Raw genomic sequence first — 57071 nt, 5'->3', positions numbered from 1 at the left:
CCGGATCATATCGGCGGCATGACAACGGATGGCGCAGAAACCTTTGCCAAGGCCCGCTATATCACTGGCCGACAAGAGTTTGATTTCTGGCGCGGCCAGGACAAAGGCAACCGGGTCGGCGATCTGATGGCCCAGAAGGTAACGCCCTTTGCCGAAAAGCTGACCTTCATGGAAGACGGCGACAGCGTCGCATCAGGGATCAGCGCCATGGCCAGCTTTGGTCATACCCCCGGCCATATGGGCTATATGCTGGAAAGCGGCGGACAGCAGCTGATGCTAACCGCAGATCTGGCCAACCACTATGTCTGGTCCTTTGCCCATCCCGACTGGGAGGTCAAATTCGACATGGACAAAGAGGCAGCGACGCGCTCTCGCCGCAGGATACTGGACATGCTGGCCAGCACCGGCACGCCGATGATCGGCTACCACATGCCCTTTCCTGCAGCAGGATATGTTGAAACGCGCGACAGCGGGTTCCGCTTTGTGCCGGTAAGCTATCAAATGATGGGCTGACAATTGCCCGGACGGGCTGATCCGGGCCTTTTGTGCCCGGCGCCTCTCTGCCAGCCTATCCCATCGCCGACCAGTCTTGCTTGTCTGTATATGGGATAGGCTGGCAGGTTATTTCTTTTTGCCAAAGCGCGACAGGCGAAAGCCATGCGGATCAACAATGGGCGCATCACCCGTAACCAGATCCGCAGTCAGCCGCCCCGCTGCGGGACCAATGCCAAAGCCATGGCCGCTATATCCGGTAGAGATGAAAAGCCCCGGCAGATCATCCACCTGCGAAATCACCGGCAGCGCATCCGGCGTCACGTCAATTAGCCCGCCCCAGCTTTGCACCACGTCGCAGCCCCGTAGGACAGGAAAGGCCCGTTGTGCTGCGTCCCAGCCCTGTTTGATCGCCTTTTGCGAAGGCGCTGGATCCAGCACCCGGCAGGTTTCAAAGGGGGTGGTCTGCTGCGCCGACCAGCGCCGGTCCTGCGCCGCCTCTTCGCGCCACCGCCCCGACCCGGCAAATCGGAACTGGATAGAGCGCCACTCTTGCAGATAGCTGGGCAGAAATTTCAGCCCCAGCCGCAATGAGTCGGGGACAATGTCGACAATGTTTTCACTGCCACTGGCAATGGTATAACCGCCATCCTGCCGCTTGCGCAGGGCAAAGCCATTACACCAGATTGAACAATCAGGCCCGCCCCGCACTGGTGAGGTGCGCAACACCGAATTCAACACTTTCAACTGCGGCAGTGCGATCCTGGCATTCCCCAGGAACAGCCGCGACCAGGCCCCGCCTGCCACCACCACGGCCGAACAGGCCACCCGGCCACGCTCGGTCATCACGCCGCTGATGCGCCCGGCTTCGCTTTCGACTGAGCGCACCGCGCATTCGGTCATCACCCTGGCCCCTGCCGCCTGGGCCGCCCGCGCGATGGCATGGGTCGCCAGCTGCGGTTCGGCGCGCCCATCCAGCGGCGTATAATAGCCAGAGATCGCTTTGCCCTGATAACCGGGCATCACCTGGCGCAGAAAATCGCCGCGCAGCATCTGGCCCGGCAGATCCATCGCCGCAAGATGTGGCGCCCAGCGTTCCAGATCTGCCTCTTCCCGACTGCGGTCTGCGGTAAACAGGATACCAGAGCGCCGATAGCCGGTTGGGTGGCCGGTGCGCGCCTCCAGCCCATCCCAAAGGTGCAGCGCCTCTCGCATCAAGGGCAGTTCTTGCGGGTCGCGCTGCGAGATCCGCACCCAGCCCCAATTGCGCGAACTTTGTTCGCCCGCGATCTGGCCCTTTTCACACAGCAAGACAGAATGGCCCCGTTCGGCCAGTTCCAGCGCGGTCGAGGCCCCAATGATGCCGCCCCCCACCACAACCACGTCAACACGTTTGGGCAGAGCAAGATCGGCTGGGAAATATGGCAGTTTCAATCCTGGCATGATGAGGTCTATGCCGCGCCAATGACAGCCGGTCTAGGGGGCAAAACGGCCCACCGATGGCAGAAGAACAAAATGTGATCTTTGGGACGCATCGTCAGCTTCCTGGGGCGGGGCAGTTCCGGATAAATCATTTGAAAACAGGCGAATTCATCACCTCTTCCGGCCGGGGGTCGGCCTGATCGCGAGACAATAGTTACGACATGTCGCGAAAACGATTGACAATCGGGTAGCGTCGATCAAGCCAAAAGGCCCGCGGTGACAACCGTGCCCCCGGCGCCGACTGAAAGCGTTTGTACTCGCTGATATAGATCAGATGTTCTACCCGCTTGACTGTTTCGCGCGCGAAACCTTTGGCAACGCAATCCGCAACGGATCCGTCCTGATCGACCAGAATTTCCAGAATGGCGTCCAGTTCGGGGTAATCCGGCAGGCTGTCGCTGTCCTTCTGATCTTCGCGCAACTCAGCCGAGGGCGGCTTGTCGATCACATTGGGGCGAATGACCTCGCCGGCAGGCCCCATCATCCAGGGGCGGTGGTTGGCATTGCGCCAGCGACATGCTTCAAACACGCGGGTTTTATACATATCCTTGATCGGATTGTAGCCGCCGTTCATATCGCCGTAGATGGTGGCATACCCCACTGCAACCTCGGATTTGTTGCCGGTGGTCAAGAGCATCTCGCCAAACTTGTTTGACATCGCCATCAGCAACAACCCGCGCAGACGGGACTGGATGTTTTCTTCGGTCAGATCGTCATCATAGCCCGCAAACAACGGTGCCAGAGTGTTGGAGATGGCGCTGCGCCCCTCGGCGATCGGCACATAGTCGTAATGCACCCCCAGTGCCTTGGCCACAGCTTCGGCATCCTCCAGTGATTCAGGGCTGGTGTATTCCGACGGCAGCATAACGCAGCGCACATTGTCGGCCCCGATGGCATCGACCGCGATGGCGGCGACAATGGCGGAATCCACCCCGCCGGACAGACCCAGAAGCGCCTTTTTGAACCCGGTCTTGCCCATGTAGTCCCGCAGGGATTCCACCATCACCCGGTAATCCTGCTCCCAGGAATCCGGCAAATGGGCCTTTTCGCCTTCGACCGCGCGCCAGCCCGCCTCGGTGCGGACAAGATCAAGCTGGGTGATGGTTTCGTCAAAGACCGGCATCTGCAGCGCCAGCGCCCCATCCGGGTTCAGCACAAAGGAACCACCGTCAAAGACCTGATCGTCCTGCCCGCCCACCATGTTGAGGTAGATCACCGGCAGGCCGGTTTCGACCGCGCGGGCCACCGTGTGATTCTGCCGCACTTCCATCTTATTGCGATAATAGGGCGAACCATTTGGGATCAAAAGGAATTCAGCGCCCGTTTCGGCCAAGGTTTCGGCCACGTCTTCGTGCCAACCATCTTCGCAGATAGGCGATCCGATGCGCACATCCCCCACCACATAGGGCCCCGCCAGCGGCCCGGCATCAAAGATCCGCATCTCATCAAAAACCGTCTCATTGGGCAGATGATGCTTCAGACAGCGCGATGCAATCTTGCCGTCCTTGAGGATCAGATAGGCGTTGTACAGCTTGCCCTCTTCGACCCAGGGGCAGCCAATGGCCAGGGCCGGCCCCGCAGCACAGTCCTGCGCCAGTTGCGCCGCTGCCGCCATAGCGGCCTGATGGAATACGGGCTTTTGCACCAGATCCTGAGTGTTATAGCCAGTCAGGAACATTTCTGGCAGGGCGACCAGATCGGCCCCTGCGGCCAAGCCGACGGCCCAGGCCTCGCGTGCCTTTGCTGCATTGCCTGCAAGATCCCCAACCGTGGGGTTCAATTGCGCCAGAGTTACCCGGAAACGATCTGCCATCCTGCACAAGCCCTTTGCAAAACATGTTGCCAGTCGTTTATCAGATCGGCAGCCAAGGAAAAGGGGCGAGCGCAAAAGACATTGCGACAAGCTGTTTGCTCGCATAGTTTCCCAGCAAGTAACCCACAAGTAGCCTATTGGCAGATGCAATTTCCACGGCCGATAATATCGGCACGCGGCAGACAGAGGTTTTCATGACCGGTTTCAGCAGAACGCTTGCGACACTCTTTCTTTTGACCCTGGCCATGCCCGCAGTGGCACAGGACAGCAAAATCATCACCAACGAGGATGAAATCGGCGGCCTTTACGAGGGTACTTTTCGCGGCGGGTTGCAACATGGCAAAGGCACCTACCGGCTGCCAAATGGCTATGAATACTCTGGCGACTGGGTGGACGGAGAAATCCTAGGCCGGGGCGTGGCGCGTTTTCCCAATGGATCTGTCTATGAAGGCGATTTCGTCAAGGGAAAACCCGAAGGCCTGGGCAAGATCACCATGGCCGATGGCGGCACCTATGAAGGCGAATGGCTGGCGGGCGTGATCAATGGCCAGGGTGTTGCGGTCTATTCCAACGGGGTCCGCTATGAGGGCAGCTTTGTCCAGGGGGAACACCACGGCAAGGGCGTGATGCAAAATCCCGGCGGCTATGAATACAATGGCGACTGGGTCGAAGGCCGCAAAGAAGGCCGCGCCATCATCACCTATCCCGACGGCGCCACTTATGAGGGTGAAATCTCTGATGGGCAGCTGCACGGGGTCGGCACCCTGACAATGCCGGATGGGCTGCACTATACTGGCGACTGGGTCGAAAACCAGATGCATGGTAACGGCACCCTGACGCAGCCCAATGGCGATGTTTACACCGGGCCACTGGACCAGGGCCGCCGCCAGGGAATGGGCACCCAGACCCATGCCAATGGCGATGTCTATGAAGGCATGTTCGAGGACGATCTGCGCCACGGCACCGGCACCTTTACCAAAACCGATGGCTACACATACACAGGCGACTGGCTGGCCGGGCAGATCGAAGGCGAAGGCCGCGTCACCTATCCCGACGGATCGGTCTACGAAGGTCAGTTCAAGGATGATCTTTCGGATGGCACCGGCAAGATCACCTATCCCGATGGCTCTACCTATGAAGGAGACTGGATCGCCGGGGTGATCGAAGGCACAGGCACTGCCACCTACCCCAATGGGGTCACCTATACCGGCAATTTCAAGAACGCGCGCAACCATGGCCAGGGGGTGATGACCGATGCCAGTGGCTATCGCTATGACGGCGGCTGGATGGATGGTCAGCGCCACGGTGAAGCACGGGTGACCTATGCCGATGGCTCGGTCTACACGGGCAGTTTTGTCAATAGCCAGCGCCACGGCAAGGGCAGGATCGAAATGCCCAGCGGGTTTAGCTATGATGGCGACTGGACCGAAGGAAAGATCACCGGCGAAGGTACTGCAACATATGCCAATGGCGACATCTATGTCGGCAGCTTTGTCAACGGCAAGCGGCAGGGCCCCGGCACCATGACCTACACCAGCGGTCAGACAGTCAGCGGCACCTGGAACAATGGCGCACCTCCCACAGCCGATGACGCGGCGCAATCGGATGCAACCACTGCCGCCCCCCCAGAGAGCGATGCCGCGGCAGGCACCACCGAGACAGAGCCAACAGAGACAGGGACGGAGGCAGGGACAGAGGCAGAGGGTACGGGCAACTAACGCCCCGCCCCCTGCCCCCTGTGGCCGATCCGGATTTATCACTTTGTTCCCCCGGCTGTCTGATTTCCCTCTTTTCATTCGTCGGCAGCTCTGTATAAATCGCAGTCATGACAGTTTACGCAGATACCCTAGTGATCGACGCCGCCCCACGCGGCGCGTCTCTGCGTGGCCTACTACTGCTCCTAGTCCGCCTCTGAGCGTGCCATTCGGCGCGTCCGCTCAGAGGAGACCGGCTTATACGCGCCCCAGATGGACATCCACATAACGGATCTCAGGACAGAACTAGAAAGCACTCCAAATGACCAATATCATTGATAAAGATCGCGTTTTGATCTTCGACACCACCCTGCGCGACGGCGAACAAAGCCCCGGCGCCACCATGACCCATGATGAAAAGCTGGAAATTGCCGAGCTGCTGGATGACATGGGCGTCGACATTATCGAAGCCGGCTTCCCCATTGCATCCGAAGGCGATTTCAAAGCGGTGAGCGAGATCGCAGAGCGGTCCAAGAATGCGGTGATCTGCGGTTTGGCACGGGCCAATCTCAAAGATATCGACCGCTGCGCCGAAGCCGTGCGCCAGGCCGCCAAGCCGCGCATCCATACCTTTATCGGCACCTCGGCGCTGCACCGGGCCATTCCCAACCTCACCATGGATGAGATGGCCGATCGTATTCACGAAACCGTCACCCATGCCCGCAATCTGGTTGATGACGTGCAGTGGTCGCCGATGGATGCCACCCGCACCGAGTGGGATTATCTGTGCCGGGTGATCGAAATCGCCATCAAGGCCGGCGCCACCACCATCAACATCCCCGATACTGTCGGCTATACCGCCCCGGTCGAAAGCGCCGATCTGATCAAGCGCCTGATCGAAACCGTGCCCGGCGCCGATGAGGTGATCTTTGCCACCCATTGCCACAACGACCTTGGCCTGGCCACGGCCAACTCGCTTGCCGCCGTGGCAGGCGGTGCGCGCCAGATTGAATGCACCATCAACGGTCTTGGCGAACGGGCCGGCAACACTGCCCTGGAAGAGGTCGTCATGGCCTTGAAGGTGCGCAACGATCTGATGCCCTGGAAAACCGGCATCGACACCAAGAAGATCATGCATATCTCGCGGCGCGTCGCCACGGTTTCGGGTTTTTCGGTCCAGTTCAACAAGGCCATCGTCGGCAAGAACGCCTTTGCCCATGAAAGCGGCATCCATCAGGATGGCATGCTGAAGAACAAAGAAACCTTTGAAATCATGCGCCCCGAAGATGTCGGCCTTGCCGGGACTTCGCTGCCGCTGGGCAAACATTCGGGCCGCGCAGCGCTGCGCGATAAGCTGACCAACCTTGGGTTCGAGGTTGGTGACAACCAGTTGAAAGACCTGTTTGTGCGCTTCAAGGAACTGGCAGATCGCAAGAAAGAAGTCTTTGACGACGACATTCTGGCCCTGATGCGGTCGGGCGAAGACGCCGAAAACGACCACTTGCAACTGGTCTCCATGAAGGTGGTCTGCGGCTCTGGCGGCCCAGCAGAGGCCACCGTCGAGATGGAGATCGACGGTAAGGATCAGACCGCCGTGGAAGAAGGCGACGGGCCAGTGGATGCCACCTTCAAGGCGATCCGCAAGCTTTACCCCAACACCGCGCGCCTGCAGCTTTATCAGGTGAATGCGGTGACCGAAGGCACCGACGCCCAGGCAACTGTTTCTGTACGCCTGGAAGAAGATGGCATCATCGCCATCGGTGAAAGCGCCGATACCGATACGGTTGTGGCCTCGGCCAAGGCCTATATCAACGCGCTGAATCGCGTAATTGTGCGCCGCGACCGGGTTGGCGAAGGCGCCGACACGCGTGAAATTTCGTATAAAGATGTGACCTGATAGTCGCCAAAAATTTACCTCACTCGTCATTTCAGCCTTTGAACCAAAGCTGACGCGGGTGAGGTAGCTAGGTCTACGGACGGTTATAATTAGCCTGAAATCGAACAGACATATTAGCCAATCAGAAAGACTTTTTTCCTAAAATCATTGCATTGATTGAGGAAAAATTGGTCTTTCACATGTCCCACAACGTCGATTTTTCAACGCGATCCAAAGACGCACCTGTCGTCGATATCAAGCCCCTTATGCAGCATCAGAAGTTTGAAGAGGTGCTCCGAGCGCTTCAGCCTGTTGTCGCCTCAGGGCAAGCAGACTGTGCGCTGCTGGATATCGTTGCCGACTGCTATTTCGGATTGAACCGCCCGGATCGTGGCATCGCAGTGTTGCAAGCGATGGTCGCAACCTGGCCGGATGACATACCCGCCTGGGGCAAACTGGGCGTTCGCTGTTTGCAAAACGGCGACAAAACAAGCGCCGCCGAAGCGTTTGAACAGCTGCTCAGCTTTGACCCCAATTCGGCGCGCGTCCTGAGCGCCCTTTACACCGCAGCCCCCTTTCCAGCCGACAGCGCACGGGCACATCGATTGCGCGATCTCTTTAACGCCGGCAAAGTGCCGCCCGCAGAAATGGCGGATGCCGCACATACGCTGGGCAGAATTTTCTCTGATGCCAACTCTACCGACACGGCATTTGATTATTTTTCAGCCGCAAAAGCCGCAACTCCAGGCGTCTATGCCCCGGCCGTGATATCCGCGTCAGTGGCTCAGCAATGCCGCAGCTTTGACCCCGCACGTCTACCTGAGGTGAAGGCTGACAAGACAACCTCGCAGCCTGTCTTTGTCGTCGGCCTGCCCCGGTCAGGCACTACACTGCTTGAAACGATGCTGCTAGCGCACAGCGCGGTGGACAGTATCGGTGAAAGCCCGGCCTTGGGACACGCACTAAAAACTGTAAACACGGCGCTACCTCTACAGGCCGCGCCCGGCACAATCCCTGACACCAACAATGGTCCCGAAAGCGCAGAAGCCACTGCTTTGAACAACGTCGAAGGCTGGGCCTGGTGTCATCAGGCTGATGCCGACATTGCCCAGATGGGGCGCAATGCCTATCTAGCGCATCACCCAAAGCCGGGCCATGTTGGCGCGCCAGGTGTCATCCTCGACAAGATGCCCAAGAACCTGCTGGATATGGGCTTTGCTCGGATGATCCTGCCAGAAGCCCGCTTTGTCTTTATGATGCGCCATCCACTGGATGTGGGTCTGTCGCTGTACACCACCAATTTTATGTCCGGTCACGCCTATTCCAAAAAACTGGACTGGATCGGTCACTACATCCGCGCCAGCTATGACTCGCTGGATGACTATGTTCCCAAACTGGGCGACAGGTTACACTTGCAATCTTACCGCAAGCTCGTCGAACATACAGAACCACAAATGCGGAGAATCCTTGATCAACTCGGACTGGCATGGGATCCTGCCTGCCTATCCCCGCAGAGTTCTGACAGAATGGTCATTACAGCCTCGATCCTCCAGGTTCGTGAAGACGTCAACCGATCGGGTCTGGCCAAATGGAAGCGGTTTGAAAGTCAGCTCAAACCGCTGATCAAGGCGCTTGGGGGCTGGGACTGGATCAAAGAGTGGGAAGCCCGCGACGCCGCCCTGTAGCGGCCGGTAGAGCGCTTATTTCAAACGGTTGAAGATCTGATCCAGCCGATCACATTCGGCCTTGGTCCCAAAGGGCGTGTTGACCACAAACATGCCGGAGCCAATCATCCGGTGCCCCGCGCGCGCGGGCGGGAAGCGGACCTCGTGGCGCAGCGCGCCCGGCAGGTTCTGGTGTTCCAGCGCCCGCAGCATGGATGTATGGGTGCCGTCTTTCAGAATGGGATACCACAGCGCCAGAATGCCAACATTCCATTTCCGGTGCAGGGTCGAGATGAACCCCGGAATGCGGCTGTAGTCGCTTTTGATCTCATAGCTTGGATCCATCAGCAAAAGCCCGCGCCGGGGCGTTGGCGGTGCCAGCGACTGGGCCAGTTCAAACCCGTCCTGCAGATGGACCTTGGCCCGCCCACGCGGCATTGCCTGACGCAGGGCCGCATGTTCCCCTGGGTGCAGTTCGGCCAGATGCAGGCTGTCCTGGGGGCGCAGCAGATTGGCCGCAATCAGCGGTGACCCCGGATAGGCGGTGTCGCCATGCGCCGCCTGGCAGGCCACCAGCGCCTGCCGCAGGGGATGTTCTGACGGCAAGAGCCCATCGCCCAGAATGCGATCAATCCCCGCCGCCGCTTCGCCAGTTTTCACCGCCTCGGGAGCATCCAGATGATAAAGCCCACGCCCGGCATGGGTTTCAATATAGCTGATCGGTTTGTCCTTCTGGGTCAGATAGGACAGGATCACCGCCAAAAGTGCATGTTTTTGCACATCGGCCAGGTTACCGGCATGATAGATATGTTGATAGGATAGCATGCAACAGCCTGTAGCGCGGATTTGCCGATGGCGAAACCACAAAGACCTGCCCGATAGGACAATTCGGTGCTTGATCCGATGGCACAGGCCTGCGCCGCCAATCAACGCAGCGCCCCCTTGGCGTCCTGCCTGCAAGCGGGCAAAGTGCAAGGCAAAAGCCCCTCCTTTATGCGGCGCAAGCGAAAAGGCGCTAGTTGGGCATAAAACGCCCTTTCCCGACAGGGCTGCGCTGGTATAAGACCATGGTCTGCGACCCCGTTGGAGTCGCCCCTCGCTACAGTCAATAGGATCACATTTTATATGGCGTTTTTCGGAAATCTTGGCGGTTTGTTCACCTCGGACATGGCCATCGACCTTGGCACCGCAAATACGCTGGTCTACGTCAAGGGCCGTGGCGTGATCCTGTCGGAACCTTCCGTGGTGGCCTACCACATCAAGGATGGGGTGAAGAAAGTCCTGGCTGTGGGCGAAGATGCCAAGCTGATGTTGGGGCGAACCCCCGGCAGCATCCAGGCGATCCGCCCGATGCGCGAAGGGGTCATTGCTGACTTTGACACCGCAGAAGAAATGATAAAACATTTCATCCGCAAGGTGCACAAACGCTCAACCTTTTCCAAGCCAAAGATCATCGTCTGTGTGCCGCATGGCGCAACTCCGGTTGAAAAACGCGCGATCCGTCAATCGGTTATGTCTGCCGGGGCGCGCCGGGCCGGGCTGATTGCCGAACCCATCGCCGCAGCGATCGGGGCGGGCATGCCCATCACCGATCCCACCGGCAACATGGTTGTCGACATCGGCGGCGGCACCACCGAAGTCGCGGTTCTGTCACTGGGCGACATCGTCTATGCGCGCTCGGTTCGGGTGGGCGGCGACCGGATGGATGAATCAATCATCGCCTATCTACGCCGCCAGCAGAACCTGCTGATCGGCGAGGCCACAGCCGAACGCATCAAGACCTCTATCGGCACTGCCCGGATGCCCGATGATGGCCGCGGCCAGTCGATGCAGATCCGTGGTCGTGACCTGTTGAACGGGGTGCCAAAAGAAATCGAGATCAGCCAGGCCCAGGTGGCCGAAGCCCTGGCAGAACCGGTGCAGCAGATCTGCGAAGCAGTGATGACCGCGCTGGAAACCACCCCGCCCGATCTGGCCGCCGATATTGTCGACCGGGGCGTCATGCTGACCGGCGGCGGCGCGCTGCTGGGCGATCTGGATCTTGCCCTGCGCGAGCAGACCGGTCTGGCCGTTTCTATTGCGGATGAATGTCTGAACTGTGTGGCCCTTGGCACTGGCAAAGCGCTGGAATACGAAAAGCAGCTGCGCCACGCCATCGACTACGACAGCTGATCCGGTAGCACGGCCCCGCTCGACCAACCTGATCGCAGGGCGGGCGGGGGCAGCACCCAGAAAGGAGCCCCTTGGCCAAAGATCGCTCCCAGCGTGAAGACTATGCAACGCCGCTGCGCCGTCTGTTCGTCGTGGTTGTCTGCCTCTGTCTGACGGCCCTGTTTCTGGTCTGGCGCATCGACAGCCCAAGGGTGGAACGCTTTCGCGCCCAGCTGATTGACACGGTCGTGCCCAATATGGATTGGGCCATGGTACCGGTCACCGGCACCGTCAATCTGTTTCGCGATTTTCAAAGCTATCGACGTCTGGCAGAGCAAAACCGCGAGCTACGTTCGGAGCTGCGTCAGATGCGCGCCTGGAAAGAGGCGGCGCTGCAGCTGGAGCAGGAAAATGCCCGCCTGCTGGATCTCAACAATGTGCGGCTTGACCCCAAGCTCACCTTTATCACCGGCGTGGTCATGGCCGACAGCGGCTCGCCGTTTCGTCAGTCTGTCATCCTAAATGTCGGTGCCCGCGATGGCATCCAGGATGGCTGGGCCACCATGGATGGCATTGGTCTGGTTGGGCGGATTTCCGGTACCGGGCGCAACACCGCGCGGGTGATCCTGCTGACCGATGCGGCCAGCGCCGTGCCAGTGACCATCCAGCCCTCGGGGCAGACTGCGCTGGTGACCGGCGACAACGGCGCCGCGCCACTGCTGACCTTTCTGGAGAACGCCGATCTGGTGCGCCCGGGCGACCGGATTGTGACCTCGGGCGATGGCGGAGTTTTTCCGGCCGGACTGCTGGTGGGGCAGGCCACCGAGGACCGCAGCGGCCGCATGCGGGTGCGGTTGTCCGCCGATTATGAACGGCTTGAATACCTGCGGGTGCTGCGCCATCATGGCACCCAGGTGATTGGTGATCCCGGCGGGTTGATCGTTCCCGCCCCCGGTGCCACCACCCCGAAATCCCGCCCCGGAGATCTGGACCCCGCCACCACTGCACCCGACGCCCAGACAGACGCCGACACCGCAACGGGGGCTGAGAATGGCTGAGGTCACACCCGCCAGAATTCTGTTCATGCGGTTCAGCTTTGCCGGGCTGGCATTTCTGGTGATCTTTTTCCACCTGCTGCCGCTGGATACGCTGGCGCGCAATTGGGCACCGCCGGATCTGCTGACCGCCCTGGCCATGGCCTGGTCGCTGCGCCGCCCGGATTATGTGCCGATCTTACTGCTGGTCCCGGTGTTGTTATTGGCGGATTTCCTGTTTCACCGCCCGCCTGGCCTGCTGACACTTTTGGTGGTTCTAGGCTGTGAATTCCTGCGCACGCGTGGTCAGAACCAGAACGAAGCAACCTTTGCCGCCGAGTGGCTCTCGGTGGCGATGGTCCTGACGGTTATCACCCTCTTGAACCGTGTCACCCTTTCACTCTTTGCGGTGCCGCAGGCGCCCCTGGGCCTGTCGGTCATCGAAACCATAGCGACCATTGTGACCTACCCGCTGGTGGTGCTGTTCAGCCAGGGGCTTCTTGGCGTGCGCAAACTCTCGGCCACCGAGGCCGAAATTCTGGGAGCCCGCAAATGAAACGCACACCAAAGGATCTGGAAGGTGCCCATCGCAAGCTGAGCCGCCGCGCGCTGCTTTTGGGCGGGCTGCAACTGGGCTTTGCCGGGGGGCTGGCTGCGCGCATGCGCTATCTGCAGGTCGATCAGGCAGATCAGTTCCGCCTGCTGGCCGAAGAGAACCGCATCAACATCCGCCTGTTGGCCCCCGCCCGTGGCGAAGTTTTTGATCGCAATGGCAAGACCCTGGCCCATAACTCCCCCTCCTATCGGATCATCATCGTCCCAGAAGATGCCGATGATGTGGAGGCGGTGATCGCCAGGCTGTCAAAGCTGATCCATCTGCCCGCCGAAGACATCGAACGTGCCCGCACAGAGATGCGCCGCTCGCCGCCCTTTTTGCCGATCACCCTGGCGGACCAGCTGACCTGGGAAGATATCTCAAAGGTGGCGGTGAACGCCCCGGCCCTGCCCGGCATCACCCCAGAGGTCGGCCTGACGCGCATCTATCCGCAACAAAGCGATTTTGCCCATGTGGTGGGCTATGTGGGTCCCGTGTCCGATTATGATCTTAGCAAACTGGAGTCACCGGACCCGGTGCTGCGCATTCCGCGCTTTCAGATCGGCAAGGTCGGCTTTGAGGCCAAGCGCGAAGATGTGCTGCGCGGCACCGCCGGAGCCAAACGGGTCGAAGTAAACGCAACTGGCCGCGTCATGCGGGAACTGGACCGCAAGGAAGGCCAGGCCGGTGCCGATATGCAGCTGGCGGTAGATGCGGGATTGCAGAACTACGCCCAGGCCCGGCTGGGCGGCGAGAGCGCCGCCGTGGTGGTGGTAGACTGTGACACGGGTGACCTGCGCGCCATTGCATCTGCCCCCAGTTTCGACCCCAACCTGTTTGTTCGCGGCATTTCGGTGGCGGACTACAGCCTGCTCACAGAGGATCCCTACCGCCCCCTCGCCAACAAGACCGTGCAGGGCACCTATCCCCCCGGATCGACCTTCAAAATGGTTGTCTCGCTGGCAGCACTCGAAGAGGGGCTGATCGGGCCGGAAGATACCGTCTGGTGCCCCGGCTATCTAGAGGTTTCGGGGCGGCGCTTTCACTGCTGGAAACGGGCCGGACATGGCCATGTCGATCTCAATACCTCGCTCAAGCAGTCCTGCGATGTCTATTACTACGATCTGGCAATCAAGGTGGGCATCGACAAGATTTCAGCCATGGCCAACCGGATGGGGCTGGGCGTGCGCCACGACCTGCCGATGTCGGCGGTGGCGAGCGGGCTGGCCCCTGATCGGGACTGGAAGGCGAGGGTACGCGGCCAGGACTGGCTGGTCGGGGATACCGTCAATGTCTCTATCGGTCAGGGATTCATGCTGGCTTCGCCCATGCAGCTGGCAGTGATGACCGCCCGCCTGGCCACCGGGCGCAGTGTGACCCCACGCCTGGTGAAATCCATCGACGGGGTAGAACAGCCCTCGGGGGCAGGCACCTCTATGGGGCTGAATGAAAACAATCTGCGCATGGTGCGACGCGGCATGTATTCGGTCAGCAACGACAGGCGCGGCACCGGCTATCGCTCGCGTATCATTGCCGAAGGCATGCGGATGGGCGGCAAGAGCGGCACCAGCCAGGTCCGCAATATCACCGCCGCCGAACGCGCCGCCGGGGTAATCCGCAACAAGGATCTGCCATGGGAGCGGCGCGATCATGCGCTCTACGTCTGCTTTGCCCCCTTCGACAAACCCAAATACGCCATCTCGGTGATCGTTGAACATGGCGGTGGTGGCTCTACCGCTGCGGCCCCCATTGCCCGCGATGTGATGTTGCAGGCGCTTTACGATGGCACCCCGCCCCTTTCCGCCTATCCCAAAGGCGATCGCAGCCGCATCAAGGCCCAACAAGAGCGGCTGGAGCGCGAACGCATCGAACGCGACACCCCCCAAGACAGTGACCGGGCATGAGCTACCTTGAGTATAACGCCAAGGCGACCCCCTCGGGGTTTCGCAAGATCCTCTATCTGAACTGGCCGCTGACCCTGTTGCTGGCCTCGGTGGCCGGGGTTGGGTTCCTGATGCTCTACTCGGTCGCGGGCGGGTCCTTTTCGCCCTGGGCCGAACCACAGTTCAAACGCTTCCTGCTGGGCATGGGGGTGATGCTGGTGGTGGGCATGGTGCCGATCTGGTTCTGGCGCAATATCTCGGTGGTGGCTTATCTGATCTCTGTTGCGCTGCTCCTGGCGGTTGAATTCTTTGGCACCGTCGGCATGGGGGCACAGCGCTGGATAGACATTGGCTTTATGCGGCTGCAGCCCTCAGAGCTGATGAAGATCACCTCGGTCATGCTGCTGGCCGCCTATTACGACTGGCTGCCGCCAGAGCGCAGTTCGCGGCTGATCTGGGTGTTGCTGCCACTGCTGATGATCCTATTCCCCACCCTTCTGGTGCTGCGCCAACCGGATCTGGGCACCTCGATCCTGTTGATGGCCGCCGGCGGCGGGGTGATGTTTCTGGCGGGGGTCCACTGGGCCTATTTTGCCGCCGTCATTGGTGCCGCCGTAGGGCTGGTGAGCGCCGTATTCCAAAGCCGCGGCACCGACTGGCAACTGCTCAAGGACTACCAGTATCGCCGCATCGACACCTTCCTCGACCCGTCACAAGACCCGCTGGGCGCAGGCTATCATATCACCCAATCCAAGATCGCCCTGGGCTCGGGCGGCTGGTCGGGACGCGGCTATATGCAAGGCACCCAGTCACGGCTGAACTTTCTGCCGGAAAAGCACACGGATTTCATTTTCACCACCCTCGCCGAAGAGTTTGGCTTTATTGGCGGCCTCACCCTGCTCAGCCTCTACATGCTGATCATCGTCTTTTGCGTCGCCACCGCGCTGGCGGCCAAGGATCGGTTTTCATCGCTGGTCTCCCTGGGTGTGGCCATCACCTTTTTCCTGTTCTTTGCCGTCAATATGTCGATGGTCATGGGCCTGGCCCCCGTCGTGGGCGTGCCACTGCCGCTGGTTTCTTACGGGGGCTCGGCGATGCTGGTGCTGCTGGCCGCCTTTGGTCTGGTCCAAAGCGCCAATGTACACCGCCCCCGCTAGGCCTGCCCCCAGCCAACAGCGGACAAGGCAAATATCTGCAACCAGGCATGATGCTTGTGTCAAACCCTGCATCCATGAGACACCCATGCCAGAACACAGAACACAAGCTGCGGCTTTCCCTGACATCCCCCGATATCAAGGAACACCGCGATTGGAGCACAGAGCATGAGCATCTTTCACCTCGCCTATCATGTGGATGACCTGGACAAGGCCCGCGCCTTTTATGGCGGCCTGTTGGGCTGCACCGAGGGGCGCAGCACCGACACCTGGGTCGATTACAACTTCTTTGGCCACCAGATCTCACTGCACCTCGGCACGGCCTTTGCCACCGCCAAGACCGGAAAGGTCGGGGAACACATGGTGCCGATGCCGCATCTGGGGGTGATCCTGCCTCAGCAGGACTGGCAGGCCCTGGCCGATCACCTGGTGCAGGCGGGGCTGGATTTCACCCTGCCCCCAACCACACGCTTTGCCAATGAACCGGGTGAACAAAGCACCATGTTCTTTCACGACCCCGCCGGCAACCCGATCGAGATCAAAGGCTTCAAGGACATGGCCGGGGTATTTGCCACATGATCAAGGTTCAATTCGCCGCCCGCCCGGAACGCTGGGACAGCTATAGGCCTGCGCTCGAAACCGCCTTCGCCGCCGCCCAACTACAGGTCGACCTGCGCCAGAATCACCCCGCCGCAGAGGTGGACTATGTGATCTACGCCCCCAACTCCGACCTGCAGGATTTCACCCCCTACACCCGCTGCAAGGCAGTGCTCAACCTCTGGGCCGGGGTGGAAAAGATCACGGGCAATACCAGCCTGACACAGCCGCTGTGCCGGATGGTCGATCCCGGTCTGACAGCGGGCATGGTGGAATGGGTCACCGGTCATGTGCTGCGCTACCACCTTGACATCGACCGCAGCCTCGCCACCCAGGATCGCTGGGATCCGGTTGTGCCCCCCCTGGCACAGGAACGGGCGGTCACCCTGCTGGGGCTCGGCGCATTGGGAACCGCTTGCGCCACCGCGCTGCAGCGGCTCGGCTTTCCCGTCACCGGCTGGTCACGGTCGCAAAAAACGCTCGCAGGCCTTAACTGCGAACACGGGGCCGAGGGGCTGACACGCGCCCTGGCAACCGCCGAGATCGTGATCTTGCTGCTGCCCGACACTGCCGCCACAGAAAACACCCTGAATGCGACAACCCTGGCGCATCTGCCCAAAGGCGCGCGGATCATCAACCCCGGCCGCGGCCCCCTGATCGACGATGCCGCCCTGCTGGACGCTCTCGACAGCGGCCAGATTGCCCATGCCACCCTTGATGTCTTCCGCCAAGAACCGCTGCCGCAAACCCACCCCTATTGGGCCCACCCACGGGTCACGGTCACGCCCCATATCGCGGCAGAAACGCGCCCCCTGACTGCGGCACAGATGATTGCCAAAAACATCCAGCGCGGCGAAAGCGGCCTGCCCTTTCTCAACCAGGTCGATCGCCAGCTCGGCTACTGATCAGCCCAGGCTGCCAACACCTGCAACGGCAGGCGCCTCCCCCATATTCATCTTACGAAAAATACCTCGGGGGAGGTCGCAGACCGGGGGCAGCGCCCCCGCCCACCTCACCTCTCTGCTCAGCCCAGCGGCACCATCACCCGACAGCGGCCAGGCCGCGCCCCTTTAGCAGCGCCTCAACCCCTGGCAGACGGCCGCGAAACGCGGTGTATAGCTCTGCCGCATCGACGGATCCGCCCTTGGACAGGATATGGCGTTCCAATGCGGCGGCGCGTTCGGGGTCAAAGGCGCCTCCCGCCTCTTCAAAGGCGGCAAAGGCATCGGCATCCATCACCTCGGACCACATGTAGCTGTAATAGCCCGAGGAATAGCCATCTCCGGAAAACACATGGGCAAACTGCGGTGTCGCATGGCGCATGGTGATGGCCGCGGGCATACCGATTTCGGCCAGCACCTCTGCCTGTTTCTCCATCACATCCTGTGGCGGCGCCCCCTCATGAAACTCCAGATCCACCAGCGCCGAGGCCACATATTCCACCGTCTGGAAGCCCATATCAAAGGTCGCGGCCCCCAGCACTTTTTGCAACAATTCGGGCGGCATCGCTTCGCCGGTCTCCGCATGGGTGGCAAATTCGCTCAGGACCTCGGGCACCTCCAGCCAATGTTCATAGAGCTGGCTTGGCAATTCGACAAAATCACGCGCAACCGAGGTGCCAGAGATGCTCTCGTAGCTGACATCAGACAGCATCTGATGCAGCGCATGGCCAAATTCATGGAACAGGGTGCGCGCGTCATCCCAGGACAACAGGGCCGGATCGCCTTTGGCAAAGTTGCAGACGTTGATGACAACCGGGCTCTGCTCTTGCGGCAGTTTCGCCTGGGCCCGCATTGCCGAACACCAGGCGCCCGAGCGCTTGGAGCCGCGGGCAAAGTAATCGCCGATAAAGACCGCCAGATGCTTGCCCGCGCGCGTAACCTCCCAGGCGCGGCAATCGGGGTGGTACAGCGGCACATCCAGCGGTTTGAACTCTAGTCCGAACAGACGGTTGGCACAGGCAAAGCTGGCCTCGATCATCCGGTCCAGCTGCAGGTAGGGCTTCAGTTCCGCCTCATCCAGATCATGTTCGGCCTTGCGCCGCTTTTCAGTGTAGTAGCGCCAGTCCCAGGGTTCCAGATCGCCGTTAATCCCATCCTGATGCATCATCTCGGTCAGGATCCTGGCATCACTGTCGGCCTGCGCCTTGGCCGGCTGCCAGACCTGCATCAGCAGATCCCGCACCGCCTCCGGGGTTTTGGCCATCTCGGTTTCCAACTTGTAGGCGGCAAAACTGTCATAGCCCAGCAGGGCAGCGCGTTCGGCTCGCAGCGCCAGGATCTCGGCCGCGATGGCACGGTTGTCGCTGTCGCCTCCGTTGGCCCCACGTGCGCACCAGGCGGCAAAGGCCTTTTGCCGAAGATCGCGGCGGGGGGAAAACTGCAGGAACGGCGTGATAACCGACCGCGACAGCGTCACCACCGGGCCTGGCGCGCCCATCTCTGCGCCTGCCGCCCGGGTCGCGTCCACAACGAAGTCCGGCAAGCCCTCAAGGTCCGCCTCGCTCAGTTCCATATGCCAGTCGCGCTCATCCGCCAGCAGGTTCTGGGTAAAGGCAGTGCCGAGCGTGGCCAGGCGGCCCTTGATCTCTTGCATCCGCTGGTCATCCGCCCCGGTCAAGGCGGCACCACCGCGTACAAAGCCGCGATGGGTCAGCATCAAAACCCGGCTCTGCTCGTCGGTCAGACCCAGATTATCGCGTTGATCCCAAACAGATTTCACCCGCGCATAAAGCGTTTTATTGGCAGTGATGGCGGAAAAATGTGCCGCCAGTTTGGGGGAAAAGTCACGCTGCAGCTCTTCGCGCTTTGCGTTGCTATCTGCCCCCGCCACGGTGAAGAACACCGACAAGACCTGCTCCAGCTCGCGCACCGGGGTCTCCAGTGCCTCGACCACATTGGCAAAGCTGGGCGGCGCGGTGTTGTTGGCGATGGCATCGATCCAGGCGCTATGGGCAGCCAGCGCCTGCTCCAGTGCCGGGGCAAAATCATCATCACTAATGCGGCTGAAGGGGGCAATTTCAAACGGCGTGTCCCAATGGGACAAAAGCGGGTTGGACATGTCAAATCTCCTTTGATCGCGACGCTAGCGGCAAATTCGGACGGCTGCAATCAGGGTCCGAAGCGCCTGCCAAGGCATGGCGCGCAAAAGTGAGCACCGGTTTTGCACAACATGCAAAATCAAATGAGGTGAGCCAGCCAGGAGAACGCAAATGAACGCGGTAAATCTAGCCGCCCACCTTCGGGCTGTCGACCAGAGAGGCTGGCAGAATACGGATCGGAACCCCGGCAATATTCGCCGCGCGCGCGATGCGCCATTCAAACCGGCCAATACGCCCATCGGTGTCGATCAGCTCCACCACCGCCTCCTTGCCGGTCACCTCCGCGGCAAACAGGGCCTGCTGGATGCTGTCCAGGCTGCTGCGCTTGTCCAGACCGAACTCAACCACCCGGTTGTCATTCTCGCAATCTATCCGGATCGAGGCGGCACCATCGGGATAGGTAAAGTCATGCACGGTCTCGGACTCGCCGCCAAACAGGGCACCGCAAAGCGCGGTAATAAAAAAGGCTTCATTCACTGCTGCGGGCTTTCTGACGTTAACGACCGTCGCTGCAAATCGGACAGTCCTGCCGCCGCGACAGGCGGATCTTGCGGCTTTCGCCGTATAGCCCATCATAGATCAGCATTTCGCCTTTCACGCCCGCGCCTGCGCCGGTGATCGCCTTGATTGCCTCCATCGCCATCATTGCCCCCAGCACCCCCGGCAGCGGGCCAACCACCCCGGCTTCGGAACAGGACGGTGCCAGCCCGGCCGCCGGAGCTTCGGGGAAAATACACTGATAGCAGGGGCTGCCGCCTTTGGGGTGAAACAGGCTCAGCTGGCCTTCCCATTGCGACAGGGCCGCGGAAATCAGCGGCTTGCCCAGCTTTACCGCTGTGCGGTTGACCAGATAGCGGGTTTCAAAATTATCGCTGCCGTCCAGGATCAGGTCGAAATCGGCAAACAGCTCTGCGGCGATCTCTTCGGTCAGGCGACGATGAAAGGGGCGCACCTCGACATAGGGGTTTTGCGCCTTCATCGCGGCCTCGGCTGAAAACACCTTGGGCAGGCCAATATCCGCATCGCGGTGGATCACCTGGCGTTGCAGGTTGGCATTTTCCACCACATCGTCATCAATCACCCCAATGGTCCCCACCCCGGCCGCAGCCAGATATTGCAGTGCCGGAGCCCCGAGACCACCAGCACCAATCACCAAGACGCGGGCCTGTTTCAGTTTTTTCTGTCCCGGCCCGCCCAGCTCTCGCAGCACAATATGGCGGGCATAGCGGTTCAGCTCTGTTTCGCTAAACAGGGGGGCGGGGTCGGACATGGTGCTGCCTTTTGGTTGTGCACGGGCTTTGAGGGCAGAAATAATCCAGCCATAGCCCAGCGCCAAGAGGCCAAAGCCACCCAGCATCAGCCATAGCGCGGCAGAGCCACCCGTGGCCTGACGCAAAGCATGTTCAGCAGGCAGCGTCACCTGCAAGGCCAGAACAGCGGCAAACAGAATCGCCAACAGGCTGCCACGCAGGGCGCGGCTCCAGCCAAGATAACCGCCGCCCCACCAGATAAACGCCGCAAGGGCCAGGATCCGCAGCATCAGCGCCGCCCCGTAGAGCCAAAGCCCCCTTGACCGCGCGCGGTTTCCTCTAGGGTGTCAACCAGCGAAATCCGGGCCTGCACAACGGGAGCTACCACCATCTGTGCAATCCGGTCGCCATGCGAGATGACAAAATCTGCATCGCCTGCGTTCATCACAATCACCCCCAGCGGGCCACGGTAATCGCTGTCGATGGTGCCGGGGCTGTTGGGCAGGGTGATCCCGTGTTTCAACGCCAGGCCGGAACGTGGCCGGATCTGCACCTCATAGCCCGGCGGAATAGACAGCCGCAGCCCGGTCGGCACCAGCATCCGCGCGCCGGGGGCCAGCGTCAGGCTACCACGATCCGGCAGGTTGGCGCGCAGGTCAGCCCCAGCCGCGCCAGCGGTTTCATAGGCGGGCAGCGGCAGATCCCGATCTGCACCAGCCTCGTGGGTCACCCGGATTTCAACCATCTCGTCCTCGTTTTTGTCGCTGATGTTTCACAGGGGCCAGCCTCTGGCAGGGTTACTGCGTGTCCCCAGTCGTGGCTGCAATATGCGCTGCGATCCGGGCGGCAAGCTGGCGTGCCACCTCTGCCTTGCCCATCCGTGGCCAGGCCTCAGCCCCCTGTTCTGAAATCAGGATCACTGCGTTTTCCGCCCCCCCCATGATGCCCGTAGCCGGGGACACATCATTGGCGACAATCCAGTCGCAGCCCTTGCGCAGGCGCTTGGCCGTGGCATTGTCCACCACATCATTGGTTTCCGCCGCAAAGCCGACCACCAGCGGCGGCCGCCCGGTACCCATCTGCGCGACAGATTTCAGGATGTCCGGGTTTTCGGCAAACTCCAACACCGGCAAGCCGTCCTTGGATTTCTTCAGTTTGCGATCCGAGGCACTGGACACCCGCCAATCGGCGACGGCGGCTGCGAAAACCCCCACATCCACCGGCAGGGCCGCCTGTACGGCCGCCTGCATCTCAAGCGCGCTTTGCACTGGTATCACCTCAACCCCGTCGGGGGGAGGCACCTCTGCCGGGCCAGTGACAAACACCACCTCTGCGCCCTGATCGCGCAGGGCAGCGGCCAGCGCAGTGCCCTGTGCACCGGAAGAACGATTGGCGATATAGCGCACCGGATCAATGGGTTCATGCGTGGGGCCAGAGGTCACCAGAACACGCCGCCCCGACAGCAACCCCTGGCGGAAATGCGCTGTAATGGCCGCGATGATTTCGTTCGGTTCCGCCATCCGGCCCGGACCAAATTCACCGCAGGCCATGCCGCCCTCATTTGGGCCGACCAACTGCACGCCATCTGCGCGCAGGGTGGCGATATTGCGCTGGGTGGCCGCATGGTCCCACATGCGGACATTCATCGCAGGTGCCAGCATGATCGGGGTGTCTGTGGCCAAGAGCAGCGTGCTGGCCAGATCATTGGCCAGCCCCTGTGCCATCTTGGCCATCAAATCGGCAGTGGCGGGGGACACCACTACCAGATCGGCGCTGCGCGACAGCTGGATATGCCCCATCTCGGCCTCGGCGGTCAGATCAAACAGATCCCGGTGCACCGCAGTTGCCGCCAACGCCGAAACCGACAATGGCGTCACGAACTCTTCGCCTGCGCGGGTCAGCACAGGGGTGACTGCGGCCCCCTGGTCTTGCAACCGGCGGATCAGCTCCAGCGATTTATAGGCCGCGATGCCGCCACCGATGATCAGAAGAATGCGCTTGCCTGCCAGCATTTTCACTGCCTCTTGTTTGCCCGGCCTCGCCCCGGCCCCTGGCAATCCTATCGTCTGGAGCACAAAGAGGGAAATGCTTTTACAGGGCCATCTCAAGGGCCAATCAACAGGCCACTGGCGCCGCCGCCACGGCGCTAATCGGTGCTGCGAAAGGCCAGACAGGGATCCGGGCGCAGGGGCGCAGGGGCCGAGAGGACAACATCAAAGCGCCGCTCCCCCTGGCCGCCCATCTCGTCGTCCTGACCCTCTTCGATCTGGCCAAGCGCGCGCAGGCTGATCTGGGGCGCGGCCCGTTTCAGATAGACCGCAAGCCCCCGGTCCAGCCGGGCATGGCCATTGCCGGTGATAACCACCACGGGCCCGCCCGTTTGCTGCAGCGCCTGTTCGGCGCGGGCCGCCAGACGGGCGTCACGCAGGCGCTGTATATCAACCAGCATTGGCAGCATCTCTGCAGGCATGGCATTGCAATGATTGATCATTTGGTCCGCCTCGCGCGCGGTCTGGTCTGCCTCGGGCAGGGGGTGGTCCAGACCAAAACGCGCGGCCTGGTCGCCAAAATGGTCGGCGATCCCGGTTTGCAGGGCTATTCGGGCCTCAGCCCGCGGCAGCCATGCACCAAACTGCGCCGCCTCGCTGGCAGCCAGAAACACCGGGGCGTATAGCGCAAAATCAGGCCAGCCCGATGTCGCCCAGTTCAGCCTCTCGGCGGTGCGCGCCGTATCCTGCAGGACCGGCACGGTAAGTGTTGCGGCCTGGTCCTGGGTGATCATCTCCCAGACCACAGCCCTGGGCTGCAGGGCCGCGATCAGCTCTGCCTGCGTCTGGTGATGCACGGCATTGTCATGCACCTCGCCCAGCAGGATTACATCTGCCCCTTTCAGCGCCGCCACAACCTGGCCCAGGTCTGGCTGAACTGGCTGCGCATCAACCTTTCCCTGCCCCTGTGCGGTGACCTCAGCCGCGACTTGGGTAGGCAGCCCAACGGGTAGCCCCCCGACCAAAGCGACCACAAGGGCGATTGCGAAATTCTTGACTAAAAAACTATGCTTTCTCATGAAAGCAGTCTTTGCACCTCTCGCGAGCGGGTTTCAAGCAGTTTCCGCATTTTTTGAAATGCCCCGGCCTCCAGCTGGCGCACCCGCTCCTTGGACAGCTTCAATTCGTGCCCCAGGTCTTCGAGCGTGCGCGGCGGGCTTTTCAGTTTGCGGGCCACCACGATCAGCTTTTCCCGCCTGCTCAACCCCTGCATCGCTTCGACAAGCCAGCGCCGCAATTGCCGACGATCATGGCTGCCTTCGACCAGTTCAGCCGCCTGGGCGCTGTCATCTTCCAGCACATCAATCCATTCGCGGCCCTCGTCCTCGCTCGACTGGACCGCGTTAAGCGAAAAATCCCCCCCCGCCAGACGGCCATCCATCATTTCCACATCCCGCAGCGGCACGCCAATTTCAGAGGCGATCTTTTCATGCAGCTGGTGGCGATCCAGCCGCGCCCCCTGGGCATAGGCCTGGCGTTCAAGCTGGGCCTCAACCCGGCGCATATTGAAAAACAGTGACTTTTGCGCGGCGGTAGATCCTGTGCGCACCATCGACCAGTTGCGCATCACATAGTCTTGAATAGAGGCCTTGATCCACCAGACCGCATAGGTGGAAAAGCGCACGCCGCGATCGGGATCAAACTTATCCGCCGCCTTCATCAGGCCCAGCCCGGCCTCTTGGATCAGATCATTCATCGGCGCGCCATAACGTTTGAACTTGGAGGCCATTGAAATCGCCAGCCGCATATAAGCATTGATCAACCGGTGCAGCGCCTGCACGTCCCGTTGATCCCGCCAAGCATAGGCAAGTTTGCGTTCGGTCTCTGCATCCAGCAGTTCTGCTTTCATCGCCTGTTTCGGCAATGGATTAACAGTAATGTGGTCAAGCGCCATTGTTTCCCTCCGGGATCAGATCGTCTTGAAAACATGGCAGAGCGTACCGGACAGCCGCAGGGGATGGCCCCAGACGGCGAATTGGACTGGGTATGCCCGGTCCTCCGCCACCCCGCAGCGCAATGCCACGGCACAGTCTCTATCATACAGTGTGCGGCCTCTGGCCGTTGGCACCTGGCTCTTTGACGAACCTGCCTTGGCAACCTTCCGCCAAGGCACCGGCCCAGCCGGGGTAGCGCGGCCAATACTGGTTAGACCCTTGTTTTGAGCGTCACCAGCGGCTAGCACAGGGTAGAAACCGTTCATTTACAAGGGTAAAGAACTTGTCGGCACCTGTCACATTCATTCTCGGCGGCGCCGCCTCTGGCAAGTCGAAATTTGCCGAAGATTTGTGCTTTAAGTCAACAAAATCAAAATGCTACCTCGCCACATCACAAATATTTGATACCGAGATGCAGGCCAAGGTAAAACGCCACATACAGCAGCGCGGACCTGATTGGGAGACTCATGAAGAACCGCTCTCGCCTGCGCGGGTTCTGGACCAGCTTGCGCCGGACCAAATTTGCCTGCTGGACTGTGCCACCATGTGGCTGACCAATCATATCCTGGCCGAAGGCGATCTGGCCACCGCACAGCGAGAGCTGCTGACGGCAATCGGGCGCTGCCGGGCAGAACTGGTTGTGGTCTCGAATGAGGTGGGCCAGGGTATTGTGCCCGAAAACGCCCTGTCGCGCCGCTTCCGCGAGGCCCAGGGGCGGCTCAATATCGCGCTTGCGGCCCAGGCTGACAGGGTGGTTCAGGTGACCGCCGGACTGCCGCTGGTGCTGAAGGGAACGCTATGACATCGCGCCTGTTTCTTATTCGCCACGGGCCGACCCATGCCAAGGCCATGGTGGGCTGGTCCGATCTACCAGCCGATCTATCCGATACCGCCGCCCTGGCCCGGCTTGAAGCCAGCCTGCCACCCGAGGCGCTTGTGGTGTCTTCCGATCTGCGCCGCGCAGTGGATACCGCCAGCGCCATCCAGGGCCCGCGCCAACGTCTGCCGCATATGCCCGGTCTGCGTGAAATCCATTTTGGCAGCTGGGAGCTGCGCAGCTGGAAAGAAGTTGACGCCGAAGACCCCGACCGCATCCGCGCCTATTGGGAAACACCGGGCGACACCACGCCGCCCGGCGGCGAAAGCTGGAACCAGGTCTGCGCCCGCGTCAATGATACGGTGGATCACCTGCTTCAGACCCATGCAGGGCGTGATCTGGTGATTGTCGGGCATTTTGGTCAGATCCTGACGCAGATCCAGCGGGCCGAAGGGCTAAGCCCCACCGCCGCCTTTTCCCACAAGATAGACAATCTGTCGCTCAGCACCCTCAGCTATGGCCCGGACGGCTGGCGCAGTGGGGCGCTTAATCAGACACCCTGAAACATCAGGTTTCGTGATATATTCACCAACAAATATTCCGTTTCAAGATGTTAAACTAGGCGCTAGCCTGCCCTCATGTCTTATGAACTCTACATTGGTGATCGCATGTATTCCAGTTGGTCGTTGCGCGGCTGGCTCATGCTCGAAAAATTTGCAATCCCGCATCAAACCCATCTGGTTGGGCTTTATTCCGGCACCATGGCCCAGGATTTGGCGCATCTGGCCCCGGCGCGTCTGGTGCCGACGCTCAGAACCGACCAGGGCCTGGTAATTGGCGAGAGCCTTGCCATGGCCGAAACCCTGGCCGAGGCCTTCCCGACTGCGGGTCTTTGGCCTGTGGCGGCGGATCAGCGTGCCACCGCGCGCTGGCTGGCAAGCGAGATGGTCTCGGGGTTCTCCGCCCTGCGGGGCGACTGCCCGATGCAGCTGTCGCATGTCTGGCAGGGGTTTGATCCCTCACAGGCGGTGCTGGCGGACCTGGCCCGCATCGAAGCGCTGTTTGCCCATGCCCGCAGCATCTCTGGCGCGCAGGTGGGCTATCTCTTTGGGGATTACTGTCTGGCAGAGGTGTTTTACACCCCCGTTGCTGCCCGGATCGTTGGCTATGACCTGCCAGTCGCGCCGCAAACCCGCAGCTATTGCGAAATGCTGCTGTCGGATCCGGCAGTGCGGCAGTGGCAGGCGCAGGCACGCGAGGTCAGCTATGACCCGGAACCCTACGCCCAGGATCTGGCCCGCAGCCCCTGGCCCATCAACTAGGCGGTGCCCAGACGCCCGCGTCCGCCCCTGCCCACAAGCCATGCCGCTGTCCATTTCTGACCAATGGCTGCGGCAGGCTTGCGGGAAATCACCGTAAAATACCCGAAAACCACAGTTCTGCTGCTGACTCTGCCCCAACGGTGCCTATTGTTTTTCCTTGCCAGTTCAAGGGAATGAGCCCAGATGATCAGCCGCGCCAATACGGTAGCCTTTCACGGCATAGACGCGCGCCCCGTCGAGGTGCAGTGCTCGCTGGTGGCTGGGCTGCCTGCCTTTGCCATCGTTGGCCTGCCAGACAAGGCCGTGTCCGAAGCCCGCGAAAGGGTGCGTGCCGCCTTTGCCGCCATGTCGATTGCGCTGCCAGCCAAGCGGATCACCATCAATCTGTCGCCCGCCGATATGCCCAAGGAGGGCAGCCATTTTGACCTGCCCATCGCCCTGGCGCTGCTGGCGGGCATAGGTCTGATCCCGCCAGAGGCGGTTGCCGACACCCTCGCCCTGGGGGAACTGTCGCTGGACGGCCAGCTGATGCCGGTCACCGGGGCGCTGCCTGCCGCGATGGCTGCGGCCAGCGCCAACCATCAGCTGCTCTGCCCCAAAGGATCCGCCGCCGAGGCAGCCTGGGCCGGTGATGCGCTGGTCATTGGTGCCGCCAGCCTGACCGAGGTGGTGCGCCATTTCACCAGCGAATTTCCCCTGACCCCAGCCCGACCCGGCGAGGTGAGCCAACCTGCACCCCTGCGCGATCTACGCGACATCAAGGGCCAGGAACAGGCAAAACGCGCGCTGGAGATCGCCGCCGCCGGGCGCCACCATATGCTGATGACCGGGCCTCCGGGGTCGGGCAAATCCATGCTCGCGGCCCGGTTGCCCTCTATCCTGCCGCTGCTCACCCCGGTCGAGGCACTCGAAACCTCGATGATCCAGTCGCTGTGCGGGCTGATCGATGCCGGCGGCATCTGCCGCAGCCGTCCCTTCCGCGAGCCACATCACACCGCGTCTGTGGCGGCGATTGTCGGCGGCGGGCGGCGGGCGCAGCCGGGCGAGATCAGCCTGGCCCACAATGGCGTCTTGTTCATGGATGAACTGCCGGAATTCAGTCGCGTGGTGCTGGAAACCCTGCGCCAGCCGCTAGAAACCGGCGAGGTGATGATTGCCCGTGCAAATGCTCATATCCGTTATCCCTGCCGTTTCATGCTGGTGGCGGCGGCGAACCCCTGCAAATGCGGCTATCTGGCAGACGCAGCCCGTGCCTGCGCCCGCGCACCGGGCTGTGGCGAAGACTATCTTGGTCGTATCTCTGGCCCGATGCTGGACCGATTTGACCTGCGCATCGAAATGCCGCCGGTGGCCTTCAAGGATCTGGACCTGCCCGCCGCCAGCGAAGGCTCTGCCGAGGTGGCCCAGAGGGTTGCAATCGCCCGCGAGATCCAGGCTGATCGCTATCGCGACAACGCTGAAATCACCCTGAACGCCGATGCCGAGGGTGATGTGCTAGAGAAGGCCGTGGCCCTGCAGGCAGAAAGCCGCGCGCTGTTGCTACAGGCTGCTGAACGCTTTGGGCTGAGCGCACGCGGCTATCACCGGGTGCTACGGGTGGCGCGCACCATCGCCGATCTGGCTGCCGAACCACAGGTGCAGCGCCCGCATCTGGCCGAGGCGCTGAACTTTCGCACAGGCGTGTAACACACACGGGGGCCACGGCACGAAGACCACAGCCCCCTGGCTTCAGCCTCGCGCCGCAACGCGGCCTTCGATCGCCAGCCAGATCTTTTCAGCGATATTCACCCCGTCAAATCGCTCCAGCTCCTGGATGCCGGTGGGGGAGGTTACGTTGATTTCGGTCAGATAATCGCCGATCACATCGATACCGACAAAGACCTGCCCCTTTTCCTTGAGCAACGGCCCGATGGCGGCGCAGATTTCGAGGTCGCGTTCGGTCAGCCCGATTTTCTCTGGCCGCCCCCCCACATGCATATTGGAGCGCGTCTCACCCGCGGCGGGCACCCGGTTGATGGCGCCAACCGGTTCGCCGTCAACCAGGATCACCCGTTTGTCGCCATTGCTGACATCGGGCAGGAACTTCTGCGCGATCAGCGGCTCACGGCTGAAGCCGGTGAACAATTCGTGCAGCGAGGTCAGATTGCGGTCATTCGCGTCCAGCCGGAACACCCCGGCACCGCCATTACCATAGAGCGGCTTGAGGATAATATCGCCGTGCCGTTCTTTGAAATCCTTGATGGTGTTCAGATCGCGGGCAATCACCGTGGGCGGCGTCAGGTCGGGGAAATCCAGCACCAAGAGCTTTTCCGGGTAATTGCGCACCCAGAAGGGATCATTGACCACCAGGCAGTCATCTTTCAGCCGGTCCAACAGATGGCTCAAGGTGATGTAATGCATGTCAAAGGGCGGGTCCTGGCGCAGCCAGATCACATCGAAATCGGCCAGATCCACCTCGCGCATCTCGCCCAGGATGGCTGGTGTTCCCGCCACCCGCTGCACCGTCATGTCCTGACCACGGGTGGTAATCCTGCCCTCTTGGTAGGCCAGCTGATCCGGCAGATAGAAAAACAGCTCATGGCCACGCGCCTGGGCCTCTTCCGCCAGGCGAAAGCTGCTGTCGGCGTTAATGTCGACACCCATGATCGGGTCCATCTGAAAGGCGATTTTCATGGCAGTTTTCCTTGTTTCTTTCGCCATAGATGACGCAGGGCGCAGCAAGGTTCAATATGCCTTGTTCAACAAGCCGTGAAAGCCGTCAGCCCTGACCATAGGCATTTTCCAGAATTTCAACCTCTTGGGTGCCGATCACCAGCGCCACGTCGATGCGCGCCTCTGCCAGGGCGCCGCCCGCCTGCTGATCAAGATAGAGCGCGGCCGAGGCCTGCACCCGCTGCATCTGTCGCGGGGTGATCCGGGCAACCGTCGCCGCATAACTGGGGCCGGTCTTCACCTCGACAAAAACCCAAAGCGCACCCTGGCGCAGGATCAGATCGATCTCGCCCCCTGCCCCGCGCCAGCGCTGTTCAACCAACTGGTAGCCGCGCGCCACATAGGCACGCGCCGCCTGCTCTTCTGCCGCGGCGCCGGCAAGATGCGCCCGCAATCCGGTAGCGACAGGCGGCCTGGGCATCTCAGTCCTCTTTCGCCAGTTTCAGGGCCATCTGATACACCTTGCGGCGCGGCATCTCATGCGCCTCGGAAACGATGGCGGCGGCGTCTTTGACGCTATTGTCGATCAGTGCAGCGCGCAGGTCGCTTTCAATATCGCCCTCGCTGACCACCCCGGCAGCAGCGCGGTCTACCAGCAGGACGATCTCCCCCTTGACCGGAGTTTCCACCAGACTGGCGGCCAGTTCCTGCAGCGGCAGGCGGCGGACCTCTTCAAATTTCTTGGTCAGCTCGCGGCACAACGCCGCCGGGCGATTGCCCAGCACATCCGCCATATCCGCCACCGAAGCCGCCACCCGTTTGGGGGATTCGTAAAAGGCCAGGGTGGCCGGAATCGCACGCAGCTCTTCCAGACGTTTGCGCCGGGCACCGCTGGCATTGGGTAAAAAGCCCGCAAAAAAGAATGCATCCGTCGGCAATCCGGCCAGCGCCAGCGCCGTGGTCACCGCCGTCGCCCCCGGTGCCGTGGTCACCAGATACCCCGCCTCGGACACCGCCTTTGACAGGGCATACCCCGGATCCGCGATCAGCGGCATTCCCGCCTCAGAGGCATAGGCGACAGATTTCCCAACCTCCAGCGCTGCCAGGATTTTACCGCGTGCAGCCACCCCGCTATGATCATGGTAGGCAATCACCTGACGATCCCGCATCGGCACACCATGAATTTCCATCAGGCGGCGCAGCGACCGGGTGTCTTCGGCGGCGATCAAATCCGCCGAGGCCAGCACATCCAGCGCGCGCAGGGTAATGTCGCGGGCCGTGCCCAAAGGTGTTGCCACAAAATATAACCCCGGCAACAAATTGACGATCTGATGATTCACGCTGGACCCGCCTTTTTGGTCGTTTATTATCGCTCCCGAACCAACACGGTGCAAAGCGCCGGACGAAGGGGAGTTTCAAGTCCATTATGTTTGCTGTTTTCAAACGGGCCCGCAAGGCAACATTGTATGCCGTCACCGCTATTTCAACTTTTGCATTGGCCGCTTGCGATCCAATCGCCATGGGCGGCGGCCCAAGCATCAATACCTCTAAACCCGTCCCCGTCGCGCTGCTGGTGCCACGTGGATCGGCGCAGTCCGGGGACAGCGTTCTGGCGCAGAGCCTGGAAAACGCTGCCCGCCTGGCGATTGCCGATCTGCAGGGTGTGCAGGTCGATCTGCGCATCTATGACACCGCAGGCGACCCGACCCGCGCAGCCGCTGCCGCCACCGAGGCGGTGAAGGACGGCGCACGCATCATTCTGGGGCCGGTCTATGCCGAAGCGGCCAATGCCGCCGGGATCGCCGCTGCCAAACGCGGCGTCAATGTCCTCGCCTTTTCCAACACCACCTCCATCGCAGGGGGCAATGTCTTTATCCTGGGGCCAACCTTTGACAATACCGCCCGTCGCCTGACCAGCTATGCCAAGGCACAGGGCAAGGGCAGGATCGTGATTGCCGGGGGCAATAACGCCGCCGGGATTGCCGGGCAGACAGCAATCCGCAATGCGGCGGCGCAGTCCGGCGCGACCATCGTCAGCTCCATTGACTATGATCTGTCGCAGACCGGCGTGATCAATGCCATTCCGCAAATCCGATCAGCCACGAGCAGCGGGGCTGATGCGCTGTTCCTGACCGCGACCACGGCCGGCGCGCTGCCTCTGCTGACTCAGCTCCTCCCAGAGGCCGGTGTCAAACCCGAAGATATCCAGTATATGGGCTTGACCCGTTGGGATGTGCCGGCCCAGACCCTGGCCTTGCCCGGTGTACAGGGGAGCTGGTTTGCCATGCCCGACCCCGGCAAGGCCAAGGGCTTTCGCGACCGCTATGAAGCCACCTATGGATCGCCCCCCCATGCGATTGGCGGGCTGGCCTATGATGGCATCGCCGCGATTGGTGCCCTGGTCAGTGCCGGGAAATCAGATGCTTTGACCGCCGCAGCCCTGACCCAGGGGGCTGGTTTCCAGGGCACGGGTGGTATTTTCCGCCTGCGCGCCGATGGCACCAATGAACGCGGTTTGGCCATTGCAACGATTCAAGAACAGAAGGTAGTCATCCTTGACGCAGCCCCCAGAAGCTTCTCGGGCGCCGGATTCTGATCCAGCCCAGACACCCCAGGACGATCAGCCCGGAGGGTCTCTTCCCTCCGGGCTGATTTGCGATGCGCGGGCCATCTTTGATCTGGCCGAGATGCAGGACAAGATTGCCCAGCTGGCACAAGAAACCCCGCCCGACGCCCTGCGCAACGGCATTGTCAACATGCTGCGCACCGCCAATACCCAGGGCCGCGATCTCATCGCCGAGCACTTTGCCGAAGCGCCATTTTCGGCCCGTGCCCTGACCCGATCCTACAGCTATCTGACGGACGGGCTGGTGCTGACCGCCTTTCATGTGGCCACCACCTATCTGCACCCGGTCGGGGCGCCAACCTCATCCGAGCGGATCGCATTGATTGCGGTGGGCGGCTATGGCCGTGGTGAAATGGCACCGTTTTCCGATGTCGATCTGATGTTCCTGACCCCGTACAAGATCACCGCCTGGGCCGAGAGCGTCATTGAATCGATGCTCTATATTCTGTGGGATCTGCGTCTCAAAGTTGGCCATTCCAGCCGCACCATCAAGGATTGCCTGCGGTTGGGGGCCGAGGATTTCACCATCCGTACCGCCATGCTGGAACAGCGCTATCTTATCGGTGATCGCGCCCTTGCCGAAGAACTGGAAGAACGGCTGCGCACAGAGCTGTTCAACCGCGAAGTCACCGAATTCATCGAGGCCAAACTGGCCGAACGCGACGAGCGCCACCTGAAACAGGGAGAGCGCTATATGGTGGAGCCCAACGTCAAAGAGGGCAAAGGCGGCCTGCGCGATCTACAGTCTCTCTACTGGATTGCAAAATACGTCTACAAGGTCCAGGACGTGGCGGATCTGGTGCCGCTTGGGCTTTTTACACCGGAAGAGCTGGAAACATTTTCCACCGCCGCCAATTTCCAATGGGCGGTACGATCGCACCTGCATCTGGCCACCCGACGCGCCACCGAACAGCTGAATTTCGACCTGCAGGTCGAAGTTGCCAACCGCATGGGATACAAGGATCGCGCCGGGCGGCGCGGTGTTGAAGTCTTCATGCAGGACTATTTCCGCCACGCCACGACGGTGGGCGATCTGACCCGGATCCTGCTGACCAAGCTGGAGGCAAGCCAACAAAAACGCGCGCCGCTTCTGGAACGCATCTTCAGCCGCCGCCCCAGGGTAAAACCCGATTACCACGTGGTTAACAACCGGCTGGATCTTGCGGATCCGGATGCATTTCTGAACGATAAGCTCAACCTGTTGCGGATCTTTGAGGAAGCACTGCGCACTGGCATGTTGATCCACCCGGACGCAATGCGCCTGGTCACCGCCAACCTGCACCTGATCGACGATGACATGCGCAACGACAAGGAAGCGCGACGCATTTTCCTGGATCTGCTGCTAAAACACGGCAATCCGGAACGCGCCCTGCGCCGGATGAATGAACTGGGCGTGCTGGCCGCCTTTATCCCCGAATTTGAACCCATCGTGGCAATGATGCAGTTCAATATGTACCATTCCTATACAGTGGATGAGCACACGATTCAGGTGATTTCCAACCTCACCGCCATCGACAAAGGTGAACTGGAAGAAGAGCTGCCGCTGTCATCAGAGGTGATCCGCAAGGGCATCAACCGCAAGGTCCTGCTGGTGGCCATGCTGCTGCATGATATCGGCAAGGGCCGCGAACAGGATCACTCGATCCTGGGGGCGCAGATCGCCCGCAAGGTTGCGCCGCGCCTTGGACTGAACAAGGCCGACAGCGAAACCGTTGAATGGCTGGTGCGCAATCATCTGTTGATGTCCGATATGGCGCAGAAACGCGATATTGCCGATCCGCGTACCGTCCGCGGCTTTGCCAAGGCGGTGCAATCTGTAAAGCGGCTGGATCTGTTGCTGCTGCTCACGGTCTGTGACATTCGCGGCGTCGGCCCGGACACATGGAACAATTGGAAAGCGGCCCTGCTGCGCGCGCTCTATAACCAGACCCGCGAAGCACTGGACAACGGCATGGAGGCGCTGAACAGGGAACATCGCGGTGCGGCTGGCAAGAAAGCCCTGCGCGCGGCCCTGGCCGACTGGCCAAAGGCCCATCTGAAACGCGAAATCGGGCGGCATTATGATCCCTATTGGCAGGGGCTGCATGTCACCGCCCATGTCGATTTTGCCGAAATGCTGAAAGAGCTGGAAGCCAAGAACGATCCCGGCGGCATTGTCATTCGGCTGCACCCGGATGATGACCGAGATGCCACCCGCGCCTGTTTTGTCATGGCTGACCACCCCGGCATCTTTGCCCGCATTTCCGGTGCTTTGGCACTGGTCGGGGCCAATGTGGTCGATGCGCGCAGCTATACCACCAAAGACGGCTATGTCACCGATGCCTTTTGGATCCAAGACGCCGAGGGTCACCCCTTTGAGGCCTCGCGCCTGCCCCGGCTGAACCAGATGATCCTAAAAACCCTGAAGGGCGAGGTGATCGCCGGAGAGGCGCTGGAAACCCGCGGCAAGTTCAAGAAACGGGAACAAGCCTTCAAGGTGCCGACCCATATCACCTTTGATAACGAAGGCTCGGAAATCTACACCATCATCGAGGTCGACACCCGTGATCGCACCGGGCTGCTCTATGATCTGGCGCGCACCATGGTGGCGGCCAATGTCTATATCGCCAATGCCGTGATTGCGACCTATGGCGAACAGGTGGTTGATACCTTCTATGTCAAAGACATGTTTGGCCTGAAATACCACTCCAAGTCCAAACAGGACTTTTTGGAGCGGAAGCTGCGCGAGGCCATTTCAGAAGGCTCGAAAAAGGCACGTTCATGAAACCGGTCAGATTGTTCTCCGGCTTTGTCACAGTTGGTTTCTGGACATTGGCCAGCCGTGTTCTGGGATTTTTGCGCGAAATCCTGATCGCCGCATATATCGGCCCAGGCCCGCTGTTGGATGCCTTCGTGGTGGCCTTTCGGCTGCCCAATATGTTTCGACGCTTTTTTGCCGAGGGTGCCTTTAACGCCGCCTTTGTACCGCAGTTTTCCAAACGGTTGGAAAGCGGAGAAGACCCGCAGGGCTTTGCCCAGGATGCCTTCAATCTGCTGGGGGCTGCCGTTCTGGCGCTGGTTGGGCTGGGCATGGTCTTTATGCCCGCGCTGGTCTGGGCCACGGCCAAGGGGTTTCAGGGTGATGCCCGCTTCGACATCGCGGTTGGCTTTGGCTATATCGTCTTTCCCTATATCCTGTGCATGTCACTGGCGGCGCTGTTTTCCGGGGTGCTGAATGCCACCGGTCGCTTTGCGGCGGCAGCAGCCGCACCAGTGTTGCTCAATATCTTTGCCTGCAGCGCCATGATCCTGGCCGCCTGGATAGGTGGCTCGGTGGTGGACTGGCTGGTCTGGACCATCCCGGTGGCAGGCATTGCCCAGCTGGCCCTGGTCTGGCGTGCCAGCAGCCGCGCCGGGATTCACCTGCGCCCCGGCCTGCCCAGGGTGACCCCGGCGATGCGCCGCCTGGTACGGGTGGCCATACCTGCTGCCTTGGCCATGGGGGTAACGCAGATCAATCTGGTGGTTGGCCAGCTGGTGGCGTCGGATATTGAAAACGCGGTCAGCTGGCTGTTCATCGCGGATCGGCTGTATCAGCTGCCGCTTGGGGTCATTGGCATTGCGGTTGGCATCGTGCTGTTGCCGGACCTGGCCCGCCGGTTGCGCAATGGCGATGGCAACGGCGCGCGCAATGCCCTGTCGCGCGCTGGTGAATTCTCGCTCCTCTTTACCCTGCCCTCGGCTGTGGCCTTCATGCTGGTGCCGCTACCACTGGTTTCCGTGCTCTACCAACGTGGTGCCACCGGGCCTGAAGACGCGGCCGCCATCGCCCTGGCGGTGGCCATCTATGGCGCGGGCCTCCCGGCCTTCATTTTGCAAAAGGTGCTGCAGCCGCTGTATTTTGCCCGCGAAGACACGCGCTCGCCTTTTGCCTATGCCGTTGTGGCCATGGTGGTGAACGCTGGGCTGGCGGTGGGGCTGAAGCCCTTGGTGGGCTGGATCTCGCCTGCGATTGCCGCCTCTATGGCCGGCTGGGCAATGGTGGTCCTGCTCTGGCTGGGGACTGCGCGCATGGGCAGCGCTGCCCGGTTTGATGCCCGGTTCTACCGCTGCAGCCTGCGCATTCTTCTGGCCGCGCTGGTCATGGGCGCGCAACTGGTCCTAACCGTGCAACAGTTCAGCGCATTCTTCACCCTGCCAAGCTGGCGCTACCTCGCCCTGCTGGGCATGGTCCTAAGCGGTGCAATCACCTTCTTTATCGCCGGATACCTGCTCAAGGCCTTCAATCTGGCAGAGCTGAAAACCTCCCTGCGTCGCGGCAAACGCCAATCCGGGTAATCCAGCGCGGCGCCGGGCCCAACGGGATAAGGCCGTGTTTCACGGCCGCCATCCGGGCGGGAGCCCTTGCTCGGCGGGCAGCCACTAGTCGCGTTTGATTTTACTGCGGATCCGCGCCCAGCCGCCAGGTGCCAGAAAAAACGACAGCCCAAACCCGGTGGCAAACCCACATAGATCCGCCACCCAGTCCTGCGAGCCGCCAAACAACAGGCCAAACAACAGCTGCACCCCCATAAGAAAGGCAATCAGCGAAAAGGCGCGGCTTTGCTGTGCCCCCACCAGCGACAACTGGCGCCAAAGGATATGGGTAAAGGCCCCGATCAAGCCATAAACCGCGGGAAAACCACCGATCAACGGCGCCGCGCTGTCGATCAGCACCGCATAGCCAACCGCGCCGCCGGTGGCCGAGAGAACAAAAATGAGGACCATCGCCCAATCCCCCATGACCTCCCCCACCATCTTGCCCATGGCCAGCACAAAGACACAGACGAACAAGGCATGGGTAAAGGCCCCATGTACAAAGGCATAAGACAGAAACCGGATCAGATGTTCGGTCGGCCATTGTCCCGTCTCGACCATCCACCAGAATATTTCTGGCGAAAACGCGTAGGATTGAAAGGCCTCCAATCGCCAGCCAATCGCCTCGGGGCCGCCCAGGATACCGCGCTGCCCCAGCGAGAACACCGCTTCGATCCCCATGATCACCAGCACGAGCGCCACAACGGCGGGCGGCAGCGGATTAACCGGAGAGATATTCGTATCATTGCTCATGGATCTTGTCCTCCTTGGGTGGCCTTACCAACCCTTATTGTAACGCTCGGGCCTCGCCCCGGGACCTGTCCGGGGCCCGCCCTGGATCGGGCCCCCGATACCGTGCTGGATACCGCCTGTTGATGCTGCCTGTTGACGCTGCCGAAACCCATGGGTAAGCGACTAGGGACCATAATTCCAGACGGGAGTTACGCCCACATGAGCGACACCACCTTCACGCCGCGTGTCTTTTCCGGCATTCAGCCCTCCGGCAACCTGCACCTGGGCAATTACCTTGGCGCCCTGAAGCGTTTTGTCGACTGGCAGGCCAACGATGTCGAAAGCATCTATTGCATGGTTGACCTGCATGCGATCACCGTCTGGCAGGACCCCGCCAATCTGCGTCAGGCCACCCGTGAACTCTGCGCCGGCTTCATTGCCGCGGGTATCGACCCTGAAAAATCCATCCTGATCAACCAGAGCCAGGTGCCCGAGCACGCGCAACTGGCCTGGGTGTTCAACTGCGTTGCCCGCATGGGCTGGATGCAGCGGATGACCCAATTCAAGGACAAGGCCGGCAAGAACGCGCAAAATGCCTCGCTTGGCCTGCTGGCGTATCCCTCCTTGATGGCGGCAGATATCCTGATCTACCACGCCACCCATGTGCCAGTGGGTGAGGATCAGAAACAGCATCTGGAACTGACCCGCGACATCGCCACCAAATTCAACCACGACTATGGCGTTGATTTCTTCCCGCTGACAGAACCGGTGATCGAAGGCGCGGCCACCCGCGTGATGAGCCTGCGAGACGGCGCCAAGAAAATGTCCAAGTCCGACCCCTCTGACGCCAGCCGCATCAACATGACCGACGATGCCGAGACCATCGCCAAGAAGATCCGCAAGGCCAAGACCGATCCTGACGCGCTGCCTAGCGAGGCCAAGGGCCTGGAAGACCGGCCAGAGGCCCGAAATCTGATCAACATCTATGCCGCGCTCAACGAACAAACCGTTGATCAGGTGCTGGCCGATGTCGGGGGCAAGCAGTTTTCAGAGTTCAAGCCAATGCTGGTGGACCTGGCAGTTGCCAAACTGGCCCCCATCTCAACCGAGATGGCCCGGCTGATGCAGCACCAGGATGAGATCGACAAGATCCTGACCCGCGGCTCTGAACGCGCACGCGCCATCACCGCGCCAATCCTGCGTCAAACCTATGACATCGTCGGCATGGTGCCCCCCGTCACCATCTAAGCCTTCGGGTCTGGCACGATCAAAGCGCCCCGCCTTTAACCTGAAACAGAGGGAAGGCGGGGCGCGCTATTCGCCTTGAACGCTCAAAAGCAGCGTTATCCGGCGGCTTGCTTCTCTTTGATGAACGCGCGCTTTCGCCGTTTTGAATTTCGCATAGGCCGACTGAAATCGGAGCAAGGCCTGATCGCGCTCCTTGTGAAGACGGCGAACGGCCGACCCCGGCGCGCCAATGGTGCGGCGATATGGTGCCCGATCGACCGGAAAGAACGAACGCAATTCATTCCGTGCCTTCATCAGCCTGAAATCTGCGTCTACATAGCGACGATAGGCCACCGCCAATAGGCGATAATGTGCGGTCAGTGCTCTGTGCATCCAACTACCCTCCTTTTCCCCACGTTTCCTTGCCAGGATGACCACGGCGTTGACTTTCATCAGTTGGTCCCCCTGGTGCATTTTCACCAAACCGCGCGCGAAGGCGTGCCACAACCGCGTGCCTGACACTGTCGGGCTGATCTTCGATCACCTCCAACAAGCTGAACAAGTCACGCCGGGTCTGATGCAGCCGGTCGATCAGCGTCAGAACCACCGGTACAGCGGTTGAGGGCAGCGCCATATCCTTGCGCAAATCGCAAAGGAGGCGAATTCGCGCAACGTCGAGGTCATCATAGCGCGGCCCGGCCTCGCCTAGTGCTGGTCGCACCCATCCTTCGCGCACCCAAAGACGAAGGTCGCGGCGGGTCAGCCGACGGATCTCGGCCAGGACCATCTCCTCCGTGTGGCTCATGTCATCCTCCGCAATTCGGCCCGCGGGTCAAAACCGGCTTTGTCTCGCCAGCGGCGCGCCAGGTCTTTCAGGTCTCCATCGATATGTTTGGGCAGCACAATCTTCAGCCGAACGATCTGGTCTCCGACCTTTCCCCTGGAGCCCTTGATGCCCTTGCCGCGCAGGCGCAGGCGCTGCCCGGAAGACGCGCCCTCGGGAATTGTCACCGACACCGACCCCGACACGGTCGGCACATCAACTTTTACGCCCAGAACGGCCTCGTCGAAGGTGATTGGCAACTCCATCTCGATATCATCGCCGGACAGGCTGAACACGGGATGCGGGCGCACCGCGACGGTCACCAGCGCGTCCCCCGGTTTGCCCTGGCCGAATCCCGGTGCCCCTTTGCCGCGCAGACGCAGGGTCTGGCCGTCCTTCAGGCCCGGTGGAATGGTGATATCGATATCGTTGCCGTCCGGCATGGTAACGCGCCGTTTCGTGCCACGCGCAGCATCGAGAAAATCAACCTCAAGATGATAGCGCAGATCCTGGCCGCGGGCGTACATCTCTTGGCGAAAGCCGCCCCGCCCCTGACCACCGGTGCCGCGACCGAAGAATTGCGAGAAGATGCCTCCAAGGTCGTCCTCACCCATCCCCGTACCTGAACCGGTTCTGGGGTCATATCGGTGACCGTCTTCCCGGTCTGCATATTGGTGATAATACTGGCGTTCCGGCCTCTCCTGCCCGCTCGCGTCGATCTCGCCCGCATCAAAGCGGCGCCGCTTTTCGGGGTCAGAGAGAAGACCATAGGCGGCTGACACAGCCTTGAAACGCTCCTGCTTGGCTGCATCGTCCGGGTGCAGGTCGGGATGCAGATCCTTAACCAGCTTGCGGTAGGCTTTCTTGATTTCGTCCTGCGTCGCAGTCTTGGTCAGGCCAAGTATCTTGTAGGGATCTGAGTTCATCATTTTTTGTCGGCCGGGCGACTGTTCTGCAACCGACCGAAACCCTCCTATGCCTTATGCCGCGTGCGCGTTGCCCGCCGCACCTCAGTCTCAGGCGGCCCGAGCATTGGTCGTCAACTCCCAAGCACCCCTGTCACGCGTCCCTTGGCCGACTACGACCTTAGCACGATCAACATCGTCCGGCCATCGCGCCATATTGTCAGGGCGACAGCGCCCGGCGCTTCTTTCAACGCGCGGTCGATCTCGCGTATCGTTTCCACCGACCGCCGATTGACGGCGGTGATCACGTCGCCGACTTCAAGCCCCGCACGCGCAGCGCGGCTGCCGGGCGCGATCTCGGAGGCGACAACACCCTCGACCTCCCCCCATGCCGGGTGCGAACCGTCCAGGATCGACAGATGGACACCGGCCAGGGCGTCGGATCCGCCAGGCTCACGCTTGGTCTTCCGCAGCCCACCAGCATCGGCCAGCGCCACCTCTACCATGCGGCGCTCGCCGTCGCGCACATAAGTGATTTCAATCTCATCGCCCGGTCGGCGCAACCCGATCTTCTGGCGTAGATCGGCAGAACCCTCGACTGTTTTGCCGTCCACCGCAACGATGACGTCTCCGGCAGCAAGGCCGACATCGTCTGCGGGCATACCAGGTTCGACAGAGTTCACGATGACACCAGTCTCCGCTTCGACATCAAACGCCTCCGCCAGATCAGGCGTAAGGTCCTGGATTATAACTCCGAGACGCCCGCGCTGAACCTCGCCGAATTCGACAAGTTGATCCATGACGGCCAGCGCCATGTTGATCGGCACGGCAAAGCCGATACCAACATTGCCGCCGCCATTGGGGGCGATAATCGCCGTGTTGATGCCGACGAGATTTCCATCGAGGGTGATAAGCGCACCACCCGAATTACCGGGGTTGATCGAGGCGTCAGTCTGGATGAAGTCCTCGTAGCCCTCGGGATTGATCCCCGACCGGCCAAGCGCCGAAATTATGCCGCTGGTAACAGTCTGGCCGAGGCCAAACGGATTGCCAATGGCGACCACGAAGTCACCAACCAGCAGGTTCTCGGAATTTCCCAACGGCACCTCTGTGAGTTCACCCGCCGCAATCCTGAGCACCGCGATATCAGTGGATGGATCACGGCCAATCAAATCGGCCTCGAAAGTCCGGTTGTCGCGCAGGATGACGCGGATTTCATCCCCGTTTTCGATGACGTGATTATTGGTCAGAATGAACCCTTCACCAGCGTCGATAATGCCCCCGGAACCAGCACTCATCTGCCGCTGTGGAGGCAGCTGATCAAGCGGCGGCAAAAAGGGCTGGAAGAATGGATCACGAAAGAGGGGCGACATCTGCGCAGGCCGTTCAGAGACGACTGCAATATTGACCACCGCATCATCCACAGCATCAATCAGCGGCGCGATGGTCGGGATCCCGCGCTCATCCAGCTCTAGCGCTTCCACTTGGGCAGAAGCGGCCCCCGCAGCAACGCTAGTCGACAAGACGAAAAGAAAAGCCAGTCGGCTCAGCATGGTTGATCTCCTTTGCAAAGTCGCGTCGCCGGGGTCGCCCACGGCGGCACCTTGAGACGGGGCCGGGCGGGTTGAGCCGCGACACGTTTGCCTTGACCTAGGCCCCTGGGAGTTGCGGCAGCTTGACGGTCAGCACACCGTTCTTGAAGCTGGCCTCGGCTTTTTCGCCATCGACGCCTGGGGGCAGCGGGATCATACGATATATCGCGCCGTAGCTGCGCTCAGAGAGGTAATACCCCTTCTTCTCTTCCTGCCGCTCGACCTTCTTCTCGCCCTTCACGGTCAGCGTGTCGTCGGTGACCGTCACCTCGATGTCCGACATGTCCATACCGGGAAGTTCAATCGAGACTTCAACGCGGTCGTTCGTTTCGACCATGTCGGATTTCGCCTCTCCGCCAGCCCACGGCCAGTCAAGATCGCCCGCGCGGGCCCAAAAGCTATCGAACACGCGATTCATTTCACGCTGCAGACTGGAAATGGAGTTCTCATCGTCGGTCTTCGGTTCGGGCGCATGGTCTTTGCGCGCCCAAGGGATCAAATCTTTGATCTTCATGTCTTTCTCCTCCTTTCGGCATCCGTAGCGCGCCCAGGATCAAGATCCCGTCACTGTCATTTCCTCGGCTTGTCCTCTTCCGGGCGACCAATCACGATCTGGAGGACGCCGCCCCCTCCAGCACCTAGATGATAGCTCTCAGATGCCACGCCGCCATTGATCGCGGTCAAGGCATTCCCATCGTAGCCGCGCAACGCTGGTCTCCGATCAGATTGACAGCCGTCAATGCTGCCGGAACCGAAGCGATTTAAAGAGGAGAGTCATGAAAATTCTCGTCGCCTACGCCTCGACCGACGGTCAAACCCGCAAGATTTGCCGCGTCGCTGCGGATTGGCTTGCGGATGCGGGCCATATGGCAGAACTCCTGCCGATTGCCGATGCAGATGACATCGACCTGGCACGCTTTGATGCGGTGGTGCTGGCAGCATCGGTCCATATCGGGCACTATCAAAAGGCGCTGACGGAGTTCTGCGCCAAACGTGCCGACACTCTGTCTGCGCTGTCCAGTCTGTTCCTCTCGGTCTCGCTTGCCGCTGCGGGCCACGAAGCCGAAGACTGGCAGGGACTGGACCAAATTCTGACCAATTTCACCCTAGCCACCGGCTGGACCCCCAATCGGGTCGAACAGTTGGCGGGTGCCTATAAGCCCTCTGAATACGATGTTTTCCGCCGTTTCGTGATGCGCCGCATCCTTGCGAACAAGGATCCGTCAGCGGATCTTTCCGCTGATATCGAGTATACCGACTGGACCGCTCTCAATAGGGTTCTGGCCGATTGGACTGCATCCACGGTGGCCGACGACAGGGATTGACTCCGCGGTGCATTGATCGCCGTCAATGCGGCCTCCCCCGTCTCCCCCAAGTCTGGTCAATGAGGAGGAGCTTCCGTCGATGACCAATCGCGCGATAGACCATGATGCGGACCCTTGGGCCGAAGCCCGTGTAATGCTCGACATGCCCGGCGGTACGCTGAACATCGCCTATGAGGCGGTGGGCCGGCATGTGATACACGGGCATGGGAATGAAACGGCGATGCTCTGGCTTGGCAAAGATGGCGATCGCCAAGACCTGAGCTATGCCGAGCTGGCCCGCCAATCCTCGCGTTTCGCCAACCTCCTTGCCGCCCATGGGCTTGCGCCTGGCGACAGCGTCTTTGTGCTGCTTGGTCGCATTCCCGAGCTTTACATAGCCGCGATCGGTACGCTGAAGGCCGGCATGGTTTTCACACCGCTCTTCTCCGCCTTCGGGCCGGGCCCCATCCGCACCCGGATGGAGATCGGTGCTGCAAAGGTGCTGGTCACCACACCGGAACTCTACAAGCGCAAGATCGCGGCCTGGCGCGACAAGATTGGATCGCTGCAGCTGGTCCTGGTCACCGGTGAGGATGCCGCCGAGGGCTGCGTTGCTCTTGACTCCGCGATGGAAGCGGCATCACCCGATTTCGACACTGCCCCTACCCGGCCCGAAGATCCGGCGCTCATTCATTTCACCTCTGGCACGACGGGGCGGCCGAAGGGCGCGGTCCATGTCCATGAGGCGGTGCTCTACCACGCCTTCTCAGGGCGGCACGCGCTGGATCTGACACCGGGGACGACCTATTGGTGCACCGCCGATCCCGGCTGGGTCACCGGCACATCCTACGGCATCATCGCGCCGCTCGTTCAAAGGGTAAAGATGATCGTGGACGAGGCAGAGTTCGACCTTGATCGCTGGTACGCCACGATTGAGCGGGAAAAAGTCGAAGTCTGGTATTCCGCGCCGACCGCGATCCGGATGATGATGCGCGCGGGCGCGGATGTGGCGAAACCCTATGACTTTTCCTCGCTGAGGTTCCTCGCCAGTGTGGGAGAGCCGCTGAACCCCGAAGCGGTCATCTGGTCAGAAAAGGTCTTCGGCAAGCCGTTTCATGACAACTGGTGGCAGACCGAAACCGGCGGGATCATGATCGCCAACCTGCCCGGCATGACGGTCAAGCCCGGCGCGATGGGCAAGCCGATGCCGGGGATCGAGGCCGGGATCGTCGAACATCGGAATGGTACGCTAAAGGAACTCGGCACCGGTGAGATCGGCGAACTGGCGCTCCGGCCCGGCTGGCCCTCGATGATGCGCGCCTACCTGAACGAGCAGGCCCGCTACGACAAGTGCTTCGTGGACGGTTGGTACCTGTCGGGCGACCTCGCCACGCGAGACAAGGACGGGTATTTCTGGTTTGTCGGACGGGCAGACGACCTGATCAAGACCTCCGGCCACCTGGTTGGACCTTTTGAGGTGGAAAGCGTTTTGATCGAGCACCCTGCGGTGGCCGAAGCAGGCGTTATCGGCCTGCCGGACAAAACCGCAGGCGAGATCGTGAAGGCCTATGTCACGCTGAATCCGGGTTTCACGGCCAGCGCGGCGCTGGAGCGCGACTTGCGCGGCCACGCCCGCAAAAGGCTTGGCCCGGCGGTTTCTCCGCGCGCGGTGGTGTTCCGTGAAAACCTGCCCAAGACCCGTTCTGGCAAGATCATGCGGCGGCTGCTCAAGGCGCGGGAACTGGGTCTTCCGGAAGGTGACATTTCCACTCTGGAGGCTGATGAGAAATGAGCGCGCTCGACAAACCCAAACTTGACCGAAATCACGTTCTTGCGCTGCTCCGAGACATGATCCGCGTCCGCCGTTTTGAGGACAAATGTGCCGAGCTATACACCCAGGAAAAAATTCGTGGCTTCCTGCATCTCTATGACGGGGAGGAGGCAATTGCCGCCGGGGTCATCCCGGTGCTCACACCACAGGACCGGGTCGTCGCCACCTATCGCGAGCACGGGCACGCGCTGGTCCGCGGCGTGCCGATGACAAAAATCATGGCAGAGATGTATGGCAAGGCCGAAGGCTGCTCGGGCGGGCGCGGCGGGTCGATGCATGTTTTTGATGCCGACAGCAATTTCTACGGCGGCAACGCCATCGTGGGCGGCGGTCTGCCGCTGGCGACTGGCCTCGCGCTGGCGGACAGGATGCAGGGTGCGGACACGGTGACGTCCTGTTTCTTTGGCGAGGGCGCCGTGGCCGAGGGGGAGTTTCACGAAGCGATGAACCTGGCCGTGCTCTGGTCGCTGCCGGTGCTGTTCATCTGCGAGAACAACAGCTACGCGATGGGTTCGGCGCTGGCCCGGACCGAGTCGGAAACTGATATCCACAAGAAAGCAGCCTCCTACGGGCTGGAGGCGCGCCAGGTCGATGGCATGGACGTCGTCGCGGTGGAGGCAGCGGCGCGCAAGGCCATCGGCAAGATCCGCGAGACCGGCAAGCCGGTGTTCCTCGAGTGCAAGACCTACCGGTTCCGGCCGCATTCCATGTTTGACGCGCAGCTCTACCGTGACAAGGCCGAGATCGAGGAGTGGCGCAAGCACGGCCCGATCATCCGCTTTCAGGGCTGGCTGCTGGAAAACCACCTGATCCACGAAAGCGACATGGCCCAGATCGAAGCTGAGGCCGATGCCGAGATCGCCGGCGCCGTGGCCTTTGCCGAGGGTGCAACATGGGAGCCGGTTGATCAGCTGGCACAGCACGTGCATGGCCCCGCGCCGGAACCGCCAGAGCCAACGACACCCTCGGGTGAGCTGGTGGAAACCACCTACCGCGAGGCGGTGAAACAGGCGATCCGCGACGCAATGATCCGCGACGACAGGGTCTTCCTGATGGGCGAGGATGTGGGGGCCTATGGCGGCTGCTACGCGGTCTCGAAAGGCCTGATGGCGGAATTCGGAGAGGACCGGATCCGCGACACGCCACTGTCGGAAAGCGGGTTCACCGGCGCGGGCATCGGCGCGGCGGCAGCCGGGATGCGGCCCATCGTCGAGTTGATGACCGTCAATTTCTCGCTGCTGGCCCTTGACCAGATCATGAACACGACGGCGACGCTCCGGCACATGTCGGGCGGGCAATTCGGCGTCCCGCTGGTGATCCGCATGGCGACCGGCGCGGGCAAGCAGCTGGCGGCGCAGCATTCGCACAGTCTGGAGGGATGGTATGCCCATATTCCGGGGCTGAAGGTGCTGGCCCCCGCCACATTGGAGGACGCGCGCGGCATGTTGTGGACAGCGCTGAAAGACCCTGATCCGGTGCTGATCTTCGAGAACGTGATGCTTTACAACATGACCGGCCAGATCGACAACAACGCCGGTGCGGTCGACATCTCCAGGGCAGCTGTGCGGCGCGAGGGGCGCGAGCTGAGCCTCATCACCTATGGCGGGTCGCTATTCAAGACGTTGCAGGCGGCGGAGGCCTTGGCCGGGGACGGCATCGAGGCCGAGGTCATCGACCTGCGCAGCCTGCGCCCGCTGGATGACGCGGCGATCATGGCCTCTGTTGCCAAGACGCGCCACGCGCTGATCGTGGACGAGGGTTGGCGCAGCGGATCATTGGCCGCCGAGATCTCGGCCCGGATCATGGAGCAGGCCTTCTGGTCGCTTGATGCGCCAGTGGGGCGCGTCTGCGCGGCAGAAGTGCCGATCCCCTATCCCAAACACCTGGAAGACGCCGCGATACCGCAAGCGCCCGACATCCTGGCCGCCGCACGCGCAATGTTGGGGCGGGCCTGATGGGTATCTTCGCCATGCCGTCGCTGGGGGCCGATATGGAAGCGGGCACGCTGGTCGAGTGGCTGGTGAAACCCGGAGACGAAGTGCACCGGGGCGACGTGGTTGCAGTGGTCGAGACCCAGAAAGGCGCCATCGAGATCGAATGTTTCGAAGAGGGCAAAGTGCAGGAATTGCAGGCCGATCTGGGTGCGACCCTGCCCGTAGGTGCGCCGCTGGCGCTGATCCTTGGCCCCGGCGAGACTGCGCCGGAACCAAAGAAGCCCAAAGCGCCTGCCGTTGCCGACAAGCCGGAAGCCGCGCCCGGCCCAGCGGTTGCGGCCCCCCTGCCCCGCAGTGCTACCGCTGCCTCGCCCGCCGCGCGCCTGCGGGCCCGTGAACTGGGCATCGACCTGGCGACGGTCACCGGTAGCGGCCCGGCGGGTGCGGTTCTGCTGACAGATCTGGAGGCACCAAAGCCGGCCGCAACGAGAGGACAGACCGCCACGCCGATGGCGGAAATGCGCAGGGCCATTGCCGCGGCGATGGTGCGGTCCAAGCAGACAATCCCGCATTTCTACCTGTCAGAAACCATAGACGTGCAGCCCGCGCACGAGTGGGTGGACGCCCGGAACGCAGATCGGTTGCCCTCTGACCGGCTGCTTCTGGGGGCGCTGTTTGTGCGGGCCACGGCCTTGGCTGCCGCGAAGGTGGCGTCGGTGAACGGGCGATACGTCGACGGCGCTTTTTGCCCCTCAGACCGGGTAAACGCCGGTATCGCCGTGGCCTTGCGGGGGGGCGGCCTGGTAGCCCCGGCGCTGATCGACGCGGGCGCGATGTCCGTCGATGAAACGATGGCCGGCATGCGCGACCTGGTCCTGCGCGCACGGGCCGGGCGGCTCCGGTCCTCGGAACTGACCGACGGTAGCATCACGATTTCCAGCCTCGGCGAGACCGGGGCCGAGGCGATGGCCGGCGTTATCTTTCCGCCGCAGGTCGCGCTGGTCGGTCTGGGGGCGCCCAAGCTGCGCCCATGGGTGGTGAACGGCGCGGTTGTGCCACGGACCGTTGTCACCCTGACCCTGTCCGTCGATCACCGCGTCAGCGACGGCCGGCAGGCAGCGCGCTTCATCGCCGAATTCCAATCCCGTATCGCATCGCCGGAGACACTATGACCAAGGCAGACATTCGCACCGCTTTCATCGAGGAACTGACCGCCATCGCCCCCGACATCGACCCGGCCACCCTGGGCGAGGATGATCACCTGCAGGACGATCTGGAGCTCGACTCGATGGATGTCCTGAATCTGGTGACCGCCCTGCATCGGCGGCTGAATGTCGACATCCCGGAAACGGATTATCCGCAGATCGCCACCCTGGCGCTGGCACTGTCCTATCTGGCCGCCCGGGTGAAGTGACCAACGACGGCGCAGCCGAATTGCGGCGGAAATTGAGCGTCGTCAATGCGGTGCGGATTGTTCAGCGGGAAAGTCAAACGGCGGTTTCAGAACCCGCGAGGAACGACCCGACCTTCTATTTTGCCACCCCTCCCGAAGGGTCTCTCATCTTGAAGGGGTCCATAACTGATGCGGCCATTTAGGCCGCCAACCTAAGTAAAGACACCTATGCGCGCGATGGTCCTGGAAAAACAGAACGCCCCGCTGATCCTCCGTGATCTGCCGGACCCCGAGCCGGGGCCGGGCGAAGTGCGGCTCAGGGTGGAGGCCTGCGGTGTCTGTCGCACCGATTTGCATATTCTGGATGGCGAGCTGCCGCACCCCAAGCTCCCGCTGATACCTGGGCACGAGATCGTCGGGCGTGTCGACGCGCTTGGCGCGGGTGTAAAAAGCCTGACACTGGGCCAGCGGGCCGGGGTGCCTTGGCTTGGCCGCACATGCGGGACATGTCCGCATTGCCGTGCGCATCGCGAAAACCTCTGCGCCGCGCCTGAATTCACTGGCTACACACAAAATGGCGGATATGGCGAACTCTGTGTGGCCGACGCCGGATATGTCTTTCCTCTGCCCGAGGATGCAGACCCGGTGCAACTGGCGCCGCTGCTTTGCGCCGGGCTGATAGGATACCGCACGTTGACGCTCGCCGGTGCCGCCGACCATATCGGGCTTTACGGATTTGGGGCGGCGGCGCATATCCTGTGCCAGCTCTGCGTCTGGCAGGGCAAGAAGGTCTATGCCTTCACCCGGCCCGGCGACCAGTCGGCGCAGGCCTTTGCCCGTCGTCTGGGCGCGGTCTGGGCTGGATCGTCCGAGGACCGCCCGCCCGAACCGCTGGATGCCGCATTGATTTTTGCGCCGGTCGGCGCGCTGGTTCCCAAGGCGCTGAAGGTGGTGCGCCGGGGCGGCAGCGTCGTGTCGGGCGGTATCCACATGAGTGATATACCTGCCTTTCCCTACGCAGACCTCTGGCATGAACGGGTCATCCGCTCGGTCGCGAACCTGACGCGTGCCGATGGAGAGGAATTTCTACCGCTGGCCATTGAGGCCGGTATCAAGACCGAAACCACGACCTATCCTCTGGAACAGGCCAATCTTGCGCTGGAGGACCTTCGCTCCGGTCGGTTCACCGGGGCCGCCGTTCTGGTTCCCTGATGCATGGGCCTGGTCCTGGTCCTGATTGCCAAGACAAAAGCGTGAATCTTGATCAGAGAGAACAGGCCGAAGCAACACATCAGGCCCCCCAGGCCGGTATCGTTTCTGCAGGCGACCCGCGCCTTTCGTTGCAGAGCGGTGAAGCCCACCATGCCGTACCCTCTTGTCCAGAGAGCAGGCCGAGATAAGAATGGAAATCATGCGCAAGATCCTGACGATCACCCTCAAACCGGCCGTTGATTATTCAACATCGACAAGCCATGTGACTGCCGGGCCGAAACTGTATTGCCGCCAACCGCAGATTGATCCCGGTGGCGGCGGGGTCAACGTTGCCCGAACGATTGTCAAGCTGGGTGGGCCTGTCATGGCGTTTGTTGTGGTTGGCGGAGCAATGGGCAATCGCCTGTTGCAGTTGTTGGCGGCAGAAAACGTCCCCGTTGCGCAATGCCGGATTGCCGCAGAAACCGGCTACAGTCTGGCAGTTACCGACGAAGAGACCGAAGAACAGTTCCGCTTCACCCTGCCGGGAGCGCCCGTTGATGAAAGTGACGCTCAAGAAATACTGGACCAGATCTCTGGCACGCTGGCAGGTGACGATTATGTCGTGCTCAGCGGTGGCATCCCCAATGGCCTAGCTGACACCTATCCGCAAGATGTGCAGGCAGCTGTTTCGCGGCGCAATGGGAGGTTGGTTGTCGACACATCCAAGGCACCGCTGTTGCGCCTGATTGAAGCCCCGGTTTCCCCTCTTGATGTCTTGAGGCTGGATCGCAGCGAAATCGAAAAGGCGGTTGCGCACCCGGTGCGGTCGATTTCCGACAATCTAGCCTATAGCGAACAGCTCGTGCGGCGCGGGGTTGCGAGGATTGTCGTGACAGGTCACGGCGCAGAGGGGTCAGTTATGGTTGCCGGACATCGAAGATTTTTCTGCCACGCCCCCAAAGTCCCCCAGCGCAGCAAAATTGGTGCAGGTGATGCTTTCGTAGGGGCCTTTACCCTCTCGCTTTCGCGTGGCGACAGGCCTGAACAGGCCCTCAGATGGGGCGTTGCAGCTGCTGCCGCTACAGTTGGCACCAAAGGCACCACCTTTTGCGACCTGTCCGAAACCAAGGCCCTATTGCCGCAATGCCGATTGGAAAAATGCTAGGATCACTGGCGCTGAACCCAACGATCAACACATCTCTTGATTGCTCAAACTTCCGGCGCGAAACCCCGATATCCGATGCAACCAATCTGCGCATCCTCATCCGCCAAATCTGATGATAAACTGGCAAATGACAATAGGATTATTGTCATTTGTACGCCTGGGGGGATACCTGGGAATCGATAACGCGCAGGGTTGCGGCCAGAATAGCGGATGAAAGGGACGCCCCCTTGCCAACCCCGATATATTCGTCACTGTCCCGTGAGACATTCTCACGCAATGTGCAGCGCCAATGACCGTCAGGCTCCAGCGCATCGCCCCGTAGCAGGATGCTCCAACCCGGCACCACCCGATCAACAAAGTGCAGCAGTTGCTCAACCGAGCACAACTCTGCCTCCGTCACCGCGAGATCCGGCCGCACCTTGCGGATCGCTTCAAGCACAGGGGCAACCTCAGCCTTGGTCAGTTGTGTCGCCACCGTCTCGATCCTGTCCGCCGCAGCCAGCAGTTTCATGTTCACGGGTCCCCTTACCGCAATTTCGCATTGCCCTGCGAGAATGTGCCACGCGCCTGACCCCCTGCGCATTGACTGCCATCAATGACGGCGCGACCTCGCGTGTCACAGTTTGTTGCAAGACTGGCTGAGGAGCATGGAATTTGGACAAACACCTGGTCTGGTACGATGGACTGCGCCGTAGCGATATCGCAGTCGTGGGCGGCAAGAATGCGTCATTGGGCGAGATGATTTCGACCCTATCGGCCAAGAACATCCGAGTGCCAGACGGCTTTGCCACGACAGCCTGGGCTTATCGCGGCTTTATCGCGGCCAACGGTCTGAAACCTGTCATCACCAAGCGGATTGAGGCGCTGGAGGACGGACACACGACGCTGCATGAGGCGGGTGCGGCCATTCGAGCCGCGATCATCGCCGCCAAATGGCCCAAGGAAACAGCGGAAGCGATACGCGCCGCCTATCGAGAGCTCGCAAAACGCAGCGGTCAAAAAGAGCCATCGGTTGCCGTTCGGTCTTCCGCCACTGCCGAGGACTTGCCAGATGCAAGTTTCGCCGGACAGCAAGAGACCTTTCTAAACATCACCGGAGAGGCGGCGCTGCTTGATGCGTGCCGCCGGTGCTATGCCTCGCTCTTTACCGACCGGGCAATCAGCTACCGTCAACTCCTGGGGTTCGGTCGGACCGAAGTCGCCTTGTCGGTTGGCGTTCAGTTCATGGTGCGCTCTGACATCGGCAGTTCAGGTGTCATGTTTTCGATAGACACAGAGACCGGGTGTGACCGTTTCGTGCTGATAAATGGTGCCTGGGGGTTGGGAGAGAACGTTGTTCAAGGCGCGGTGAACCCGGATGAATTCCAGGTTTTCAAACCCTTCCTGGACGATGCCGACTGACTGCCGATCATTGCCAAGACCCTGGGCACGAAGGAGATCAAGATGATCTATGGCCGGTCCGACGAAGCCGCGACACGCAACGTGCCAACCTCGGTGGCTGAACGCGAGCGATTCACATTGAGCGACGCCGAAGCCGTGGAACTGGCCCGATATGCGAAGATCATCGAGGCGCATTACGGTGTCGCCATGGACATGGAGTGGGCCAAGGACGGCAAGACCGGTGATTTGTTCATCGTTCAGGCGCGCCCTGAAACTGTACAATCACGCAAGTCTGGGGCGGTGTTCCAGTCATTCAACGTCACACCCGCTGGCAAGCTGATGGTACAGGGGCTGAGTGTCGGGGATGCAGCCGCCATGGGCCGAGTTTGCCTGATCCGCTCAGCGCAGGAGATCGACCGCTTCGTTGATGGCTCGGTGCTTGTCACCTCGACCACCGACCCCGATTGGGTGCCGATCATGAAACGTGCCGCTGCCGTTGTCACCGACCACGGCGGACGAACATCGCACGCTGCCATCGTCAGCCGAGAACTGGGAGTTCCGGCAGTTGTCGGCACAGGCAACGCAACTCATATACTGCACGAAGGTCAGGACGTTACCGTCTCTTGCGCCGAAGGGGAAACTGGGGCGGTCTATGATGGGCTCGGACAGATCGAGGTCAGCGACATCTCGCTTGACGACGTGCCACAGACGCAGACCGGCGTGATGCTGAATATCGCCAATCCTTCGGCCGCCGCCCGTTGGTGGCGTCTCCCTGCGGACGGCGTCGGGTTGGCCCGGATGGAATTCTTGATCAGCAACGAAATAAAGGTGCACCCGCTCGCGCTGCTGAAGCCCGAGCAGGTGACGGACGCGGCTGAATTCCGTGCCATTACAAAACTGATGAAGGGATATCAGGACGGCCCCAGCTATTTCACACAGCGGCTGGCTATGGGCCTGGCGCGGATTGCCTCTGTCTGGCATCCGAAACCGGTGATTGTCCGGTTGAGCGACTTCAAGTCGAATGAATACGCCGACCTTCTGGGCGGTCGTCATTTCGAACCATCAGAAGAAAACCCGATGATCGGCCTCAGAGGTGCCGCGCGCTATTATTCGGCTTTCTACCGCGATGCCTTTGCACTGGAATGCGCGGCACTAAAGCGGTTGAGGGACGACATGGGCTTTACCAACGTCATCGCGATGGTGCCCTTCTGTCGTTCCCCCGAAGAGGCGGACAAGGTGCTGGAAGTAATGGCCGCAAATGGCCTTCGACGTGGAGAGAATGGTCTCGAAGTCTACGTGATGACCGAGATCCCATCGAACGTGATCCGGGCCAAGGAGTTTGCCGCGCGGTTTGACGGCTTCTCCATCGGATCAAATGATCTGACCCAACTTACGCTGGGCGTTGATCGCGATAGCGAAGCGCTGGCCGATGTGTTCCGCGAGCGTGACCCGGCGGTGCTCTGGATGATCGAAACCGCCATTCTGCGTGCACACGAGGCAGGACGGAAGGTCGGGCTCTGCGGTCAGGCGCCCAGCAATGACCCGAATTTCGCGCGCCTGCTGGTAAGCGCCGGGATCGACACGATCTCGGTGACGCCGGACAGTTTTTTGAACGTCAAACGCAATGTGGCGCAGGCCGAGAAGGATAACGTCAGCAATGATCAGGCTTGATTGCTCTGGTTTAAGGAAGATCAGCGAAACCGCTTAAAGATCATTTCGAACGGCCATTTGATAGCTCTCTGAAGGCGCGCTCCATTTCGGGGAGGGGAAAGAAAACCTGTCTTCACACATCAAGATGGATTTCACGGGCCTATCAGGCGGTCATCTTCTGTGCGCCAAAGGGCGACGCCCTATCTTCAATGAGCCGCAACGTTTCGGACTGCACGATAATATCAGCGCATCGTGAAAGACCCTTGAACTGTCGTTTGAAATTTTTCCGTGTCGTGACAAACGGAAACGCAACGCCAGGGACATCTTGTGCGTCGAGCCTGGCGAACACCAGCCGCGTACGGTCCAACGCTTCTTTCACCGCCTGCATCCGAAGCACGATGCGTTCTGGTGTATATTGCGCGGAGGGCCGGAATTCGGGAATATAGGAGACGGATGCCACGCTGAGGTGTGCCTTGAACCAAAGCGCAACATCTATCGCAGACTGCAATTGCGCCTCTCCCTCCGGCGAACCGTCAAACCATGTCAGCCCCGTCTGGACCAACATCACACTGCCTCTGATTTTGTCGCGCTCGTGGCGGCAAATGCACTGTTCATCGCCATAGCAGCCGTTTCCTCCAACTGCTGCTGGATGTCAGCTGTCGCGGCGCGAGCACCATTCGCATAAAGTTCGGTCAATCGGTCGACCTCCTCTGAGTAATCTCGCTGTGCAGCCTGATAGAATGCGGCCCACGCCGCCCAGGCTTCGGCAGGATCCTTCCGGTCCGCAAGGTCAGTGGCCAGTTCGCGATCCCGTTCCAGCCGTCGGTTCAGGAATTCAAGATACTCCTGGTTCATCCGAACCACCTGCTGCCATCCGCTTGCCTGAACCTTAGCTATGGCTCCGCAAAGCTGGAAAAAATCAAGCGGAGAGTTGAACGGTGACGCTGTTTCTCCATTCGGGCGCGCTCTGCGCTCCTGTTTTGTCTTGGTCATCGGTTTCCTCCTTTTTCGCGAGTCGAACTTTGCGGGATGCAGTTTCTCACGCATTGACGGCGGACAACACGATACCGTCATTCAAGACCAGAGGATGAAAAATTCGCTACGAACGGACAGCCGTTGATTGCAGTCAATGAAGACTCGGCATTTCCAATGCACAATGCCCGACCATGTCTTTTTACTGGAGGAAGAAATCATGGAACGGATGCATTTTCAGGATGGTATCACGCTCGTTGCTGGTGTCGTACTTGTTGCTACCCCCTTCGTTTTCGCGATCACGCCGCCGGAGGGTATGAGCCTGACGCTGCTGATCGCCAACTTCGCGATCGCGGGTGTCGCCGCCATCATTCTCGGTGCGCCCGCTCTCTTCTATTTCAGGAAATGGGAAGAGTGGCTCGACATCGTGCTTGGTGTCTGGCTCGTGGCCTCGCCATGGGTCTTGGGATTCACCTATTCGCCAATGGCCATGTGGATTGCGATTGCCTGCGGCATTGTGATCGCTGCCATGGGGATCTGGAGAACCGTGGAGGAGAATGGCGAACATGCCTACTGACACCCTATGCGACATTCCCGTGCCCGGCCCGCTTGCTCGGAGGCTGACACTCCAGAGCGCTCAGGTGAGCTAGAGAGATTGCAACCTAGGCACCGCACCATGGGAGCCTGTGCTTGATAGTCCGCAAGCGCTTTCCCGACTGTGGCGCCATGCATCTTGACGGCATCGACAGGGTCATCAACGGCGGACCGAGAAGACAACTTTGATCGTTTTGGCCCGTTCCATCGTCCCCCGGTTGGCAGCACCAGTGTCAGCCACCGCCGCTCTGCCCCCATTGACGCCACGCAATGTCATAAACCGCGTAACATGCGATGATTGGGCGACATTACGCATCGACGATGGAGCAAGGAGCAATGGCAGACAAAATCGTTGTGGCAACAGGCGGCCCTATGCGGGACGTACCGCTTGGTCGCCTGCCACAACAGCCACTGCACCACGCCAACTGCAAGGTGGTCATCGCACCCTGAGACAAGCACTGGAGGCAACAATCCGCATGATTACGGACAGACGTGAGGCCGGTCAGAGACTGCTGAAACACCTGGGGCAGCTTGATCCCGAAAACACAGTCATTCTGGCGCTACCGCGCGGCGGGTTGCCCGTTGCCGACGTGATTGCAGACGCGCGCGCCGTCCCCCTCGACATTGTGCTTGTCCGCAAGGTTGGCGTTCCCGGACAGCCGGAACTTGCGGTTGCGGCGGTGACCGATGGCAATAACCCGAAAATCACGGTCAACGAGGATGTGGCGCGGATGACCGGGCTCGACCATGCTGACATCGCCCGGCTTGCCGAGCGCGAATTGCCAGAAATACAGCGGCGACGCGACATTTACCTAAATGGACGTCCGCACGTGCCACTTGCGGGAAAGATCGTGGTTGTCGTTGATGACGGCATAGCGACGGGGGCCACAATGCGCGCGGCACTGCAATTGGTCCGCGATGCAGATCCGGCACAGGTTATCGCGGCAATTCCCGTTGGGTCGGCGGCAACGATTGCGGCGCTTGAGGATGACTGCGACGAAGTAATCTGCCTTGAATGCCCGGCTGAATTCCGTGCGGTTGGGATGCATTACCGCGATTTCGGGCAGGTTTCAGATGCAACCGTGTCCAAAATCATCGAACGCCATGCCCATCGGCTGACTGACAGCGGCAGGTCCCATGGTGACGTGATGTCATGACGGGTACGGGCGCGTTTGAGAGAAACTCCAGGTCTCAAGAAACCGCAGGGCGGGGGGTCATCACGGCGATCCGCGGGGCGGTGGTTGAGGCGCGTTTTCCAGGCACAGCACCAACGATCAATACGCAGCTGTTTGCCGGGCCGGACCGCAAATCGGTGATCGAGGTTGCCGGCCTGATTGATATGCATACCATTCAAGGCCTGCTCTTGAATCCCGCCGAACGTATCGCGCTTGGCATGGAGGTCGTCGACAGTGGCGGCCCACTGATGGCCCCGGTTGGACCCGGGCTGCTTGGCCGGATGATCGATGTTTTTGGTGCGCCGCTCGACCGCAAGGGGCCGATCAAGGATGTTGAATACCGGCCTATCCACCGCCCGCCGGTCCCGTTTGCCCACCGCCGTCCCGGCGGTGAGATCTTCCAGACCGGCATCAAGGCCATTGATCTGCTTTCGCCAATCGAGCGCGGCGGCAAGGCCGGTCTCTTCGGTGGTGCCGGCGTCGGCAAGACAGTGCTGATCACAGAGATGATCCACAACATGGTCACCGAATACGAAGGCGTGAGCCTGTTCTGCGGCATCGGCGAGAGAAGCCGTGAGGCCGAAGAACTCTACCGTGAAATGCAGGCGACCGGCGTGCTGGACGGGGCCGTTCTGGTTTTCGGCCAGATGAATGAAAGCCCCGGCGCCCGTTTTCGTGTGG

Annotated in this window: 51 protein-coding genes and 1 pseudogene (2 of these 52 only partly in view); 30 read left to right on the top strand and 22 right to left on the bottom strand. The window is 61.0% G+C overall.

Annotated elements, in window-relative coordinates:
• Positions 1-513: the 3' portion of an MBL fold metallo-hydrolase gene (locus tag ACN0VH_RS12395; RefSeq protein WP_278923585.1), read on the top strand. It extends 429 nt beyond the left edge of the window; only the last 513 of its 942 coding nucleotides appear in the window; the start codon falls outside the window, past its left edge; it ends in the stop codon at positions 511-513.
• A 108-nt stretch (positions 514-621) separates the two neighbouring features.
• Here the strand turns inward: ACN0VH_RS12395 and ACN0VH_RS12390 are convergent, their stop codons facing one another.
• A complete protein-coding gene (locus ACN0VH_RS12390) occupies positions 622-1935 on the bottom strand; it encodes an NAD(P)/FAD-dependent oxidoreductase (protein ID WP_417700752.1) in 1314 nt (437 codons plus the stop codon).
• 193 nt (positions 1936-2128) lie between these two features.
• Complete coding sequence (locus tag ACN0VH_RS12385) at positions 2129-3787, bottom strand: NAD+ synthase (protein ID WP_417700751.1); 1659 nt, start codon at positions 3785-3787, stop codon at positions 2129-2131.
• Positions 3788-3981: 194 nt separating this feature from the next.
• Here ACN0VH_RS12385 and ACN0VH_RS12380 point away from each other — a divergent pair, with 194 nt between their 5' ends.
• The 3 genes from ACN0VH_RS12380 (at position 3982) to ACN0VH_RS12370 (ending at position 9042) form a co-directional block, all read left to right on the top strand.
• Entirely contained in the window at positions 3982-5505 is a 1524-nt protein-coding gene (locus ACN0VH_RS12380) for an MORN repeat-containing protein (RefSeq protein WP_417700750.1), read from the top strand.
• Between the two features lie 298 nt (positions 5506-5803).
• Positions 5804-7378, top strand: coding sequence for a 2-isopropylmalate synthase (locus tag ACN0VH_RS12375; RefSeq protein WP_417700749.1), 1575 nt, complete (start codon positions 5804-5806; stop codon positions 7376-7378).
• A gap of 179 nt (positions 7379-7557) precedes the next feature.
• Positions 7558-9042, top strand: coding sequence for a tetratricopeptide repeat-containing sulfotransferase family protein (locus ACN0VH_RS12370; RefSeq protein ID WP_417700748.1), 1485 nt, complete (start codon positions 7558-7560; stop codon positions 9040-9042).
• Between the two features lie 15 nt (positions 9043-9057).
• On the opposite strand, the gene ACN0VH_RS12365 is transcribed toward ACN0VH_RS12370, so the two are convergent.
• Positions 9058-9846: a 23S rRNA (adenine(2030)-N(6))-methyltransferase RlmJ gene (locus ACN0VH_RS12365; protein ID WP_417700747.1), complete on the bottom strand. Its 789-nt coding sequence runs from the start codon at positions 9844-9846 to the stop codon at positions 9058-9060.
• A 300-nt stretch (positions 9847-10146) separates the two neighbouring features.
• On the opposite strand from ACN0VH_RS12365, the gene ACN0VH_RS12360 reads away from it, so the two are divergent.
• From ACN0VH_RS12360 to ACN0VH_RS12330, 7 genes are all read left to right on the top strand, one after another.
• Positions 10147-11193, top strand: a complete 1047-nt coding sequence (locus ACN0VH_RS12360) for a rod shape-determining protein (RefSeq protein ID WP_278923591.1) — start codon at positions 10147-10149, stop codon at positions 11191-11193.
• Positions 11194-11264: 71 nt separating this feature from the next.
• Positions 11265-12230, top strand: coding sequence for a rod shape-determining protein MreC (mreC, locus tag ACN0VH_RS12355; protein WP_417700746.1), 966 nt, complete (start codon positions 11265-11267; stop codon positions 12228-12230).
• Positions 12223-12762: a rod shape-determining protein MreD gene (locus ACN0VH_RS12350; RefSeq protein ID WP_278923593.1), complete on the top strand. Its 540-nt coding sequence runs from the start codon at positions 12223-12225 to the stop codon at positions 12760-12762. Before mreC ends, ACN0VH_RS12350 begins: the two co-directional genes overlap by 8 nt.
• A complete protein-coding gene (gene mrdA / locus ACN0VH_RS12345; protein ID WP_278923594.1) occupies positions 12759-14705 on the top strand; it encodes a penicillin-binding protein 2 in 1947 nt (648 codons plus the stop codon). The genes ACN0VH_RS12350 and mrdA overlap by 4 nt, the downstream gene beginning before the upstream one ends.
• On the top strand, positions 14702-15841 hold the full coding sequence (gene rodA / locus ACN0VH_RS12340; RefSeq protein ID WP_278923595.1) for a rod shape-determining protein RodA: 1140 nt from the start codon (positions 14702-14704) through the stop codon (positions 15839-15841). Before mrdA ends, rodA begins: the two co-directional genes overlap by 4 nt.
• Positions 15842-16006: 165 nt before the next feature.
• A complete protein-coding gene (locus tag ACN0VH_RS12335; protein ID WP_278923596.1) occupies positions 16007-16417 on the top strand; it encodes a VOC family protein in 411 nt (136 codons plus the stop codon).
• Entirely contained in the window at positions 16414-17340 is a 927-nt protein-coding gene (locus ACN0VH_RS12330) for a 2-hydroxyacid dehydrogenase (RefSeq protein WP_278923597.1), read from the top strand. Before ACN0VH_RS12335 ends, ACN0VH_RS12330 begins: the two co-directional genes overlap by 4 nt.
• A gap of 136 nt (positions 17341-17476) precedes the next feature.
• Here the strand turns inward: ACN0VH_RS12330 and ACN0VH_RS12325 are convergent, their stop codons facing one another.
• From ACN0VH_RS12325 to ACN0VH_RS12295, 7 genes are all read right to left on the bottom strand, one after another.
• Positions 17477-19495, bottom strand: coding sequence for a M3 family metallopeptidase (locus tag ACN0VH_RS12325; protein WP_417700745.1), 2019 nt, complete (start codon positions 19493-19495; stop codon positions 17477-17479).
• A 166-nt stretch (positions 19496-19661) separates the two neighbouring features.
• The gene (locus tag ACN0VH_RS12320; RefSeq protein WP_417700744.1) at positions 19662-20012 is read right to left on the bottom strand and encodes a hypothetical protein; all 351 of its coding nucleotides are present in this window, start codon (positions 20010-20012) and stop codon (positions 19662-19664) included.
• Between the two features lie 19 nt (positions 20013-20031).
• Complete coding sequence (locus ACN0VH_RS12315) at positions 20032-21075, bottom strand: HesA/MoeB/ThiF family protein (protein WP_278923600.1); 1044 nt, start codon at positions 21073-21075, stop codon at positions 20032-20034.
• Positions 21075-21530, bottom strand: a complete 456-nt coding sequence (gene dut / locus ACN0VH_RS12310) for a dUTP diphosphatase (RefSeq protein ID WP_278923601.1) — start codon at positions 21528-21530, stop codon at positions 21075-21077. The genes ACN0VH_RS12315 and dut overlap by 1 nt, the downstream gene beginning before the upstream one ends.
• Positions 21531-21582: 52 nt before the next feature.
• Positions 21583-22797 carry a bifunctional phosphopantothenoylcysteine decarboxylase/phosphopantothenate--cysteine ligase CoaBC gene (coaBC, locus tag ACN0VH_RS12305; protein ID WP_417700743.1) on the bottom strand — a complete coding sequence of 405 codons (1215 nt, stop codon included), beginning with the start codon at positions 22795-22797 and terminating at the stop codon, positions 21583-21585.
• 134 nt (positions 22798-22931) lie between these two features.
• Positions 22932-23852 (bottom strand): ChaN family lipoprotein, encoded by a 921-nt coding sequence (locus ACN0VH_RS12300; protein ID WP_417700742.1) that lies wholly within the window; start codon positions 23850-23852, stop codon positions 22932-22934.
• Complete coding sequence (locus ACN0VH_RS12295; RefSeq protein WP_278923604.1) at positions 23849-24727, bottom strand: RNA polymerase factor sigma-32; 879 nt, start codon at positions 24725-24727, stop codon at positions 23849-23851. The genes ACN0VH_RS12300 and ACN0VH_RS12295 overlap by 4 nt, the downstream gene beginning before the upstream one ends.
• A gap of 323 nt (positions 24728-25050) precedes the next feature.
• Between ACN0VH_RS12295 and cobU the strand changes: the two genes are divergently transcribed.
• From cobU to ACN0VH_RS12275, 4 genes are all read left to right on the top strand, one after another.
• Entirely contained in the window at positions 25051-25569 is a 519-nt protein-coding gene (cobU, locus tag ACN0VH_RS12290) for a bifunctional adenosylcobinamide kinase/adenosylcobinamide-phosphate guanylyltransferase (protein WP_278923605.1), read from the top strand.
• Complete coding sequence (locus ACN0VH_RS12285) at positions 25566-26147, top strand: histidine phosphatase family protein (RefSeq protein ID WP_278923606.1); 582 nt, start codon at positions 25566-25568, stop codon at positions 26145-26147. The genes cobU and ACN0VH_RS12285 overlap by 4 nt, the downstream gene beginning before the upstream one ends.
• 75 nt (positions 26148-26222) lie before the next feature.
• Positions 26223-26906, top strand: coding sequence for a glutathione S-transferase (locus tag ACN0VH_RS12280; protein ID WP_278923607.1), 684 nt, complete (start codon positions 26223-26225; stop codon positions 26904-26906).
• Between the two features lie 183 nt (positions 26907-27089).
• The gene (locus tag ACN0VH_RS12275; protein WP_417700741.1) at positions 27090-28592 is read left to right on the top strand and encodes a YifB family Mg chelatase-like AAA ATPase; all 1503 of its coding nucleotides are present in this window, start codon (positions 27090-27092) and stop codon (positions 28590-28592) included.
• 42 nt (positions 28593-28634) lie between these two features.
• On the opposite strand, the gene gshB is transcribed toward ACN0VH_RS12275, so the two are convergent.
• The 3 genes from gshB to rsmI all read right to left on the bottom strand — a co-directional run bounded on the left by gshB (position 28635) and on the right by rsmI (position 30898).
• The gene (gene gshB, locus ACN0VH_RS12270) at positions 28635-29579 is read right to left on the bottom strand and encodes a glutathione synthase (RefSeq protein ID WP_278923609.1); all 945 of its coding nucleotides are present in this window, start codon (positions 29577-29579) and stop codon (positions 28635-28637) included.
• Positions 29580-29664: 85 nt separating this feature from the next.
• Entirely contained in the window at positions 29665-30039 is a 375-nt protein-coding gene (locus ACN0VH_RS12265) for a YraN family protein (protein WP_417700740.1), read from the bottom strand.
• Position 30040: 1 nt separating this feature from the next.
• Positions 30041-30898: a 16S rRNA (cytidine(1402)-2'-O)-methyltransferase gene (rsmI, locus tag ACN0VH_RS12260; RefSeq protein WP_278923611.1), complete on the bottom strand. Its 858-nt coding sequence runs from the start codon at positions 30896-30898 to the stop codon at positions 30041-30043.
• 86 nt (positions 30899-30984) lie between these two features.
• Here rsmI and ACN0VH_RS12255 point away from each other — a divergent pair, with 86 nt between their 5' ends.
• Genes ACN0VH_RS12255 through murJ form a run of 3 tightly spaced genes read left to right on the top strand, consistent with a single transcriptional unit; the run spans position 30985 to position 36501 of the window.
• Positions 30985-32154 (top strand): penicillin-binding protein activator, encoded by a 1170-nt coding sequence (locus ACN0VH_RS12255; RefSeq protein WP_417700739.1) that lies wholly within the window; start codon positions 30985-30987, stop codon positions 32152-32154.
• Positions 32114-34948, top strand: coding sequence for a [protein-PII] uridylyltransferase (locus ACN0VH_RS12250; RefSeq protein WP_417700738.1), 2835 nt, complete (start codon positions 32114-32116; stop codon positions 34946-34948). The genes ACN0VH_RS12255 and ACN0VH_RS12250 overlap by 41 nt, the downstream gene beginning before the upstream one ends.
• Entirely contained in the window at positions 34945-36501 is a 1557-nt protein-coding gene (gene murJ / locus ACN0VH_RS12245) for a murein biosynthesis integral membrane protein MurJ (protein ID WP_417700737.1), read from the top strand. Before ACN0VH_RS12250 ends, murJ begins: the two co-directional genes overlap by 4 nt.
• Positions 36502-36585: 84 nt before the next feature.
• Here murJ and ACN0VH_RS12240 read toward each other — a convergent pair whose 3' ends face one another.
• On the bottom strand, positions 36586-37272 hold the full coding sequence (locus ACN0VH_RS12240; protein WP_417700736.1) for a rhomboid family intramembrane serine protease: 687 nt from the start codon (positions 37270-37272) through the stop codon (positions 36586-36588).
• A gap of 198 nt (positions 37273-37470) precedes the next feature.
• Here ACN0VH_RS12240 and trpS point away from each other — a divergent pair, with 198 nt between their 5' ends.
• Positions 37471-38499 carry a tryptophan--tRNA ligase gene (trpS, locus tag ACN0VH_RS12235; RefSeq protein WP_278923616.1) on the top strand — a complete coding sequence of 343 codons (1029 nt, stop codon included), beginning with the start codon at positions 37471-37473 and terminating at the stop codon, positions 38497-38499.
• Between the two features lie 66 nt (positions 38500-38565).
• Here trpS and ACN0VH_RS12230 read toward each other — a convergent pair whose 3' ends face one another.
• The 5 genes from ACN0VH_RS12230 to ACN0VH_RS12210 form a co-directional block, all read right to left on the bottom strand.
• Positions 38566-38871, bottom strand: a complete 306-nt coding sequence (locus ACN0VH_RS12230; protein WP_417700735.1) for a hypothetical protein — start codon at positions 38869-38871, stop codon at positions 38566-38568.
• A gap of 4 nt (positions 38872-38875) precedes the next feature.
• Positions 38876-39283, bottom strand: coding sequence for a MerR family transcriptional regulator (locus ACN0VH_RS12225; protein ID WP_417700734.1), 408 nt, complete (start codon positions 39281-39283; stop codon positions 38876-38878).
• On the bottom strand, positions 39280-40227 hold the full coding sequence (locus tag ACN0VH_RS12220) for a DnaJ C-terminal domain-containing protein (protein WP_417700733.1): 948 nt from the start codon (positions 40225-40227) through the stop codon (positions 39280-39282). Before ACN0VH_RS12220 ends, ACN0VH_RS12225 begins: the two co-directional genes overlap by 4 nt.
• Positions 40228-40379: 152 nt before the next feature.
• A complete protein-coding gene (locus ACN0VH_RS12215; protein ID WP_417700732.1) occupies positions 40380-41759 on the bottom strand; it encodes a Do family serine endopeptidase in 1380 nt (459 codons plus the stop codon).
• A gap of 97 nt (positions 41760-41856) precedes the next feature.
• Positions 41857-42312: an Hsp20/alpha crystallin family protein gene (locus ACN0VH_RS12210; RefSeq protein WP_278923620.1), complete on the bottom strand. Its 456-nt coding sequence runs from the start codon at positions 42310-42312 to the stop codon at positions 41857-41859.
• 262 nt (positions 42313-42574) lie between these two features.
• Here ACN0VH_RS12210 and ACN0VH_RS12205 point away from each other — a divergent pair, with 262 nt between their 5' ends.
• From ACN0VH_RS12205 to ACN0VH_RS12175, 7 genes are all read left to right on the top strand, one after another.
• The gene (locus ACN0VH_RS12205; protein WP_417700731.1) at positions 42575-43123 is read left to right on the top strand and encodes a flavodoxin domain-containing protein; all 549 of its coding nucleotides are present in this window, start codon (positions 42575-42577) and stop codon (positions 43121-43123) included.
• Positions 43124-43202: 79 nt separating this feature from the next.
• Positions 43203-44894 carry an acetate--CoA ligase gene (gene acsA / locus ACN0VH_RS12200; RefSeq protein ID WP_417700730.1) on the top strand — a complete coding sequence of 564 codons (1692 nt, stop codon included), beginning with the start codon at positions 43203-43205 and terminating at the stop codon, positions 44892-44894.
• Positions 44891-46888, top strand: coding sequence for a pyruvate dehydrogenase (acetyl-transferring) E1 component subunit alpha (gene pdhA, locus ACN0VH_RS12195; protein ID WP_417700729.1), 1998 nt, complete (start codon positions 44891-44893; stop codon positions 46886-46888). Before acsA ends, pdhA begins: the two co-directional genes overlap by 4 nt.
• The gene (locus ACN0VH_RS12190; protein ID WP_417700728.1) at positions 46888-48039 is read left to right on the top strand and encodes a dihydrolipoamide acetyltransferase family protein; all 1152 of its coding nucleotides are present in this window, start codon (positions 46888-46890) and stop codon (positions 48037-48039) included. The genes pdhA and ACN0VH_RS12190 overlap by 1 nt, the downstream gene beginning before the upstream one ends.
• Positions 48036-48281 carry an acyl carrier protein gene (locus ACN0VH_RS12185; RefSeq protein ID WP_278923624.1) on the top strand — a complete coding sequence of 82 codons (246 nt, stop codon included), beginning with the start codon at positions 48036-48038 and terminating at the stop codon, positions 48279-48281. The genes ACN0VH_RS12190 and ACN0VH_RS12185 overlap by 4 nt, the downstream gene beginning before the upstream one ends.
• 207 nt (positions 48282-48488) lie before the next feature.
• Positions 48489-49472: a zinc-dependent alcohol dehydrogenase family protein gene (locus ACN0VH_RS12180; RefSeq protein WP_417700727.1), complete on the top strand. Its 984-nt coding sequence runs from the start codon at positions 48489-48491 to the stop codon at positions 49470-49472.
• Between the two features lie 199 nt (positions 49473-49671).
• Complete coding sequence (locus ACN0VH_RS12175; protein ID WP_417700726.1) at positions 49672-50619, top strand: 1-phosphofructokinase family hexose kinase; 948 nt, start codon at positions 49672-49674, stop codon at positions 50617-50619.
• Positions 50620-50764: 145 nt separating this feature from the next.
• Here the strand turns inward: ACN0VH_RS12175 and ACN0VH_RS12170 are convergent, their stop codons facing one another.
• Positions 50765-51130: a hypothetical protein gene (locus ACN0VH_RS12170; RefSeq protein WP_417700725.1), complete on the bottom strand. Its 366-nt coding sequence runs from the start codon at positions 51128-51130 to the stop codon at positions 50765-50767.
• 227 nt (positions 51131-51357) lie between these two features.
• On the opposite strand from ACN0VH_RS12170, the pseudogene ppsA reads away from it, so the two are divergent.
• Positions 51358-53670, top strand: a pseudogene (ppsA, locus tag ACN0VH_RS12165) (phosphoenolpyruvate synthase).
• Between the two features lie 142 nt (positions 53671-53812).
• On the opposite strand, the gene ACN0VH_RS12160 reads toward ppsA, so the two are convergent.
• The gene (locus ACN0VH_RS12160) at positions 53813-54214 is read right to left on the bottom strand and encodes an adenine nucleotide alpha hydrolase family protein (RefSeq protein ID WP_278923629.1); all 402 of its coding nucleotides are present in this window, start codon (positions 54212-54214) and stop codon (positions 53813-53815) included.
• Positions 54214-54642 carry a phasin family protein gene (locus ACN0VH_RS12155; RefSeq protein ID WP_278923630.1) on the bottom strand — a complete coding sequence of 143 codons (429 nt, stop codon included), beginning with the start codon at positions 54640-54642 and terminating at the stop codon, positions 54214-54216. Before ACN0VH_RS12155 ends, ACN0VH_RS12160 begins: the two co-directional genes overlap by 1 nt.
• Positions 54643-54841: 199 nt before the next feature.
• Here ACN0VH_RS12155 and ACN0VH_RS12150 point away from each other — a divergent pair, with 199 nt between their 5' ends.
• From ACN0VH_RS12150 to atpD, 3 genes are all read left to right on the top strand, one after another.
• Positions 54842-55198 (top strand): SPW repeat protein, encoded by a 357-nt coding sequence (locus ACN0VH_RS12150; RefSeq protein WP_417700724.1) that lies wholly within the window; start codon positions 54842-54844, stop codon positions 55196-55198.
• A 493-nt stretch (positions 55199-55691) separates the two neighbouring features.
• A complete protein-coding gene (locus ACN0VH_RS12145) occupies positions 55692-56372 on the top strand; it encodes a phosphoribosyltransferase (RefSeq protein ID WP_278923632.1) in 681 nt (226 codons plus the stop codon).
• On the top strand, positions 56369-57071 hold the beginning of the coding sequence (gene atpD / locus ACN0VH_RS12140; protein ID WP_417700723.1) for a F0F1 ATP synthase subunit beta. The gene runs 722 nt beyond the window's last position; 703 of the gene's 1425 nt are visible here — the first part of the coding sequence; its start codon is at positions 56369-56371; the stop codon falls past the right edge of the window. Before ACN0VH_RS12145 ends, atpD begins: the two co-directional genes overlap by 4 nt.

It is taken from the genome of Pseudophaeobacter sp., from assembly GCF_048267565.1.
Lineage (GTDB): Bacteria > Pseudomonadota > Alphaproteobacteria > Rhodobacterales > Rhodobacteraceae > Pseudophaeobacter > Pseudophaeobacter profundi.
The sequence above is the reverse complement of the archived record's forward strand: the minus strand, read 5'-3'. Positions and strand labels throughout refer to the sequence as shown.

What these genes read in the sequence shown, in the direction of transcription:
- ACN0VH_RS12275 (WP_417700741.1), top strand. Translation starts at nt 27,090, where the DNA reads ATGATCAGCCGCGCCAATACGGTAGCCTTTCACGGCATAGACGCGCGC.
- ACN0VH_RS12170 (WP_417700725.1), bottom strand. Translation starts at nt 51,130, where the DNA reads ATGAAACTGCTGGCTGCGGCGGACAGGATCGAGACGGTGGCGACACAA.
- murJ (WP_417700737.1), top strand. Translation starts at nt 34,945, where the DNA reads ATGAAACCGGTCAGATTGTTCTCCGGCTTTGTCACAGTTGGTTTCTGG.
- ACN0VH_RS12225 (WP_417700734.1), bottom strand. Translation starts at nt 39,283, where the DNA reads ATGAGCCACACGGAGGAGATGGTCCTGGCCGAGATCCGTCGGCTGACC.
- trpS (WP_278923616.1), top strand. Translation starts at nt 37,471, where the DNA reads ATGAGCGACACCACCTTCACGCCGCGTGTCTTTTCCGGCATTCAGCCC.
- ACN0VH_RS12175 (WP_417700726.1), top strand. Translation starts at nt 49,672, where the DNA reads ATGCGCAAGATCCTGACGATCACCCTCAAACCGGCCGTTGATTATTCA.
- gshB (WP_278923609.1), bottom strand. Translation starts at nt 29,579, where the DNA reads ATGAAAATCGCCTTTCAGATGGACCCGATCATGGGTGTCGACATTAAC.
- ACN0VH_RS12285 (WP_278923606.1), top strand. Translation starts at nt 25,566, where the DNA reads ATGACATCGCGCCTGTTTCTTATTCGCCACGGGCCGACCCATGCCAAG.
- rodA (WP_278923595.1), top strand. Translation starts at nt 14,702, where the DNA reads ATGAGCTACCTTGAGTATAACGCCAAGGCGACCCCCTCGGGGTTTCGC.
- ACN0VH_RS12330 (WP_278923597.1), top strand. Translation starts at nt 16,414, where the DNA reads ATGATCAAGGTTCAATTCGCCGCCCGCCCGGAACGCTGGGACAGCTAT.
- mrdA (WP_278923594.1), top strand. Translation starts at nt 12,759, where the DNA reads ATGAAACGCACACCAAAGGATCTGGAAGGTGCCCATCGCAAGCTGAGC.
- ACN0VH_RS12150 (WP_417700724.1), top strand. Translation starts at nt 54,842, where the DNA reads ATGGAACGGATGCATTTTCAGGATGGTATCACGCTCGTTGCTGGTGTC.
- ACN0VH_RS12230 (WP_417700735.1), bottom strand. Translation starts at nt 38,871, where the DNA reads ATGCACAGAGCACTGACCGCACATTATCGCCTATTGGCGGTGGCCTAT.
- ACN0VH_RS12280 (WP_278923607.1), top strand. Translation starts at nt 26,223, where the DNA reads ATGTCTTATGAACTCTACATTGGTGATCGCATGTATTCCAGTTGGTCG.
- ACN0VH_RS12185 (WP_278923624.1), top strand. Translation starts at nt 48,036, where the DNA reads ATGACCAAGGCAGACATTCGCACCGCTTTCATCGAGGAACTGACCGCC.
- acsA (WP_417700730.1), top strand. Translation starts at nt 43,203, where the DNA reads ATGACCAATCGCGCGATAGACCATGATGCGGACCCTTGGGCCGAAGCC.
- ACN0VH_RS12370 (WP_417700748.1), top strand. Translation starts at nt 7,558, where the DNA reads ATGTCCCACAACGTCGATTTTTCAACGCGATCCAAAGACGCACCTGTC.
- ACN0VH_RS12390 (WP_417700752.1), bottom strand. Translation starts at nt 1,935, where the DNA reads ATGCCAGGATTGAAACTGCCATATTTCCCAGCCGATCTTGCTCTGCCC.
- ACN0VH_RS12205 (WP_417700731.1), top strand. Translation starts at nt 42,575, where the DNA reads ATGAAAATTCTCGTCGCCTACGCCTCGACCGACGGTCAAACCCGCAAG.
- ACN0VH_RS12325 (WP_417700745.1), bottom strand. Translation starts at nt 19,495, where the DNA reads ATGTCCAACCCGCTTTTGTCCCATTGGGACACGCCGTTTGAAATTGCC.
- ACN0VH_RS12350 (WP_278923593.1), top strand. Translation starts at nt 12,223, where the DNA reads ATGGCTGAGGTCACACCCGCCAGAATTCTGTTCATGCGGTTCAGCTTT.
- ACN0VH_RS12215 (WP_417700732.1), bottom strand. Translation starts at nt 41,759, where the DNA reads ATGCTGAGCCGACTGGCTTTTCTTTTCGTCTTGTCGACTAGCGTTGCT.
- ACN0VH_RS12255 (WP_417700739.1), top strand. Translation starts at nt 30,985, where the DNA reads ATGTTTGCTGTTTTCAAACGGGCCCGCAAGGCAACATTGTATGCCGTC.
- ACN0VH_RS12210 (WP_278923620.1), bottom strand. Translation starts at nt 42,312, where the DNA reads ATGAAGATCAAAGATTTGATCCCTTGGGCGCGCAAAGACCATGCGCCC.
- dut (WP_278923601.1), bottom strand. Translation starts at nt 21,530, where the DNA reads ATGGTTGAAATCCGGGTGACCCACGAGGCTGGTGCAGATCGGGATCTG.
- ACN0VH_RS12220 (WP_417700733.1), bottom strand. Translation starts at nt 40,227, where the DNA reads ATGAACTCAGATCCCTACAAGATACTTGGCCTGACCAAGACTGCGACG.
- ACN0VH_RS12335 (WP_278923596.1), top strand. Translation starts at nt 16,007, where the DNA reads ATGAGCATCTTTCACCTCGCCTATCATGTGGATGACCTGGACAAGGCC.
- ACN0VH_RS12375 (WP_417700749.1), top strand. Translation starts at nt 5,804, where the DNA reads ATGACCAATATCATTGATAAAGATCGCGTTTTGATCTTCGACACCACC.
- pdhA (WP_417700729.1), top strand. Translation starts at nt 44,891, where the DNA reads ATGAGCGCGCTCGACAAACCCAAACTTGACCGAAATCACGTTCTTGCG.
- ACN0VH_RS12145 (WP_278923632.1), top strand. Translation starts at nt 55,692, where the DNA reads ATGATTACGGACAGACGTGAGGCCGGTCAGAGACTGCTGAAACACCTG.
- ACN0VH_RS12190 (WP_417700728.1), top strand. Translation starts at nt 46,888, where the DNA reads ATGGGTATCTTCGCCATGCCGTCGCTGGGGGCCGATATGGAAGCGGGC.
- ACN0VH_RS12300 (WP_417700742.1), bottom strand. Translation starts at nt 23,852, where the DNA reads ATGAGAAAGCATAGTTTTTTAGTCAAGAATTTCGCAATCGCCCTTGTG.
- ACN0VH_RS12180 (WP_417700727.1), top strand. Translation starts at nt 48,489, where the DNA reads ATGCGCGCGATGGTCCTGGAAAAACAGAACGCCCCGCTGATCCTCCGT.
- ACN0VH_RS12360 (WP_278923591.1), top strand. Translation starts at nt 10,147, where the DNA reads ATGGCGTTTTTCGGAAATCTTGGCGGTTTGTTCACCTCGGACATGGCC.
- coaBC (WP_417700743.1), bottom strand. Translation starts at nt 22,797, where the DNA reads ATGCTGGCAGGCAAGCGCATTCTTCTGATCATCGGTGGCGGCATCGCG.
- ACN0VH_RS12160 (WP_278923629.1), bottom strand. Translation starts at nt 54,214, where the DNA reads ATGTTGGTCCAGACGGGGCTGACATGGTTTGACGGTTCGCCGGAGGGA.
- ACN0VH_RS12315 (WP_278923600.1), bottom strand. Translation starts at nt 21,075, where the DNA reads ATGCTGCGGATCCTGGCCCTTGCGGCGTTTATCTGGTGGGGCGGCGGT.
- ACN0VH_RS12380 (WP_417700750.1), top strand. Translation starts at nt 3,982, where the DNA reads ATGACCGGTTTCAGCAGAACGCTTGCGACACTCTTTCTTTTGACCCTG.
- ACN0VH_RS12295 (WP_278923604.1), bottom strand. Translation starts at nt 24,727, where the DNA reads ATGGCGCTTGACCACATTACTGTTAATCCATTGCCGAAACAGGCGATG.
- ACN0VH_RS12385 (WP_417700751.1), bottom strand. Translation starts at nt 3,787, where the DNA reads ATGGCAGATCGTTTCCGGGTAACTCTGGCGCAATTGAACCCCACGGTT.
- ACN0VH_RS12155 (WP_278923630.1), bottom strand. Translation starts at nt 54,642, where the DNA reads ATGACCAAGACAAAACAGGAGCGCAGAGCGCGCCCGAATGGAGAAACA.
- ACN0VH_RS12265 (WP_417700740.1), bottom strand. Translation starts at nt 30,039, where the DNA reads ATGCCCAGGCCGCCTGTCGCTACCGGATTGCGGGCGCATCTTGCCGGC.
- ACN0VH_RS12240 (WP_417700736.1), bottom strand. Translation starts at nt 37,272, where the DNA reads ATGAGCAATGATACGAATATCTCTCCGGTTAATCCGCTGCCGCCCGCC.
- ACN0VH_RS12365 (WP_417700747.1), bottom strand. Translation starts at nt 9,846, where the DNA reads ATGCTATCCTATCAACATATCTATCATGCCGGTAACCTGGCCGATGTG.